Origin of the sequence: Oceanibaculum nanhaiense, from assembly GCF_002148795.1 — a bacterium.
GTDB lineage: Bacteria > Pseudomonadota > Alphaproteobacteria > Oceanibaculales > Oceanibaculaceae > Oceanibaculum > Oceanibaculum nanhaiense.
In genome coordinates, this window is sequence record NZ_MPOB01000002.1 from 225,409 (window position 1) to 281,720 (window position 56,312).

Below are 56,312 nucleotides of genomic sequence, written 5' to 3' on the forward strand. Positions count from 1 at the left end.
CCACCACCGGCGAGGATCATGCCTATTTCGTGCTGGACGAGAACCTCGTCCCGGTGCCGCAGCCTTTGCCGCCGGGGCTGAACCCGGTGGTCGAACGCATCGAGGAGAATTGCGAGCCGGCGCTGACCTCGGTGATCTTCATGGCCGGGGCGGGTGGCTCCCTGCGTGCCGGCGTGACGGAGAATCCGGTGCGGCTGACGCGCTCCGTCCGCGAACTCGTCACCCGTGTCACCTGCGGCGGCGCGCCGGTCTATGTCTGGCCGGGCGGCGGCATCACCCTGATGGTCGATGTGACCCGCATGCCGGAAAATTCCTTCGGCTATGTGCCGACCCCGGCGCTGGTGGCGCCTATCGAATTCACCCTGCCGCTGGCGGATTACGCGGCGCTGGGCGGCCATACCGGCGAGGTGAAGCCGCTGGAGGCGGTGCTGGAGGCGGTGGCGCGCCGCCAGTCCTGGCCGCAGCCATCGGACAATCCCTGGCCGCTGGACCCCCAGGAACGAATCAAATGAGCGCGCAGCGCGCCTTCCTGCCCGATGGCCGGCTGCATTTGCAGCATGGCCCCATCGATCTGGTGATCGAGGCGTTTGGCCCGCTGGCGGAGGTGCGCCGCGCCTACTGGCAGGCGGTGCAGGCCTTCGACGGGCTGCTGGAGGCGCTGACGCTGGAACTGCACCTGCTGCGCCGCCCGTTGGGCGAGGCGCCGCCCACACTTTACGGCCCGGTGGCGAAACGCATGCTGGCGGCGGTCTGGCCCCACCGGGGCATCCATGTGACGCCGATGGCGGCGGTCGCGGGATCGGTGGCCGATCATGTGCTGGCCGCCCTGCGACGCGACCGCCGGCTGACGAAAGCCTATGTGAATGATGGCGGCGACATCGCCTTTCATTTGACCGGGGGCGAGAGCTTCCGCGCCGGGCTGGTGCCGGACCTCACCCAGGCGACGATGGAGGGGCTGGCGGAAATCCCCTTCGAATCACCGGTGCGCGGCATCGCCACCAGCGGTTCCGGCGGCCGGTCGTTGTCGCTGGGCATCGCCGATGCGGTGACCGTGCTGGCAGCCGACGCGGCGGCGGCGGACGCGGCGGCGACGCTGATCGCCAATGCCGTCGATCTGCCGGATCATCCTGCAATCTACCGCGCGCCGGCCAGCAGCCTCGATCCCGACAGCGACCTTGGCGACCTGCCGGTGACGCTGGATGTCGGGCCGCTGGGCGACGGCGAGATCGGCGAAGCCCTCGCCGCCGGCCTGCAATGTGCCCATGCGATGCGCGAGGCTGGACACATCCATGCGGCGGTGCTGTCATTGCGCGGACGATTCGCAATGTGCGGCACCGCCCTCAGCCCCGAACTGACGGAGACGAGATGAGCGAGCTGGTCCAGATCCGCAAGATGGTCCTGACCGTCGAGGAAATCCGCCATGAGGGCGGGCCGCCGCCGGAACACCCGATCCTGCGCGCCGCCTGCCTGGCGGTGCTGAAGAATCCCTATGCCGGGCGCTATGTCGCGGACATCACGCCGCTGATGGAGGCGCTGAAGCCGCTGGGGATGGAGATGTCGCGCCGGCTGATCGCGGCGCTGGGCGGCGATGTCACGAAGATCGAGGGCTATGGCAAGGGCTCGATCATCGGCACGGCGGGCGAGCTGGAACATGGGGCCTGCTGGCATGTGCCGGGCGGCTATGCGATGCGCGAACTGCTGGGCAGCGCCAAGGCCATCGTGCCGTCGGCGACCAAAGTGGGGTCGGCGGGCGCGCGCCTCGACGTGGCGCTCGGCCACAAGGACGCCGCCTATGTGCGCAGCCATTTCGACGCGATGGAGGTCGGCATCCATGACGCACCGCGCGCCGACGAGATTGTCTATTGCCTGGTCATGACCACCGGCGGGAGAATCCATGCCCGCGTTGGCGGCCTGCAGGTCAACGAAATCAAGGGGGAGGATGGCCTGCGCTGAGGCAAGGCCGGGCTGTTAGGGCAATTCATTACGCATGAGGGACCGACGATGATGACACGCAGAAACTTTTCCGGCCTGGCACTCGCCGCCGGCATGACCGCCGCGCTGGCGGCAAACGGGCCGGCTATCGCCGCCGACAAGATCATTCTGGGCGACATGAATTCCTATACCGGCTTCGCTTCCTTCACCATTCCCTACAAGCAGGGCTGGGAGCTGGCGCTGGAGGAGATCAACGCTTCCGGCGGTATCCTCGGCAAGCAGGTTACGGTGGTCAGCCGCGATGACGGCGCCAAGCCGGCCGACGCGGTGACGGTCGCCAACGAGCTGGTCAGCCGCGAGGGTGCGACCCTGCTGTTCGGCACGCTGCTGTCGCATGTCGGCCTGGCGGTTTCCGACTTCGCCAAGCAGAAGAAGGTGATCTTCATCGCCGCCGAGCCGCTGTCCGACTCCATCGCCTGGCAGAAGGGCAACCGCTACACCTTCCGGCTGCGTCCCGGCACCTATGTGCAGGCTGCCATGCTGGCCGAGGAAGCGGCGAAGCTGCCGGCGAAGAAGTGGGCGACGATCGCGCCGAACTACGAATACGGCCAGTCCGCCGTCGCCGCCTTCAAGGAGCTGCTGAAGGCGAAGAAGCCGGATGTCGAATTCGTCGCCGAGCAGTGGCCGGCGCTGGGCAAGATCGACGCCGGCGCCGCCGTGCAGGCGCTGGCGGCGGCCAATCCGGACGCCATCTTCAACGTCACCTTCGGCGGCGACCTGCTGAAGTTCGTGCGCGAGGGCAAGGTGCGCGGGCTGTGGGAGAAGCGCACCGTCGCCAGCATGCTGAGCGGCGAGCCGGACTGGATCGACCCGATGAAGGACGAGGCGCCGGAAGGCTGGCTGGTCACCGGCTATCCCTGGTATGCCATCGACACGCCGGAACACAACAAGTTCCGCGAGGCCTTCCAGAAGAAGTTCAACGACTATCCGCGCCTCGGTTCCGTGGTCGGCTATGCCGCGCTCTATTCGGTGAAGGCGGCGATGGAAAAGGCCGGCACGACCGAGACCGAGAAGCTGGTGGAGGCCTTTGCCGATCTGCAGCTGGGCACGCCGGTCGGGCCGATCACCTACCGCGCGATCGACAACCAGACCACCATGGGCGCCTATGTCGGCACGCTGACCGTGAAGGACGGCATGCCGCGCATGGTCGATTGGCGCTTCGGCAAGGGCGAAGACTATCTGCCGCCCGACGATGTGGTGATGAAGCTCCGCGCCAAGGATTGAGCTCGGCTCTCTTTTTTTACCCTCGCCCCGGAAGGGGAGAGGGTGGGAGCGAAGCGAACGGGTGAGGGGAGATGGCTATGACGGTGCGGCTCTCCCCTCACCCAGCTTCGGCTAAGGCTGACGCCTAAGCCTGCGCATCCCTCTCCCCTTCCGGGGCGAGGGAGAATAAAATGGAACCCCGCCTTTGGAACTTTTCATCGCCCAGCTGATGACCGGGCTCGCCAGCGCCTCGGCCCTGTTTCTGGTCGCCTGCGGGCTGACCATCATCTTCGGCGTCACCCGCATCGTGAATTTCGCCCATGGCAGCTTCTACATGCTGGGCGCCTATATCGCCTGGACGCTGATCGAGGGGATGGGCGGCGGCGTGCTGGCCTTCTGGGGCGGGGTGCTGCTGGCCGCGCTCGCCGTCGGGCTGATCGGCGTGGCGATGGAGATGACCATCCTGCGCCGCATCTACCGCGCGCCGGAACTGTTCCAGCTGCTCGCCACCTTCGGCGTGGTGCTGATCGTGCAGGATGTAGCCCTCTATCTCTGGGGCGCGGAGGATCTGTTGGGCCCGCGCGCGCCGGGGATGATGGGCGCGGTGCCGTTCGGCGACCAGCGCCTGCCGGAATACGACATCTTCCTGATCGCCTTCGCGCCGCTGGTGCTGGGCGCGCTGTGGCTGCTGTTCCACCGCACCCGCTTCGGCATTCTGGTGCGTGCGGCGACGCAGGACCGGCAGATGGTGGCGGCGCTGGGCGTGAACCAGAAATGGCTGCTTACCGGCGTGTTCTTCCTGGGCACCGCGCTGGCCGGGCTGGGCGGGGCGGTGCAACTGCCCAAGGGCAATGCCAGCCTGACCATGGATCTCGGCATCATCGCCGAGGTGTTCGTGGTCACGGTGGTGGGCGGCATGGGCTCGATCCTGGGCGCCTATCTGGCGGCGCTGCTGATCGCGCTGATCCGTGTCTTCGCCGTCGCCAATGCGGATATGAGCGTGCTGGGCATTCAGTTCTGGCAAGTCGAGCTGGTGCTGATCTTCGCCGTCATGGCGGTGGTGCTGGTGGTGCGGCCCTGGGGGCTGCTCGGCCGGCGTGAGACGCTGCAGGCGCATCATGGCGCGGTGGAGCCACCCTTGCTGCCGGCCCCTTCGTCGCTGAAATGGTTCGGCCTCGCGGTGCTGGCGCTGCTGGTGGCGCTGCCTAGCATGACCGGCAATTACGCGCTGACCATCGCCACCGAAATCCTGATCTTCGCGCTGTTCGCCGCGTCCCTGCATTTCCTGATGGGGATCGGCGGCGTGATCTCCTTCGGCCATGCCGCCTATTTCGGCCTCGGCGCCTATGGCGCGGCGCTGATGGTGAAGCATTTCGCCTGGCCGATGGAAGCCGCCCTGCTGATGGCGCCGGTCGGCGGCGCGTTGGGCGCGCTGCTGTTCGGCTGGTTCTGCGTGCGGCTGTCGGGCGTCTATCTGGCGATGCTGACGCTGGCCTTCGCGCAGATCGCCTGGGCGGTCGCCTTCCAGTGGCTCGATGTCACCGGCGGCGACAACGGCATGCTGGGCATCTGGCCGTCTTCCTGGGCCTCCTCCGCGGCGGCCTTCTATGGCTTCGCCGCCATCGTCGTGGTGCTGGCGCTGCTGGCGCTCCGGCGCATCGCCTTCTCACCCTTCGGCTATGCGCTGCGGGCCGGGCGCGATTCGCCGCTGCGGGCTGATGCCATCGGCATCGATGTGCGCCGCGTGCGCTGGTTCGGCTTTACCCTGGCCGGGCTGTTCGCCGGTATCGCCGGCGGGCTGTTCGCCTTCCTGAAGGGCAGCGTCTCGCCCGACCTGATGGCGATCCCGCTGTCGGTCGATGCGCTGGTGATGGTGCTGCTGGGCGGGGTGCAGACCCTGGCCGGACCGATTGTCGGGGCGGTCAGCTTCACCGCGATCAAGACCGAGCTGGTCAGCCTGACCAATTACTGGCGCATCCTGCTGGGCCTCGTCATCGTCGGGCTGGTGGTGGCGTTCCCGCAAGGTATCGCCGGCTTCGTTAGGCATCGCTTCATGGGCCGGGAGGATGCGGCATGAGCGCGGTTCTCGAGGTCGCCGGGCTTGCCAAATCCTTCGGCGGAATTCACGCTGTCAGTGATGTGTCCTTCACGCTGGATGCGGGCGAGCTGCTGGCGCTGATCGGCCCGAACGGCGCCGGCAAGACCACCTGCTTCAACATGCTGATGGGCCAGCTTCGCCCGAACGCCGGGACCATCCGGCTGCTGGGCCGAGACATCGCCGGCATGGCGCCGCGCCGGATCTGGCGGCTGGGTGTCGGGCGTACCTTCCAGATCACCGCCACCTTCGGCTCGATGAGTGTGCGCGAGAATGTGCAGATGGCGCTGCTGTCGCACCATAACCGCCTGATGTCGTTGTTTGCCGATGCTGGCCGCCAGTACCGGGAGGAGGCGATGGAACTGCTCGCCCTCGTCGGCATGGCGGCGCAGGCGGAGCGCGCCTGCGGTGTGCTGGCCTATGGTGATCTGAAGCGGGTCGAACTGGCGGTGGCGCTGGCGAACCAGCCGAAGCTGCTGCTGATGGACGAGCCGACCGCCGGCATGGCCCCGCGCGAGCGCGTCGAACTGATGGAGCTGACAGCCGCCATCGTGAAGCAGCGCGGCATTTCCGTGCTGTTCACCGAACATGACATGGATGTGGTGTTTGGCCATGCCGACCGGGTGCTGGTGCTGAATCGCGGGCGGCTGCTGGCCGAGGGCACGCCGGCGGCGGTGCGCGACAATCCGCTGGTCCAGGAAACCTATCTCGGTAGCGGGTCGATGTTCGCGGGGGAGGAGTCCTGATGCTGACCGTCGAAGGGCTGAACGCGCATTACGGCCGCGCCCATATCCTGGCCGATGTGGCCTTGACGGTGGGGCGCGGCGAGGTGCTGGCGCTGCTGGGCCGCAACGGTGCGGGCAAGTCCACTACGATGAAATCCATCGTCGGTCTGGTGCCGCCGACCTCTGGCCGCATCGGTTTCGAGGGCGTGGAGGTCGCCGGCAGGCCGCCCTATGAGATCGCCCGTCTCGGTCTCGGCTATGTGCCGGAGGAGCGGCGTGTCTTCACCGATCTGACGGTCGAGGAAAATCTGGAGGTCGGCCGGCAGAAGCCGCGCCCCGGCGTGCCGGACTGGACGCCGGAGAAGCTCTATGCGCTGTTCCCCAACCTGGCCGAGATGCGGCGCCGGCCGGGCGGCCAGATGAGCGGCGGCGAGCAGCAGATGCTGACCATCGCGCGCACCCTGATGGGCAATCCCTCGCTGGTGCTGCTCGACGAGCCGTCCGAGGGGCTGGCGCCGAAGATCGTCGAGCAGATGGCCGAAACCCTGAAGGCGCTGAAGGCGGAAGGGCTGACGCTCGTCCTGTCGGAGCAGAACCTGCACTTCGCGCGGCTGGTCGCCGACCGGGCGACCATCATCGAGAAGGGCAGCATCCGGTTTTCCGGCACCATGGAAGAGCTGATGGCCGACGAGGATTCCCGCCAGGCCTATCTGTCCGTGTAAGGGGTATCCGCCCTGACGGCACTGTCCCCCTCACCCGGCCCTGCGGGCCACCCTCTCCCGCCAGGGGAGAGGGTATTTTCCAGCGCCTACTTCTTCAGGAAGGCGATCAGGTCGTCGATCTCCTGATCCTTCTTCAGGCCGACGAAGGCCATGCGGTTGCCCGGCACGAAACCCTTCGGGTCATTCATGTACTTGGTGAAATTTTCCTCGGTCCAGACGAGGCCCTTCTCGCCCGCGCCCTTCATGCCGTCGGAATATTTGAAGCCATCGACGCTGGCGGCCTTGCGGCCGATGATGCCGACCAGATGCGGGCCGACCCGGTTGGTCTCCTTGTCCGCGACATGGCAGGCGCGGCACTTGTTGAAGACCTTCTGGCCTGCCGCAGCATCGCCGGCCTGGACCTGCGGTGCGAAAATGACGGTGGCGAGCGCAACGGCAACCGCCGGCAGGCCTAGCTTCCTCATCTGCATTTTATTCTCTCCCGTATGAACACGCATATGGTCAAGGCATATACGTTTACTGATTCTAGTTGTTCCAGGCCGCACGGCAACCTGTCTGATGGTCGCAGGCCGGATACCCCGCCCGGATACCCGTCCAGACAGCCCAGATTGAAGGGTGGGTTGATTTAGCGCATAATGATTTAAAGTTTCTGTCATATCGCGATCAAGGTGAGGAATAACGTGGCGAAAACCGCAGACCCAAAAAACAAGGGAGGCACTGGCCACGGCCTTAGCTCCGAGGATGTGGCGCGTCTGGCTGTGGACCGTTCGGGCGAGAGCCGGCAGGCAACCGTCGAGAAGCTGGTCGCGACCTATTCGGAAAGCGACATGTCGCCGTCGGAACGTGAGTCGGTGATGGCGCTGCTCCAGATGTTCGCCCGAGATGCCGAGCAGCGGGTGCGTGCGGCGCTGGCCGCCAGCGTGAAGGCGCTGCCCGACCTGCCGCATGACCTGGCGATGATCCTGGCCAGCGACGAGGCCGAGGTTGCCGGGCCGATCCTTGAGCATGCCTCGGTGCTGACCGAGGCGGATCTGCTGGGGCTGGTGCGCGACAGCGACACCGCGAAGCTGCTGTCCATCGCCAAGCGCGAGCATGTGCCGGGCAGCGTCGCCGACGCGCTGGTCGATAGCGGCAACGAGACCGTCGTGGCCACCGTGGTCGCCAATCCCGGTGCCGATCTGAGCGACCGCGCGATGGAGCGCGCGCTGGCCGCCTTCCCGCACAGCGAGCAGGTGAAGGAAGGGCTGGTCGGGCGTTCCGTGCTGCCGGTGACCATTGCCGAGCGGCTGGTGACCCTTGTTTCGGAACGGCTCCGCGAGCGGCTGGTCACGCATCATGCGCTGTCGCCGGATATGGCGACCGACCTTGTGCTGGAAAGCCGGGAGCGGGCGACCATGTCGCTGCTGCGCGGCGCGCGTTCCGGCACGGCGGTCGAGGCGCTGGCGAAGCAGTTGCACAAGAATGGCCGGCTCACCGAATCGCTGATCCTGCGGGCGGCGATTCTGGGCGATATCGATTTTCTGGAAGCCTCGCTGGCGGCCATCGCCGGCATCCCGCGGGAGAATGCCCGGCTGCTGGTCCATGATGCCGGCCGGCGCGGCCTTGCCTCGCTGCTGAAGAAGGCGGATATGCCGGAGCGGCTGGCCGTCGTGCTGCAGACCGCCATCCATGTCGCGGACGAGACGGAGTTCGACGGGCTGGACCGCGACCGCGAGCGTTATGCCGTGCGCATGATCGAGCGCGTGCTGACGGCGGTGGACGAAAATCCGGACAATGTGCTGGACCAGGACGATGTCGATTATCTGGTCCGCAAGATCGACCAGCTGCAAGGCCCCCAAGCCATCGCCTGCTGAGGGCTTAACCCCCCTGAGTGTTTAACCCCAGGGACCGGCCGCCGCCGCCAGCTTCTGACCGGCGATCGCCTCCAGCCGGCGGATACGCTCTGCCGTCTTCGGGTGGGTGGTGAACAGCCCGTCCACCGCATGGGCATGCAGCGGGTTGATGATGAACATGTGCGCGGTCGCGGGGTTGCTCTCGGCCGGGTTATTGTCGATCACCTGCGCCGCCTGATCGATCTTGCGCAGCGCCGAGGCCAGCCACAGCGGCCGGCCGCAGATTTCAGCACCCACCCGGTCGGCCTCGTACTCGCGCGAGCGGCTGATCGCCATCTGCACCAGCATGGCGGCCATCGGCGCCAGGATCATCACCAGGATGGTGCCGACGATGCCCATCGGGTTGTTGCGGTTGTTGCCGAAGAACAGTGCGAAATTGGCCAGCATGGAAATCGCGCCGGCGATGGTCGCGGTCACCGTCATGATCAGCGTGTCGCGGCTTTTCACATGCGCCAGCTCGTGCGCCAGCACGCCGGCGACCTCCTCCGGCGACAGCACGCGCATCAGGCCGGTGGTGACGGCGACGGCGGCATTCTCCGGATTACGGCCGGTTGCAAAGGCGTTCGGCTGGTCGGTGTCGATGATATAGACGCGCGGCATCGGCAGGCTGGCGCGCTCCGCCATGCGGGCGACGATGTCGAACAGCCAGGGCTGGCTCTCCCGCGTTGCCTCGCGGGCGCCGTACATCCGCAGCACCATCTTGTCGGAATTCCAGTAGGCGAACAGGTTGGTCGCCGCCGCGAAGGCAAAGGCGATCAGCATGCCGGCCTCGCCGCCCAGCATGAAGCCGATGCCAATAAACAGCGCGGTCATGCCGGCCATCAGAACCGCGGTGCGCGTATAGCCCATCGTCGTGAACCATTCCTTCCTGCCGCCGCGCAATCCGCGCCGGCCATTTGCAGACAAACGCCTGAAGCTGATAATAAATGCGCAAGGGGAAAGGCCGCTTCAAGACTTGGCGGCTGCGTACTCGTGCGCCATATAAAGCGGATGACCGAGAACAAGCCTGATCAGACTCCGAAGCCGGCCTTCCGCGAGCGCAAGCTGGAGGGCGGCAAGAGGCAGCCCCAGCCCGAGGCGAAGCCGCCGGAGGACAAGACGACTATGCCGAAGGAAATCGGCGGTCCGGCCGGGCCGGAGCCGACGCGCTATGGCGACTGGGCCTTCAAGGGCCGCGTCACCGATTTCTGAGCCGGTTCAGCCGATTTCCGGCGTCCAGATCATCACCCGGTTGCGCCCGGCCTCCTTGGCGGCGTAGAGCGCCTTGTCGGCGCGCTGCATCGCGGTCTTTACCGGTGTCTCGCCGGACAGGGAGGCGATGCCGAAGGAACAGGTAACGCGGATCGTGCGGCCGCCGCCGATCGGCACCTGCATCTCCTCAATACGCCGCCGCAGCCGCTCCAGCGCCTGCGCCGCCGCTTCCGGCGTGACGTCCGGCAGGCAGAACAGGAATTCCTCCCCGCCGAAGCGGTACAGCCGGTCATAGGGGCGCAGCGCCTCCAGGAAGGCGGCGGCGACCAGCCGCAGCACCATGTCGCCGGCCTGATGGCCATGGGTGTCGTTGACCTGCTTGAAATGGTCGAGATCGCCCATCGCCAGCATGCAGGGCTTGCCGCTGCGCAAGGATCGCTCGCGCTCGCGCATCAGTTCCCTGGTCATGGTCTGGCGGGTGTGGGCGCCGGTCAGCGGGTCGAGGTCCGAAGTGACCTTCTGGAAGGCTTTCAGGAGCTTGCGGGCGAGATCGGTGAAGCGCGTCACCTTCTCGGTCAGCACGTCATATTCCTCGACCGGGATCTTCGCGTCCTTCCAGGCGCGCCCGGCCAGCCAGGCGGCATTCCGGTGCAGGTCGCGATGCGCCAGTGCCAGCGCCTCGAAGGCGGGCTGGGCGATCAGCGGGTCCTGCTGATGCAGATCGTACCAATTGCCGAAGCCGCAGAGGAAATGCGCGTGTTCGGAAGTGATGTCGCCGGCCGGCTGTACCTTGCACACGGCCGAGCGGTTCCAGCGCAGCATCCAGTGCAGATGCTCCAGGATCGCGGCGTCGAGCTGGCGGACGATATCGTCCTGCGTCAGCGGTTCCGACGGCTCCCTGCCGTCCCGCATCCGCCCGTGTCGCTGTTCGCTCGTTGCCATCCGCCATCCTGCGTCAGGGCTTCAGTTTCCCCCATCATATTGGCCTACCGCCCGCATCGACAACCGCGAGGGCGAAGAACTACTCCGCCAGCTCCTGCCGGTCGCGGTAGAGCTCCAGCGCTTCCGGGTTGGCCAGCGCCTCGATATTCTTGATCGGCCGGCCATGCACGATGTTGCGCACCGCCAGCTCGACGATCTTGCCGCTCTTGGTGCGCGGAATGTCGCCAACCTGCACTATCTTCGCCGGCACGTGGCGCGGCGTTGCGCCCGACCGGATCTGCTGGCGGATGCGCTTTTCCAGATCCTCGTCCAGGGTGACGCCGTCGCGCAGCTTCACGAACAGCACGACGCGCACGTCGCTGTCCCAGTCCTGACCGATGACGAGGGCTTCCATCACCTCCGGCAGCTTTTCCACCTGGCGGTAGATTTCCGCCGTGCCGATGCGCACCCCGCCGGGGTTCAGCGTCGCGTCGGAGCGGCCATAGATGATCATGCCGTCATGCTTCGTCAGCTCGACGAAATCGCCATGGCACCAGATGTTCGGGAAATTCTCGAAATAGGCGGCGCGGTATTTCGCCCCGTCCGGGTCGTTCCAGAAACCGATCGGCATGCAGGGGAAGGGCTGGGTGCAGACCAGCTCGCCCTTCTGCTCGCGCACCGGTTTGCCGTTTTCGTCGAACACATCGACCGCCATGCCGAGGCCGCGCGCCTGGATCTCGCCGCGCCAGACCGGGCCGATGGGATTGCCCAGCACGAAGCAGGAGACGATGTCGGTGCCGCCGGAGATCGAGGACAGGCAGATATCCGGCTTGATGCCGGCATAGACGAAATCGAAGCCTTCCGGCGACAGCGGCGAGCCGGTGGAGGTCATCGCCCGCACGCTCTTCAGGGAATGCGTCTCGCGCGGCTTCAACCCGCTCTTCAGCACCGCGTCGATATATTTCGCGGAGGTGCCGAACAAGGTCATGCCCTCGGCATCGGCATAATCGAACAGGATGCGGGCATCGGGATAGAAGGGCGAGCCGTCATAGAGCAGCAGCGTCGCCTCGCAGGCCAGCGCGCTGACCAGCCAGTTCCACATCATCCAGCCGCAGGTGGTGAAGTAAAAGACACGGTCGCCCGGCTTCACGTCGCTGTGCAGCTGCAATTCTTTCAGATGCTGCAGCAGCGTGCCGCCGGTGCCATGCATGATGCATTTCGGCACGCCCGTGGTGCCCGAGGAATACAGGATATAGAGCGGGTGGTTGAACGGCACCTGCACGAACTCCAGCGGCTTGGGCGTATGCGCCGCGACGAAATCGCTATAGGGCACGGCGCGTTCGATGCCGGTCAGGTCCATCGCCTCGCGGGCATAGGGCACGACCACGACCCGTTTCACCGTCGGCAGCTGGGCGGCGACCTCGCGCAGCTTCGCCAGGCAGTCGATCACCTTGCCGTTATAGTGATAGCCCTCGACCGCGATCAGCACCTTCGGTTCGGTCTGGCCGAAGCGGTCCAGCACGCCCTGCACGCCGAAATCCGGCGAGGCGCTGGTGAAGGTGGCGCCCAGCGAACTGGCCGCCAGCATGGCGATCACGGTTTCCGGCAGGTTCGGCATATAGGCGGCCACCCGGTCGCCCTTTTCCACGCCCTCCGCCTTCAGCGCCTGCGCCAGGCGGGAGACGGCCTCGTTCAGGTCGCGCCAGGACAGGCGACGCTTCACCTTGTCCTCGCCCCAGAAGATGATGGCATCGGTCTCGTCGTTCTTCCGCAGCAGGTTTTCGGCGAAATTCAGCGTCGCATCGGGGAAGAACTGCGCGCCGGGCATCCGGTCTGCATCGATCAGGATGCGCCCGCCCTTCTCGCCGCCACCCTTCTCGCCGATTACGCCGCAATAATCCCAGACCAGATCCCAGAATTCCGGGCTGTGATCGACCGACCATTGCCACAATGCCGGGAAATCGCCGGTCTTCGCGCTGTGGCGTTTCTCAAGCTCCGCCATGAAGCGGGTGACATTCGCCTGTGCGATACGGTCGGGCGAGGGCTGCCAAAGTGGGGTATCGGTCATCGGGAGGCTCAGCTCTTGGTGGTGGGCGCGACGCGGAACGGATGCACGGTGATGTCGCGCCAGACATCGCCGGTGACATAGGGATCATTGTTCAGCCATTTGTCGAAGGCGGCGCGGTCGGGGAAGTCCAGCAACGCCGAGGAGCCGATCATGTTTCCGTCATCGTCGAGGATCGCGCCGCCGGTGATGCCGTGCCCGTCTGCAACCAGCCTGTACCAGCCTTCCAGATGCTTCTCGCGCACGGCAAGCCGCCGCGCCAGTGCCAGATCGTCAGTGCCGTCATAGGCAATCACCAGAAACTGCATATCCGCCTCCCTTGCTGTGCCGAATACCCTGTTCGCCGGGCTTTTACTGGTAATAGCGCGGCGCGGCGCGCCAAGGCAAGGTCAGCCCAGCCGCAGCAGCGTGGCGCCGAGGCAGAGGAAGGCGCCGGTGGTCAGCACCCGGCGCAGGCTGAGATACCACAGCGGCAGCAGCCCTTTCTTCACCGCCTGCATGTCCACGGCGAAGGCGGCGAGGTAGCTGGCCATCAGCGCCATCAGCGCGCTCTCCGGCGCCATCATGACGGAGAACCAGGCGAGCAGCGCCGGCGTCACCGACCAGCCCATCCAGCCCCAGCTGCGCGCGCCCTCCGGCCGGCTGAGCGCGGCCCCCCAATGCACCGCCCCCAGGAAGGAGAGGATGACCGTGGCGTAGGCGACCTGCATGTCCTGTGCGACGCGCGCCGCCACCGGCTCGAACAGCCAGACGGCAGCCGCCCCGGCGAGGAACGGGATCAGCCCGCCCAGCCCCAGCACAAGGGCGGGCAGCGGCACCTCGGACAGGCGGGCGCGAAGCGGGGGAGGAGATTCGGCATTCATGGCAGGGAAGATAGGCGAGACCGCGCGCCCGGACCAGAGGCGTCCTTCCCCGCCTGTGCCAACGCATGGGTCACCACCTTCTTCATCACCGTCGGCAGCGCGTGTTCGCCCAGCCGGTCGAGCGGCACCCAGACCCCGTCTGCGACCGGCTGTTGCGATACAGAAGCGGCGGCAACCGTCAGCTCCAGGTGGAAATGGGTGAAGGTGTGGCGCACCAGCCCCGGCAGCATGCGCCATGCGCCTTTTACCGGTGCTTCGCCGGCCACCGCCGGCAGCGTGGTTTCCGCTTCGATCCACGCCGAGGAGGGCACTTCCATCATGCCGCCCAGCAGCCCGCTTTCGGGACGGCGGCGCAGCAGCACGGAACCGTCCTGTGTCACCGCCCAGAAGGCGATGCCGCGCCGTGTCGGCTTCTGCTTCTTCGGTGTCTTGCGCGGCAATTCCCCGGCGATGCCGAGGCGCCGCGCGGCGCAGGGCTCGTGCCACGGGCAGGCCATGCATTTCGGGCTGCGCGGGGTGCAGATGGTCGCCCCCAGATCCATCACCGCCTGGGCATGGTCGCCCGGCCTGTGCGCGGGCGTCAGCGCGGCGGCCAGAGCGCGCAGGGCCGGTTTGGCTTGCGGCAAAGGCGTTTCCACCGCGTACAGCCGGGCGAAGACGCGCTCGAAATTGCCGTCCGCCGGGGTGGCCGGCTGGTCGAAGGCGATGGCGGCGATGGCGGCGGCGGTATAGGCGCCGATGCCGGGTAGGGCGAGCAGCGCTTCCTCGGTATCCGGGAACACCCCGCCATGCCGCTCGGTGACGGCCTGCGCGCATTTGTGCAGGTTGCGGGCGCGGGCGTAATAGCCCAGCCCCTGCCAGGCATGCAGCACCGCATCCAGATCGGCAGCCGCGAGGTCGCGGACCGTCGGCCATAAGTCGATGAAGCGGCGGAAATAGGGGCCGACTGTCGCCACCGTGGTCTGTTGCAGCATGATCTCGCTGAGCCAGACATGGTAGGGCTCGGCGCGCCCCCCCGGCGGCGCCCGCCAGGGCAGGCGTCTGCGGTGCCGGTCGTACCAGTCCAGCAGCAGGGCGTTCAGCTCTTCAGGTGCGATGGGGTGGGGGGCCATGCGATTCGGTTCGGGTCGGGCGGCGGATTGCCGCTAGACTATAGGCTGGCGCTTCCCGTATGCCAGCCGGATGTCCGATAAGATGACCGACCGCAAAGCCAAAACCGAATCCAGGGAGGCCACACTGCCGACGGCGGTGCGCCACCGGCATCTGTCGGCGGTGGCGGCGCCCGTGCGCAACCTTGCCAAGAAGCTGCTGGGCGGCAAGGCGGCGGTCGAGGCCTCGGTCATGCTGGACTGGCCTTCCATCGTCGGGGCGGAGATATCGGAACGCTGCCAGCCGCGCAAGCTGGTGCGCGGGCGCGGCGCCAATGCCGGCGCGGCGACGCTGCATCTGACGGTCGATGGCGCCTTCGCGCTGGAAATCCAGTATATGACCCCGCAGATCGTGGAACGGGTGAACCGCTATCTCGGCTATGCCGCCGTGGCTCGGCTGGCGCTGCATCAGGGCACGCTCGACCGGCAGGAAAAGCCGTGGCGTCCGCAGCTTGCGCCGCTCGACGCGCCGGCCCGGCAGAAGCTGGAGGCTGGCCTGTCCGGCATTGCCGATGACGGGCTGCGCCAGGCGCTCGACCGGCTCGGCCAGGCGGTGCTGGGCAAACAGGGCGGCAAGGGGTGAGGCGGCCGGCCTCCCCTGTTCCGCCTTCCGTAAATTCGCCATATTGGCAGTGCCGATTCGAATCTTGCACCGGTCCCTGCTGGCCGGTATCCTTCTCTCAATATCTTGCGTCTCGGAGGCGATTTTGAAGCGAATTACACAAATTGTTGTGGGTGCCGTGTTGCTGACCTGGAGTGTGGCGGCAAGCGCCCAGCAATCGCTGGAGGGGATGCTGAAGGAGCGCGTGCTGGGCAATCCGGACGCCACGGTCGAGCTTATCGAATATTCCTCGCTGACCTGCCCGCATTGCGCCAGCTTCCACAAGGAGACACTGGGCCAGGTGAAGAAGGAATTCATCGATACCGGCAAGGTGAAGCTGGTCTATCGCGACTTCCCGCTGGACGGGCTGGCGCTGCGGGGCGCGATGCTGGCGCGCTGCGCGCCGGAGGACCGCTATTTCGCCTATCTGGAGACGCTGTTCCACAATCAGGATGCCTGGACCCGTGCGGCCGATCCGATCGGTGCGCTTGGCCAGATCGCCCGGCTGGGCGGCATGAGCAAGGAGCGGTTCGAGGCCTGCATGGCTGACGAGAAGCTGGGCGACGGCATTCTGCAGATCCGTCTGGACGGTCAGAACGCCCATGACATCAAGTCCACCCCGACCTTCGTCGTGCGCGCCAATGGCGAGCAGAAGAAGGTGATCGCCGGGGCGCAACCCTTCGCAGAATTCGAGAAAGTCCTGCGGCCGCTGGTCGGGGGTTCCTGACCGGGTGATGGCGGCCTGATTCGGGAAATGGGGCATCGGTGCAGTTCAGGAAAATCCGCCTTACGGGGTTTAAATCCTTCGTCGATCCGACCGAACTGCTGATCGAGCCGGGCCTCACCGGAATCGTCGGCCCGAACGGCTGCGGCAAGTCCAACCTGGTCGAGGCGCTGCGCTGGGTGATGGGCGAGACCTCCGCCCGGCAGATGCGCGGCGGCGAGATGAACGACGTCATCTTCGGCGGCACCTCCAGCCGCACGCCGCGCAACATTGCCGAGGTCTCGGTCCATCTCGACAACAGCCAGCGCCGCGCCCCGGTCGGCTTCAACGACCATCTGGAAATCGAGATTTCCCGGCGCATCGAGCGCGACAAGGGCTCGGCCTACCGGCTGAACGGCAAGGAGGTACGTGCCCGCGACGTGCAATTGCTGTTCGCCGACGCCTCGACCGGCGCGCGCTCGCCGGGTCTGGTCAGCCAGGGCAAGGTCGGCGCCATCATCAATGCCAAGCCGGCCGACCGCCGCATGCTGCTGGAAGAAGCCGCCGGCATCATCGGCCTGCATTCCCGACGGCATGAGGCGGAGCTGCGGCTGCGCGCGGCGGAGGGCAACCTCGCCCGGCTGGAAGATGTACTGAAGACGATGGACAGCCAGCTGCAGGCGCTGAAACGCCAGTCGCGCCAGGCCGGCCGCTACCGCAACCTCTCCGACCATATCCGCCGCGCCGAGGCGATCCTGCTGCATCTGCGCTGGCAGCAGGCGCTGGCCGAGCGCCAGACGGTCGAGGCAAGGCTGCGCGAGGCCGAACGCGCGGTGGCGAAGCTGACCGGCGAGGTGTCGGAGGCGACAACACTGGCGGCATCGGCGCAGGAGAAGCTACCCGGCCTGCGCATGACCGAAGCCCAGGCGGGGGCGGAATTCCAGCACCTGACCATCAAGAAGACCGAGCTGGACGCCGAGGAACGCCGCATCGAGGATGCCAAGGCGCAGGCCGAACAAAGGCTGCGCCAGCTTGACAGCGACGCCGGCCGCGAAGCCGCGCTGGCTGGCGATGCAAGCGCCGCGCTGGACCGGCTGGCGGCGGAGGCGGACGCGCTGGAAGCGGCACGCGCCGAAGAGGCTGATGCGCTGGATGTGGCGCAGCGCCGGCTGGATGCCGCTTTCGCCGAAGCCGAGGAAGCGGAGGCGGCGCTGAACGCGCTGACCCAGGCCATCGCCGCCGACGAGGCGCGCCGCACCCAGCAGCAGCGCCAGATCGCCGCCCTGCAGGAACGCCTGACGCGGCTGGACCGGCAGGAATCGGAGATTGCCGAACAGCGCCGCCGGCTGGAAGCGGACGATGACCTCGCCGCGGAAGCGGCACGGCTCGCCGATGCTTTCGCAGCCGCCGAAGCGGCGCTGGAGCAGGCGCGTGCGGCGGTCGGGCAGGCGGAATCCGGGGTCGCGGCAGCGCAGGGGGACAGCGCGAAACGCCAGCAAGCCGCCAGCGAGGCGCAGCAGGCGGAGCGTACGGCCCGCACGGCGCGCCAGCAGGCGGAGCAGGCGGCCGGCACGCTGCGCGCCGAGATCGCCGGGCTGCAGGCCGCCCTCACTGACCGGCAGGACGAAAAGACCCCGGTGCTGGCGAGGCTGTCGGCACAACCGGGCTATGAGGCGGCCCTGGGTGCCGCACTGGGCGAGGATCTGGATGCCGCCCTGGGCGGTGCCGGCCAGCGCCGCTGGGAAGAACTGCCGCCGCTGGATGCCGCACCGTCCTTGCCGGACGGGGCTGAACCGCTCACCGCTTTCGTCACCGCACCGCCGGCGCTGGCCCGGCGTCTGGCACAGATCGGCGTGGTTGCCGACGAGGCGGCTGCGCTTGCCCTGCGCGGCCGGCTCGGCGTCGGGCAAAGGCTGGTGGATCGCGCCGGCGGGCTGTGGCGCTGGGATGGCTTCACGGTCGCCGCCGGCGCGCCGAGTGCCGCCGCCACCCGGCTGCGCCAGAAGAACCGGCTGGTGGCGCTGGAGGCCGATCTGGCAAAGGCCGATGCCGAACAGGCGCGGCTTGCCGGGGCGCATGGCGAGACGGAGCAGGCGGTGCGCACGGCGGAATCCCAGGTGCAGCAGGCACGGCAGGGCGAGACCGCCGCCCGCCAGGCGGAGGCACAGGCCCGCGCGGCAGAGCGCGAGGCCTTCAACCGGCTGAACGGGCTACGCGAACAGGAAACCCGTCTGGCGCAGAAACGCGCCGCCCTCGAGTCCCGGCAGGCAGCCCTCGCCGCCTCTTTGGAACGGCTGGCGGCGGAGAAGGCGGAGGCCGCGGAACAGCGCCAGATTGCGGACGCCGCGCTGGCGGAGATCGGCGATCTGGGCGAACGCCGCCAGCAGGCCGATGCCGGGCGCGCCGTGCTGGCCGAAAAACGCACGGAAGTGGTTGAGGCGCGCAGCCGCCACGATACGCTGAAGCGCGAGGCGGAATCGCGCCGCCAGCGGCTGGCTGCCATCGCCGACGAACGCCGTTCCTGGGACGGACGGGCAAAGGGCGCGGCGCAGCGTATATCCGAGATCGAGGCGCGGCTGGCGGAGGAGCGCACCGCCATCGCGGGCTATGAGAAGCGGCCGGCGGAGATCGCCGAACAGCGCGCGGTGCTTGTCGCCGGCATCGCTGATGCGGACCGGCGGCGTAAGGCAGCGGCGGTGGCGCTCGCCGAATCGGAATCGGCGGCGGCCGAGGCGCAGCGCCTGCTGAAGGCGCTGGAGGTGAGCCTGGGCGAGGCGCGCGAGGACCGGGTGCGTGCCGAGGCGGCGGTCGAACAGGCCGCGCAGGCGCGGCAGGTGCTGACCGACCGGGTGCGCGAACGGCTGGACTGCCGGCCTGACCAGGCGCTGGCGGCGGCGGCCATCGATCCGGAGGAGGCGCTGCCGGAGGAATCGGAAGTCGAGCAGCGGCTGGAGCGGCTGATCCGCGAGCGCGACGGCATGGGGCCGGTCAATCTGCGTGCCGAGCAGGAGGCCGGCGAGGTCGAGACCCAGGTCGAGACGTTGCAGCAGGAACGCACCGACCTGACCCAGGCGATTGCCCGGCTGCGTCAGGGCATCGGCGCGCTGAACCGTGAGGGGCGGGAACGGCTGCTCGCCTCCTTCAGCAAGGTGAACAGCTATTTCGAGGAGCTGTTCGTGCGGCTGTTCGGCGGCGGCCGCGCCTATCTGGAGCTGGTCGAATCCGACGACCCGCTGGAGGCCGGCCTGCAGATCATGGCCAGCCCGCCGGGCAAGAAGCTGCAGGCGCTGTCGCTACTGTCCGGCGGCGAGCAGGCGCTGACCGCGCTGGCCCTGATCTTCGCCGTGTTCCTGACCAACCCGTCGCCGATCTGCGTGCTGGACGAGGTGGACGCCCCGCTGGACGACAGCAATGTGGACCGGTTCTGCCAGCTGCTGGACCATATCGCGGCGGAGACCGGCACCCGCTTCCTGGTGGTCACCCATCACCGCCTGACGATGACGCGGATGGACCGGCTGTTCGGCGTGACAATGGCGGAACGCGGGATCAGCCAGCTTGTATCGGTCGATCTCAGCGGCGCCGAAAAGCTGCGTGCCATTGCCTGAGCGTGCCCCCGAAACGGGTGGTTTTCGGTGCGCCCGGAAGCGCCCGATTCCTGCCTTGACAGGGTGGGGGGCAGTCCTTATGGTCCGCGTCGCGCTGACGGCGCTATCGCCGGAAGCCTTGGGTTTGTGTGTTCATCTTGACTGATCGTGAACCGGAAAAAACGTCCCTGCGGGACATCGCCGAGCGCCTGAACAAGGCGCGGGGCACGCAGGACGGAAAAATGGAGCGGTCAGGCGGCTTCGGCGGGCTGAACTCGTCTCTCGGGACGGGGCTGCGCATCGGGGTGGAGATGGTTTCGGCGCTCGTCGTCGGGCTCGGCATTGGCTGGTTGCTCGACGCGTGGCTGGACACGAAGCCATGGCTGATGGTGGTGTTTTTCTTTCTGGGGGCGGGGGCCGGCGTGATGAACGTCTACCGCGCCATCACGGGGATCGGGCTGGCGCCAGGCTATAAGAAGCCAACGGCAAAAGCCCGGGACGAAGACGGAACCGACCTCGACGCTTAACCGCACGGAACGGGGCAAGCCTTGGCCAGCAGTCCTCTCGATCAATTCAAGATCCAGCCGCTGATTCCCATTGAGGTGGGCGGTGTCGATCTGTCCTTCACCCAGTCCTCGCTGGTGATGACCATCGCGGTTGTCCTGGTGACCGGGTTTCTGACGCTCGCCGTCCGCGGCCGCGGCATGGTGCCGACGCGCCTGCAGTCGATGGCAGAGCTGTCCTACGAATTCATCGCCGGGATGATCCGTGACAGCGTGGGTTCCGAGGGGCGCAAATACTTCCCCTTCGTGTTCTCGATCTTCATGTTCATCCTGCTCGGCAATCTGCTGGGCATGATCCCCTACAGCTTCACCTTCACCAGCCACATCATCGTCACCTTCGCGCTGGCCTTCGCCGTGTTCGTGATCGTGACCCTGATCGGCCTGGTGCGTCACAAGCTGCATTTCTTCAGCTTCTTCTTTCCGGAAGGCGCGCCGATCTACATGGCGCCGATCCTGATCCCGATTGAGGTGCTGTCCTATCTGGCGCGCCCTGTCAGCCTGTCGATCCGCCTGTTCGCCAACATGATGGCCGGCCACACCATGATGAAGGTGTTCGCCATGTTCACCATCGCGCTTGGTGTGTTCGGCGTGGCTCCGCTGGCGATCAACGTGGCGCTGACCGCCTTCGAAATTCTGGTCGCCGTGCTTCAGGCCTACGTCTTCACGATCCTGACGTGCCTGTATCTGCGCGATGCGATCCACCTGCATTAGCCGCTAGACGAGCGTTGCTAATAGTCATCTTCTTCCACCTAACCTAGAGGACCGTAACGATGGAAGTCGAAGCCGCTAAGATGATCGGTGCTGGCCTGGCCGTGATCGCCCTGATGGGCGTCGGCGTCGGTATCGGCAATATCTTCTCGACCCTGATCGCGTCGATCGCCCGTAACCCCGCTGCCCGCTCGGAAGTGTTCCCGATCGGCATTCTGGGCTTCGCGCTGACGGAAGCGATTGCGCTGTTCGCGCTGCTCATCGCCTTCCTTATCCTGTTCGCCTGATACCGAGGTCCGGTTTCCGGCCGGGGCGGATTCTTCCGTTCCGGCCGGTTCCACGGTCCTGACGGCCTGTGCCGTCCGGGACCGCACCAGAGGAACCAGGCAGGATTGCCCAAGGCAGGATTGCGATGACAAGCCTCCGATCCCTTATGGCTGTTGCCGCCGGTAGTGCCGGTCTGGCCGTAACCAGCGCTCCGGCTCTGGCTGCGGAAGGCGGTGGCGCCGGTTTGCCGCAGCTCGATCCCAGCAATTTCGCGACTCAGATTTTCTGGCTCGCGGTCACCTTCATTGCGCTCTATCTGCTGATGTCGCGTGTGGCGCTGCCGCGCGTGCGCGACGTGCTGGAAGAGCGTGAGCGCCGTATCACCGACGATCTGGAAAAGGCCCAGCGCCTGAAGGATGAGTCGGAAGCGGTGCTGGCCGAGTACGAGAAGGCCCTGGCCGACGCCCGCGCCAGCGCACAGGCCCTGTTCGCCCAGGCGGCGGAGCAGGCCAATGCGGAAGCCGCCAAGCGTCAGCAGGACGTGGCGCAGAAACTGGCCAAGCAGCTTGAGAAGGCGGAAAGTCGGGTGCAGGCGGCGAAGACCGAGGCGCTGGACAATATCCGCCAGGTTGCCACGGAAGTGGCCCAGGATGCGGCGGCCCGTTTGATCGGCGGCGATGTTGCCGAAGACGATGCCGCCAAGGCCGTCTCGGTGGCCATGAAAGACGCGGGTTAAGGGGATGGCCATGCTGCAGGACACCAATTTCTGGGTTGCCGTCTCCTTCGTGATCTTCGTCGCGCTGGCCTACAAGCCGGCGATGCGGCAGATCGGCGGCGCGCTCGACGGGCGGGCGGATCGTATCCGCCAGCAGATCGAGGATGCGCAGAAGCTGCGCGAGGACGCCCAGGCGCTGCTCGCCTCCTACAAGCGCAAACAGCGTGACGCGCTGCAGGAAGCCGAGGAGATCGTCGCCCACGCCCGTGAGGAATCGAAGCGCCAGCAGCAGCAGGCCGAGGCCGACCTCGAGGCGCTGCTGAAGCGTCGCGAGGCGCAGGCGCTGGAAAAGATCGCCCAGGCCGAAGCCAAGGCGCTGCAGGAAGTCCGCGAGAAGGCGGTGGATGTCGCCATCGCGGCGACCCGGCTGCTGCTTGACGAGAAGCTGGACGCCAAGGCCTCCAACACCCTGATCGACAACGCCATTGGCGAGCTGCCGAACAAGCTGCACTGATCGGCGGATTGCAGAAAGACTTAGGAACCCCCGGCCCGCGCCGGGGGTTTTCTTATGGCCGTGGCCGCAGCGCCATGAGGCGCTATACTGCATTGCCGTGGGAGGATGGATATGAAACGCATTCTGGTCGGACTGACCGCCCTGTTGATCGGCGTGGCCGCGCTGAGCGGGCCGGTGCGGGCGCAGACTGTCGCCGATGCCGTTTTCAGCGAGATCGAGCGCCGGCTGGTGCTGGAGTATTTCGGGCATCCGCAAGGGGGGATGCCGGGTGGGGCGCAGGGCGGGAAAGGCGTACCTCCGGGCCTTGCGAAGAAGGGCGGCCTGCCGCCCGGGCTGGCGAAGCAGGGCAAGATTCCGCCCGGCATCGCGAAGAAGGCACTGCCGGCGGATCTGCTGCGCCGCTTGCCAGCCGCGCGTCCGGGGACAGAGCGTGTGATCGTGGACAATGATGTGGTGCTGATCGCCGCTGCGACCGGGGTTATTCTGGATGTGCTGACCGGCGCTGCGAAGCGACGCTGAGGTGAAGGCGCAGGAGAGGCATGACCATCGATCCCTACAAGCGGCGCCAGCAGCGCCTTGATGCGAAGCGCGGCGTCCAGCCGACGGATGAGGAGACGGAGGCCGGCCTGCCCGGCCTGCCACGCTTCAGCAGCGGCGGCAAATTCCTGGTGGCCGCCAGCATCTTCGCGGCGGTCCTGACCATCGGCGCGGTGTTCTGGGACCGCGAATCGGTGAAGCTGGCCGATGGCCCCGATCCCGCCAATGCCGCCCAGGTGCAGCTCGGCCGGTCGCTCTATTTCGCCCATTGCGCCTACTGCCACGGCGACGCGCTGGAAGGCAAGCCGGGCTGGGAGCAGACCTTCCCGCAGGGCAACCGGCCGGCGACGCCGCTGGATGCGGACGGCCCGGCGCCGGTGCGCAGCGACAAGGCGCTGTTCGACATCGTGAAATTTGGCGGCCAGCCGTTCTCGCCGCGCGGCTATCGCAACGACATGCCGGGCTATGAGCACCGGCTGACCGATGCCGAGATATGGGCCGTCATCGCCTATATGCAGAAGCAATGGCCGGAGCCGGTGCGCGAGGAACGAAAGGCGCTGAACCGCTAATTCCAGGCGATGCGCGGCAGCGGCGCGAGGCGCGCCGGCCCGATATAGAGATAGCCATCCTGCACCGTGACCGGGGCTTTCAGCACCGGCCTGCCCTCGGCGCCCGGCTTTTCCAGCAGGCCGAAGGCGACGCCGGCGATCCGGGCATCCTGCTGCCGGACCCAGCCCATCGTGACCAGCTTTTGCAGCAGCGGCCCATGGCCCGAGATTTCGGTGGTCAGCGCACCGATGGGCTGCAGCGCCTCGTCCAGCGCCAGCGTGCCCGATGCGCGGAGATCAAGCGGCGCCCAGTCGAGCGTCAGCCGTTCGATTTCCAGCGTGCCGCCATCGTCGCGCCAGGCGGCGAGGGTCTGGCGGTCCGGCGGCTGTGGCAACGCGCCCATGGCGCTGGCGCGGATCGACAGGCTGGCCGGCCCCTCGACCGGCAGCTTCTGGCGGCTGGCGACGACAAGGCCGCCGATATCGGCTTCGACGAACAGGCCGGGGTCGGTGTGCCGGCGCGGCGGTTCTTCCGGCAGGCGCATGGCGAGCCGCAACCTGTCCGCTGTCGCGCCGCCCATGCCTGCCCCCATGCCCGTTCCCGCGTCCGGTGCGAGGGCAAGGCGGAAGGCTGTTGCGTCGGCTTCCCGGATGCGGCCGCGTCCGTCCAGCCGCACCGTGCCCTCCAGCCGGTCGAAGGCGATCTGCTGGCCGGCGAGGCGGGCGGTTTGCGGTCCGTCGCCGGTGAAGCCGATGCGGGTGAGTTGCCAGGGCTGCGCTTCCAGCGTGAGGGAATCGGCCTGCCAGGACCAGGGCAGGGAGCCTTCCCGCTGGATCAGCCGGGGGGCGGCGAAGCGGGCGCGCAGGCGCAGGGGGAAGCCATCGATGACGATATCGGTCCAGCCGGCCTGCAGCCCGTGGTCGCGCTGTTCCTCGGCCCAGCGTTCGATGCCCTGTTCCAGCCGGTCGGCCATGATGTGCCAGTAGGCGGCATAGGCAGTGCCCAGAATGACGAGAAAGGCGGCGATCAGAAAAGAACGGCTGGGCATGGATCATCCGGGTCGGTGGCAGGGGGGGCAGATGGGGCAGGCATGCCGGACAGGCTATTCCGGCGCGGTGTTGCATTCCATATAGTGGCGCACATCATGCGCAACGATGATTTCCTGCAGTCGCCGCTGTTCCGCTCCGCCGACCCCGAGGGCCGGGCGCACCGCCTGTTCGATTACCGCGCGCCGTACGAAGGCGATGCCTGGGTGTTTGGCTATGGTTCGCTGATGTGGGATCCGGGCTTTCCCCATATCGAGGCGGTACCGGCGCGGCTGCAGGGCTATCACCGGCGGTTCTGCGTCTATTCCTACCGCTATCGCGGCACGCCGGAAAAGCCGGGGCTGGTGCTGGGGCTGGACCGCGGCGGGGCGTGCAATGGCATCGCCTACCGGGTAGCGGCGTCGGACCTTGCCGATATCTCGACCTATCTGTGGCACCGCGAGATGGGCAATGGCGTCTATCGCGCCGCCCCCCGCCGGCTTCGCCTGGACGGCGGGGAGATCGACGCGCTGTGCTTTGTCGCCAATCCGGCGAACCCGCAATATGCCGGCCATCTCGACCGGTTGCAGGTGACCGCTATCGTCTCCCACGCCGTCGGTGGGCGCGGGGCGTGCCGGGAGTATCTCCTCAACACGCTGGAGAGGCTACGGGCGATGGGGCTGCGCGACCGCTCGCTGCTGGCGGTGGCGCGGCTGGTCACGGCGCTGGATGAGGGCCGGATGGCGGTGCCGGCATTGCCGCCGGCGCCCGCCGATCCGGAGCATTTCTAACCGCTAGATGCTGAAATCACTGCCGAGATGGAACAGGCAGTCGCCGCGTTCGGTGCGGCCGGGGATGCGCTTGCACACCACCACGCCGGATTCCTCGAAACAGACTTCGGCCGGTTCCTTCCAGGGTGTTTCCGGGAAGTGGATGAGGGCGGCGGGCTGGCCCTTCACCACCTCGGCGCCGAGATCGACCAGCGGCTCCCATAACCCGTCCTCGCTGGCATAGACGAACCAGGCCTGGCTCGGCGCGCGGGTCAGGCGCACCGGCAGCGGTTCCGACAGGTCCGGGGTCGGGTTGCGCAGGCTGCCGATATGGGCCAGCACCCGGCGCACGCCGCGCTTGGCGATTTTCAGGATATCCGGCATCACCGTGCCGCTGCCGCCCATCTCGGTCAGGATCGAGATCACATTCTGGCGCGCGGCGGCGGCGGTCGAGGTGCGGTCCTCGGTGCCGGGCGGGAACATGAAGCCGATCGGCGCGCCGAACACCTTCATCAGGTCATAGACCTTCTGGCTTTCCTCCGGCGTGCGGCCCTGCCGGCCGACGACGGTCGGCAGATAGTTCAGCGAGGAGCCGCCGGAATGCAGATCGACCAGATAGTCGCAATCGGCCAGCAGCACCGATTCGATGTAATGCGCGATGATCGGCGTCGGCGTGCCATTGGCGTCGCCGGGGAAAGAGCGGTTGAGGTTGCCCTCGTCGATCGGCGAGGTGCGCAGCCCGGCATGCGCCGCCGGATAATTCGCCATCGGCAGGATGATGATGCGGCCCTTGATGTCCTCGGGCTGCAGGGTGCGGGCCAGTTCCGACAGCGTCACCTGGCCTTCGTACTCGTCGCCATGATTGCCCGACATCAGCAGCACGCGCGGACCGTCGCCATTCTTGATGCAGACCACCGGGATCGGCAGCCAGCCATAGGCGGAGCGGTGCACCGAATGGGGCAGCCGCAGGAAGCCGGTCTGCTTGCCGTCCTTGGAAAAATCGAGCGTGGTCGAGATACGGCTGGGCCGTGTGGCTGTACTGGTTGTCATGGCGGTTTCTTTCAGCCTCCAGGAAATCGGGAAATAATTTAAGACAGTAATACCAACAGCATGTCTGGTTAAGCGGCTTCAAGAGCCTAGGTACTGCGGTAGGTTAGGAGAGAGTCATAGACGTTCCGATGAAATCTGGTCGTTGAACAGCACAAAGTTTTGCCGGATTTGCATAGGTGACGTGTGTTGACATCACGCCGCCACCCCTGCTTTGATCCCCGGTCTCAACGGCAATCACTTAAAACAGCTGTATCTAATTCAGGCAATCATTTGCCGTTGTCTGCGTTTCAGGGTTCCAAGGAGGCTATTTCAGTATGCAACGACGACATCTATTTTCCACCGCGGCACTGGCTGCGGTGTTCTCGGCGGGCTTGCTCGCGGCACCGGCCGAGGCCAAGGAGCTGCGCTGGGCGTTCCAGACCGACACCACGTCCCTCGATCCAATGGGGCACAACGTCACTTTCACCTTCTCCGTGCTGGGCAATGTCTATGAAGGCCTGGTGCGCCGCGGCGCCGATCTGGAGATCGAGCCGGCGCTGGCCGAGAAGTGGGAAATCGTCGAGCCGAATCGCTGGCGTTTCCATCTGCGCAAGGGCGTGAAGTTCCATAATGGCAATGATTTCAATGCCGATGACGTGATCTTCAGCTATCAGCGCATCAACAACCCGGACTCCAACGTGCGCGACCGCGTCGCCGGCGTGACGGAAGTCGTTAAGGTTGACGATTACACGGTCGATTTCGTGACCGAGGTGCCGAATCCCATCCTGATCTCCCAGTGGGAGAGCTTCTTCATGATGGATAAGGAATGGGCCGAGGCCAATGGCGCCACCGTTCCGACCAACACCACCAAGGGCATCGAGAGCTATGCCGGCCAGCACGCCAATGGCACCGGCCCGTTCAAGATCTCCGAGCGCACCGTCGATGTGCGCACCGTGTTCGTGCCGAACACCGAGTGGTGGGACAAGGCCACGCATAACCTGACCAAGGTCACCATGACCCCGATCACCCAGTCGGCGACGCGCGTGGCCGCGCTGCTGTCGGGCGAGATCGACATGATGTATCCGGCCCCGCTGCAGGATATCGAGCGCATCAACAACAACCAGGGCACCAGCGTCGTCAGCGGTCCTGAGTTGCGCACGATCTTCCTGGGCATGGACCAGTTCCGCGACAAGGCGCTGGGTACCAACACCGAGAAGAACCCGTTCAAGGATGTGCGGGTGCGTAAGGCGGTCTATCAGGCGATCGACATCGAGCTGATCAAGAAGCGCATCATGCGCGGCCTGGCCGATCCGTCCTCGATCATGATCTCGCCGAAGCTGTTCGCCTTGGCGGATCAGGTGAAGCGCTGGCCGTACGATCCCGAGGCGTCCAAGAAGCTGCTGGCCGAGGCCGGCTATCCGGACGGTTTCGAGACCCGCATGGACTGCCCGAACGACCGCTATGTGAACGATGCACAGATCTGCCAGGCGATCACCGCCATGCTGGCGCGCGTCGGCATCAAGCTGAATATGCGGGCCTATCCGAAGGCGCAGTTCTTCGCTGACATCAACCGTGGCAAGCAGGATTTCGCGATCTACCTGCTGGGCTGGACCCCGTCCAGCTTCGACAGCCACAATGTCTATTACAACCTGATGTCCACCTGGAACGAGAAGACCGGCCAGGGCCGCGTCAACTATGGCGATTTCAGCGATCCGCGGATCGACGAGATCACCAAGCTGATCCTGACCGAGACCGACCAGGCCAAGCGTGACAAGCTGATCCTTGAGGGCTACCAGCTCGTCAAGGAGAAGGCCTATTACATCCCGCTGCACCAGCAGGCCGTCGTCTGGGCGGCGCGTGACAATATCGAGCTGAAGCAGCGCGCGGACAACCAGTTCCACTTCCGTCATGTGACGGTGAAGTAAGACTGGGTAATTGAAGCGGGAGTGTTCCACCATGGAGCACTCCCGTTCCCTTTTATTTGGGCACAGCGATGTGTCCGCTCGTTTCGAGATTGAAGACGCCAGATGCTAAAATTCATCGCCGGACGGCTCATGCAGTCCGTGTTCGTGATGCTCTTCGTCGGTGCGATCGCCTTCACGCTGTTCCAGTTCGTGGGCGATCCGATCAACCAGATGGTCGGCGAGGACGCAACCCAGGCCGAGCGCGAGGAGCTGCGCGAGCGGCTGGGCCTGAATGACCCGCTGATTGTCCAGTTCGGCCGTTTTGCCGGCAATATGGCGACCGGCGATTTCGGCTTTTCCTATCAGCACAAGCGCCCTGTGATCGACCTGATCGCGGAGCGGCTGCCGGCGACGCTGGAGCTGGCCGGCCTGTCCATCATACTGGCGCTGCTGGTCGGCATCCCGATGGGCGTCTATACCGGCCTGCACCGCTATGGTGTGCTATCCAAGATATTCATGACGCTGTCGCTGATCGGCGTCTCGCTGCCGACCTTCCTGATCGGCATCCTGTTCATCTACCTGTTCTCGGTCATCCTCGGCTGGCTGCCTTCCTTCGGGCGCGGCCAGGTGGTCGATATCGGCGGCTGGACCACCGGTTTCCTGACCTTGTCGGGCTGGAAGGCGGTCATCCTGCCGGCGACCACGCTGGCGCTGTTCCAGATGACGCTGGTGATGCGCCTGGTGCGCGCCGAGATGCTGGAGGTGATGCGCACCGACTATATCAAGTTCGCGCGCGCCCGCGGCATCGCCAACCGGGCGGTGCAGTTCCGCCACGCGCTGAAGAACACGCTGGTGCCGGTCATCACCATCATCGGCCTGCAGCTGGGCACGGTCATCGCCTTCGCCATCATCACCGAGACGGTGTTCCAGTGGCCGGGCATGGGGCGGCTGTTCCTGCAGGGCATCCAGTCCGTCGATATCCCGATCATGTCGGCCTATCTGGTGATGATCGCCTTCTTCTTCGTGGTCATTAACCTGATCGTCGATATCCTCTATTACGTGGTCGATCCGCGCCTGCGCATCGACAGTGCGAAGGGTGCCAACTGATGAGCGGCGCGATGACGAACAAGGGCGACAAGCCCGTGGCGCGATTCGGCGATGGCCTGAAGCGCGCGCTGGACAGCGACATCTTCCACAGTTTCCTGAAATCGCCGGTGACCATCGTCGCCAGCATCGTCACGCTGGTGATGATCCTGGCCTCGGTGTTCGCGCCGCTGGTGGCGCCGCACGATCCGTTCGACGTGGCGACGCTGAACCTGCTGGATTCCGAGCTGCCGCCATTCTGGGCTGCCGAGGGCGATGCGCGCTATCTGCTGGGCACCGACAATCTCGGCCGTGACGTGTTCTCCACCATCCTCTATGGCAGCCGCGTCTCGCTGCTGGTCGGCTTCACCAGCGTCGTGCTGTCGATGGTCATCGGCATCGCGCTGGGCCTGATCGCCGGCTACAAGGGCGGGTTGATCGATGCCTTCATCATGCGTGTGGCGGAAATCCAGCTCTCCTTCCCGACCATTCTGGTGGCGCTGCTGATCAACGGCATCATGCGCGGCGTGCTGCCGCCGTCACAGCATGCCGAGCTGACGATCCTGGTGCTGGTGCTGTCCATCGGCCTGTCGAACTGGGTGCAGTTCGCGCGTACCGTGCGCGCCTCGACGCTGGTCGAGCGCAACAAGGAATATGTGCTGGCGGCCCGGCTGATCGGCGTGAAGCCGTTCTTCGTCATGCTGCGCCATGTGCTGCCGAACGTGATGGGGCCGATCCTGGTCATCGCCACGCTGGGCCTTGCCGGCGCGGTGCTGACCGAGGCGACGCTGTCCTTCCTGGGTGTCGGCGTGCCGCCGACCGAACCGTCGCTGGGCACGCTGATCAATGTCGGCAGCGACTATCTGTTCTCCGGCGCCTGGTGGATCACGATCTTCCCCGGTGCTGCCCTCGCGATCCTAGTGCTGGCCGTGAATCTGGTCGGCGACTGGCTGCGCGACGCCCTTAACCCGAAGCTGAGGTAAGACGATGGCGCTTCTCAACATCAAGGGCATGCGCATCGAGTTTCCCTCGCGGCGCGGCACCGTCGAGGCGGTGAAGGGTATCGACCTCACGGTCAATGGCGGCGAGATCGTCGGCGTGGTCGGCGAATCCGGTGCCGGCAAATCGACCATCGGCAATGCCGTCATCGGCCTGCTGGAGGCACCGGGACGCATGACCGGCGGCGAGGTTGAACTGCATGGCGAGCGGATCGACCAGCTGCCTTTCCAGGCGATGCAGAAGATCCGGGGCCGCAAGATCGGCATGATCTTCCAGGACCCGCTGACCAGCCTGAACCCGCTGTTCACCGTGGGCCAGCAGCTGGTCGAGACGGTCCGCACCCATCTCGATATGAGCGAGGATCAGGCGCGCAAGCGTGCCGTCGCGATGCTGGAGGAAGTCGGCATCGACGATGCGGAGAACCGCGTCGATCAGTATCCGCACCAGTTTTCCGGCGGCATGCGGCAGCGCGTCGTCATCGCGCTGGCTCTGTGCGCCGAGCCGGAAATGGTGATCGCCGATGAGCCGACCACCGCGCTCGACGTGTCGATCCAGGCGCAGATCCTCGACCTGATCCGCAAGCTCTGCAAGGAGCGCAATGTCGGCGTCATCATCATCACCCACGATATGGGCGTGATCGCCGAGATCACCGACCGTGTCGCCGTGATGTATCGCGGCAAGATCGTGGAACTTGGCGAGACCGAGCAGGTGCTGGGCCGGCCGGAGCATCCCTACACCAAGAGCCTGATGGCCGCGGTGCCGCGCTCCGACGTGAAGCTGGACCGCTTCCCCCGCGTCTCCTACTCCGACGGCGAGGTGAAGAAGCACCAGCATATCGACATCCAGTCGCACTGGCTGGGCAAGGCGCAGGCCAAGATCTCGGAGAATACCGGGTCGCTGGTGCGCTGCGAGAATATCACCATGCGGTTTACCAGCCGCTATTCGGTGATCCCGTCCTGGCGGAAATATCTCACCGCCGTCAATGACGTGTCCTTCGACATCAAGCGCGGCGAAATCTTCGGCGTGGTCGGCGAGAGCGGCAGCGGCAAATCCACCGTGGCCCGGATGATTGCCGGTCTCTATACGCCCAGCGCCGGCAAGATCTATTTCGACGACACGGCGGTCAGCACGCTGAAGACCGACAAGGAGCTGGACCCGTTCCGCCGGCAGATCCAGATGATCTTCCAGGATCCCTATTCCTCGCTCAATCCGCGCATGCGGGTGTTCGACGTGATCGCCGAGCCGATCCGCCATCACAAGCTGGCCGAGAGCAAGGAGCAGGTGACGCAGATCGTCGAGGATCTGCTGGAGCATGTGGAGCTGGGCCGCGCCGCGGCCTGGAAATACCCGCATGAATTCTCCGGCGGACAGCGCCAGCGCATCTCCATCGCCCGCGCGCTTGCGACCCGGCCGCGCTTCCTGATCTGCGACGAGCCGACCTCGGCGCTCGACGTGTCGATCCAGGCGCAGATCCTGAACCTGCTGAAGGATTTGCAGCAGGAGCTGGGGCTGACCATGCTATTCATCAGCCATGACCTGCCGGTGATCCGCCAGATGTGCGACCGCGTGGCGGTCATGCAGAACGGCAAGATCATGGAGATCGCGGAGACCGAGACTTTGTTCACGGCACCGCAGCACCCCTACACCAAGCGGCTGCTGGAACTGATGCCGACGCTCAATTTCGACGTCGCGGTCTGACGCCCTTCGAAACGCGCAAAGAAAAACGCCCGGTGCAAAGCACCGGGCGTTTCCTTTCGTGCGCCAGTTCCGGTTTTAGCGGAACAGGACGACCACGCGGCGGTTACGCTGTTCGCGCACACCATCGGCGGTCGGCACGGCAAGGTCACCCTCGCCCTGGCCGCTGGCGGTGATCCGGCTGACCGGGATACCATCGGCGATCAGCGCATCGCGAACCGCATTGGCGCGGCGCAGCGAGAGGTTCATGTTGTAGTCCGACGCACCGGCGGCATCAGCATGACCGACCACACCGATCGGCGCCTTCTCGGAACGCGCGGTGTCGGCGGCGGTACGCACGATGCGCAGCCCCTCAGCCGACAGGGTCGCGCTGTCGAAGGCGAAATAGACCGTGTACGGGCCGGCGGGAGCCGGGGTGCCGGTCGGCGCCGGAGCAGCGGCCTTGGGCGGGTTCATGCCCTCGTCGACCCTCTGCATCGCATCCATGAAGCCCTTGCGGCAGGCGGCGATATGGTCGAACTGCCAGTTCTCCTCCTGCTGCTCGGCCCAGCAGTCGAACATGGCCTGGGCCCGTGCGGCATCGGCCGGCAGCTTGGTGCGGGCGCTGCTGTCCAGCGCGGTGACCAGACGCTGGCGAGCGGTCGTCAGCTCACCAACCTTGTCGGCGGGAACGTTCCAGTCGCCGACCTGCTCGGGCAGCACGAGCTGGTTGTTGGAGGCGGCAAGACCTTTCCGCGCCCAGGTCCCGGCATCGGGCCAGTCATACATCTTGTCGGCCTCGTACACCGCCAGCTCACGATATTCGTTGGTCAGCGCGACGTTGAAGGGCGATGCGCCGGCCGGCTGCGTGGTGCGGACCTGGTCGATGTCTGTGGTGCCGCATGCGGCGACCAGCAGAACAGCGGCTCCTGCGAACAGAAGTTTAACGGACGGATAGAAAGCCATTGGGGATTCCTTTCTTCTATAACTTCACGCGCGAAAGCACAGGATTGTCATCCGGTCCGCGCGCTAATGTCTTTGTGCCATGACGCCGATTTCGCCAAAGCTCGAGCGCACCTTATCACGATACCTCTTGCAACACTATGAACCTGCGGGACGGGCGGAAAGTTCCCAACTGATTCAGGGTAACCTGATATATTCTGATGTATCAGGCCAGCGTGACGATTTTACCGCGGTTTGCCGCCGATTCCGCATCCGCCGGATCATGCGTGACCAGCAGGACCGGCAGGCCGCGGCGCCGTGCATGATCGAACACGAAGGCGCGGAACCGCGCGCGCAAGGCCGCGTCCAGCTTGCTGAACGGTTCGTCCAGCAGCAAAAGGCGGGGATCGGACAGCAACGTGCGCATCAGCGCCGCCCGCGCGCGCTGCCCGCCCGACAGGGTGGCCGGGTCGCGGTCGGCGAAGCCGGCGAGGTCGGCCTCCGCCAGCGCCTCCGCGATGCGCGCGATGCGTTCGCTGCGGCCGCGCACCGTGGGCGGCAGGCCGAAGGCGAGATTGTCGCCGACCGAGAGATGCGGGAACAGCAGATCGTCCTGGAACAGGATGCCGATGCGCCGCCTCTCCGCCGGCAGCGGTGCCAGATCCTCGCCATCGACCAGCACCCGGCCCTCGGCGGTGAAGGCGGGCGGCAGCATGCCGCACAGGAAGGCCAGCAGGCTGGACTTGCCGGACCCGCTCGGCCCCATGATCGTCGCCACCTCGCCGGGGCCGACATCGAGGGTCAGCGGCCCGAGCAGCCTCTCGCCGTTCAGATGCAGCGCCACGCCCTGCAATTCCAGCCTGTAACCCGTCATATGCTACCCCTGAGGCCCGCCCGGTGCCGATAGAGCCACGCCGGCAGCAGCAGCGCCAGCGCGAACCCGAGGAAGGGCAGGGCACCCTGCGCGAAGGCGAAGACGGCAACGACGCGCCGGTCGGCGCCGGCGGACAGGCTGACCGCCTCGGTCGTCAGGGTGGTATAGCGCCCGGCGCCGGCGAACAGGGTCGGCAGATACTGGCTGACCGAAACGGCGAAGCCGATGGAGGCTGCGATCAGGATGGGGCGCAGCAGGATCGGCAGCTTCACCCGCCAGAAAACCCGTGCCGGCCCGGCGCCAAGGCAACGCGCGCTGCGTTCATAGCGCGCATCGAGCGCGCGGTAGGGGGCGGCCAGCGCCAGATAGACATAGGGCAGCACGAACAGCAGATGGCTCCACACCAGCGCCACAGCGCTGCCGTCCAGCCGGCCGATCACCAGCAGCACCTGCACGCCGAACAGGAACCCCACCTGCGGCACCAGCAGCGGCAGGTAGAGCAGCCACAGCCCGCGCTGGCTGAGCGCCCGGCCGCGCCGCTGCTCATGCTCCAGGCAGGCCAGCACCAGGGCCAGCGCGATCAGCACCGCCGCCAGGCCGGCCCACAGCGTGGTCCAGAACGGCAGGGCCAGCGCCTCGCCCTGCCGCATCCAGGTCGAGAGGGTGAGGGTCTGCGGCAGCGCGTCGGGATAGCGCCATCGTCCGGCCAGTGACCACAGCCCCAGCCCGATCAGCGCCAGCACCGACAGGCAAAGCGCCAGGCAGCCGCCAAGCCCGGCGGCGCTGCGGATGCCAGCCCCGCCCTGCCCGCGCGATCCGGCGGCGATCCAGCGCCGGCCCAGCCAACCGGCCAGCGCCTCGATGCCCCGCGTCAGCACAATGACGAACGCCACCAGCACGCACAGCAGCACCGCCCCGGCAGCGGCAGGAAAGCGCATCGCAAGGTCGGGGTCGTTGAACCAGCGCAGCAGCTGCACCGCCAGCGGCGGCGGCGTGCCCGGCGCCAGCACGATGGCCATATCGACATTGGACAGCGCATAGGCCAGCACGGCATAGAGCGGCAGCCGGATCTGCTTTTGCACCAGCGGCAGTACCGTCTTCAGCCAGCCCACCGCCGGCCCGTAGCCCAGCGAGCGCGACACCGCCATCAGCCGGTGAGATGGCACCTGGTTCAGCGCGGCCAGCATCATCAGCAGCAGGAAGGGCGTTTCCTTCAGCACCAGGGCGGCGGTGAGCGCCAGCGCATGGGGATCGGCCACGGTGGCCAGTGCCGGCGGGCGGTCCCAGCCGGTCAGCCAGGGCGAGAGCATCCGCGCGATCCAGCCGCTGGGCGCGATCAGGAAGGCGAAGCCGATGGCCAGCGCGGCATGTGGCACCGCCAGCAGTGGCGCCAGCATGAGGCGCAGCCGGGTGAACCAGGGGCGGTCATGGAAGGCGGCGCACAGACCGACCGCCAGCGCGTAGGAGATCGCGGCGGACAGCAACCCGCTGGTCAGGGTGAGGGTCAGCGCGGTGCCGAGGCCCGGTGCCGCCAGCAGCATCCGCCAGGGGTCGAGCGGCGACAGGGTCAGGCCCAGCACCGGCAGATAGCCAAAGGCAGGCAGCAGCGTGCCGGCCAGCCCGGCGGCGATGGGGCCGAGGAACAGCAGCAGGGTCAGCGGCGGGACAAGGCGCAGCATCCGGACGGCCGGTCTCAGGAGGGCTCTAACGGCTGTAGCGCGTCAGCCATTCCTCCTCGATCCGCGTCATCCAGCTGGGATGCGGTTCGGGCAGGGCGGTGCCCAGCGCTTGCGGCGACAGGGTGGCGACGCCCAGCTCGATCGCCTCGAAGCGCGCCTTGTCAGCGGCGGGCAGGGCGGCCAGGTCCAGCACCGTGCCGTCGCCCCAATAGGCCGGGTCCTGCTTGCGGGCCTGCGCCTCCGGCGACAGCAGGAAATTGGCGACCGCCATAGCGCCTTCCTTCGCATTGGCATTGAACGGGATGGCGACGAAATGCGTGTTGCCGATGGTGCCGCCCTCCAGCACGAAGGTGCGCACGCTCTGCGGCAGCTTGCCCTCGGCGATCAGCGAGGAGGCCTCGCCCGGATAGAAGGACAGCGCCATGTCCACCGCGCCATCGTCCAGCATCTGGCGCAGGACCGGACTGCCCTTCGGGAAGGCCGCACCCTCGCGCCAGAGATGCGGATGCAGCGCCTCCAGCCAGGCCCAGAGCGGTGCGGTCGCGGCGGCGAAGCCGGCTTCATCCACGGGCTTCTGCAGCATCGCGCGATCCGGCGTCAGCTCGACCAGCGCCTGCTTCAGGAAGGTGGAGCCGATGAAGTCCGGCGGGGCGGGGTAGCTGAAGCGGCCGGGATTGGCTTTCGCCCAGTCCAGCAGGGCGGGGATGCTCTTCGGCGGGTTCTTCACCCGCGCGCTGTCCATCATGAAGACGAACTGTGCCATGCCCCAGGGCGATTCCAGCCCCTCGGTCGGGATGGTGAAATCGACCAGCGTGGTCGGCTTGCCTTTCGTATCCACCAGCTTGAAATTGGGCAGCCTGTCGGTGAACGGGCCATACAGCATCTGGCCGCGCTTCATGGCGGCGAAATTCTCGCCATTGATCCAGATCAGATCGACCGAGCCGCCCTCGCTGCGCCCGGCGGTCTTTTCCGCCAGCACGCGGGAGACTGCCTCCGCCGTGTCGGCCAGCTTCACATGGCGCAGCGTCACGCCATGCTCGGCCTGCACGCGCGTGCCGACCCACTGGATATAGGCGTTGATGCGCTCGTCGCCGGCCCAGGCATTCCAATAGACGGTCTGGCCGCGCGCCTTGGCGAGCGTGTCGGTCCAGGTGTCGGCCTTCGCATCGAGGGCCTGCGCAGTGCCGATGCCGGCGGCCAGTACCAGCGCGGCCAGCATGATTTTCACGATACGCATCTTTCCGGTTCTCCCCCTTGCCAACAAGCTTCTCGATTACTAAGCCAGTCGGGACGGTCTGTCAGGCGCCTCGCGCCGCGTTCACGCAGCTTTGATGCCTGAAGAAGAGAGGAGGACGCCATGATCCGCCTGTTCGTCGCCATCCCCCTGCCGCCCGATCTGCGCCAGCGTCTGGCCCTGATGGGCGGCGGCATTCCGGGTGCGAAATGGGTGGCGCCGGAGAATCTGCATCTCACCCTGCGCTTCATCGGCGAGGTCGATGAGGGCCAGATGGCGGATATCGATACGGCGCTGCTGGGCGTGGTGGCGCCGCGCTTCGATCTGACGCTGGCCGGCATCGGCCATTGGGAGACCAAGGGCAAGGCCACCGCGCTGTGGGCGGGGGTCGAGAAATCGCCGGAACTGCTGCACCTGCACGACCGGGTGGAGGCGGCGCTGGTGCGTGCCGGCCTGCCGCCGGAACCGCGCAAATTCGCCCCGCATGTGACGCTGGCGCGGCTGAAGAAACCGCCGGCCGACCGCGTCGGCGATTTCCTGCGCGGGCATGGGCTGTTCCGTGCGCCGCCCGTCGCGGTGGAAGAATTCGCGCTCTATTCCAGCACCCTCACCGCCGCCGGCCCGCTCTACCGGGAAGAAGCGTTCTATCCGCTGTCACCTAATGCACTGACAGGGCAGTAGGGCGCGGCTATTCTGACTGAAACAGACTGGGGCAGAATGGGCCGGAGCGGGGCGGTTGCATGGCTGAATCCATCGTTATCCTGACCGGGGCCGGCATCTCCAAGGAATCCGGCCTCGACACTTTCCGCGACGCGGACGGCATCTGGTCGCGCGTGCGCATCGAGGATGTCGCCACGCCGCAGGCCTTCCACGACAATCCGGTGCGGGTCCATGATTTCTACAATGCCCGCCGCAAGCAGCTGCTGGACTCCGACATCCAGCCCAACCCGGCGCATCTGGCGCTGGCGCGGCTGCAGCGCGACTGGCCGGGCGAGGTGCTGCTGGTCACCCAGAATATCGACGATCTGCACGAGCGCGGCGGCAGCCAAGATGTGCTGCACATGCATGGCGAGCTGCTGAAGGCGCGCTGCACCCATTGCCATATCGTGGCGGCGTGGCGCCAGCCGATCAGCGTCGGTACCGCCTGTCCGTCCTGCGGCCATGCGGCGGGCCTGCGCCCGCATGTCGTGTGGTTCGGCGAGATGCCGCTGGAGATGGAGCGCATCTACAGTGCGCTGGATGCCTGCGGGCTGTTCGTCTCCATCGGCACCTCGGGCAATGTCTATCCGGCGGCGGGCTTCGTCGCGGAGGTGAGCCGGAACGGCCATGCCCATACGGTGGAGCTGAATCTGGAGCCGTCATCCGGCACCAGCCTGTTCGACGAGGCGATCCACGGCCCGGCCAGCGAGATCGTCCCCGCCTTCGTGGAGCGGGTGCTGAAAGACGGATGGTAGGCGAACCCCTTCCGGCGCTGCTGCGGGAGATATCCGCCTGCCGGCTGTGTGAAGCGCATCTGCCGCTGGGGCCGCGCCCGGTGATCCGCGCGGCGGCGAGTGCCCGCATCCTGGTGATCGGCCAGGCGCCGGGCACGAAGGTGCACAGGACCGGCATCCCGTTCAACGACCCCAGCGGCGACCGGCTGCGCGACTGGATGGGGATCAACCGCGACATCTTCTATGACGAGGCGCGCATCGCCATCATGCCGATGGGGCTGTGCTATCCGGGCCGCAATGCGCGCGGCGGCGATGCACCGCCCCGGCCGGAATGCGCGCCGCTGTGGCATCACCGGGTGCTGGCCCTGCTGCCGGAGATCGAGCTGACGCTGCTGATCGGCGCCTATGCGCAGGCCCGCTATCTGGGCGAGAAGCGGGAGAAAACCCTGGCCGGCACGGTGGCGCGCTGGCGCGAGTTCGGCCCCGCCTTCATCCCGACGCCGCACCCCAGCCCGCGCAACCGCAACTGGCTGAAGACCCACCCCTGGTTCGAGGCTGAGGTGGTGCCGGAGATCAGACGCCGGGTGCGGGCGTTATTTTCATAAGACTTTACTTACTTTAGTAATCTGGATGATTGTCGACGCACTGTATCTAACGAGAAATGCGATGCGGAATCTCCAGAATATTGTCGCTGAAATTGTCTCGGAGCTGGTGCGGATTCACGACCTACCGCGTCCGTATATGGACGAGGGGGATGAATTCCCAGTGGTCCGGGAACTTCCTGTTGGAAATGGGCGAGTCATAGCGATTTCGCGAAAGATCGAGCAACTCATCGCGGATGTTTCTCGCACAATGCATGATCGCCCTTCGCTTAAACAAAATTTTACTGCAAAGGACTACAGAGATCTGGTTCGGCGTTCCTTTGGGCCGTCTCTTGCTAAAATTGACCCCGCTGCGAATCCCGTTCAGCTAGCTAATTCGGTTTTGGCAGATGTTGAAGAAGAAGTTTCTAGGGCGGTTGACTGGATATTGAATAACGGTGCACAGGAATATGCCTTTGGGTGCACGCTTTTTACCTACAAGGATATTGCTGCTTTCAGCATTGGCCCCGTAGGTTTTGAACCGCGCGAGACATGGCTGAACCGCAAGTCATCCGATGGCCGATCAGCCCGTATTGTCACTGACGGTCGAATTGAACGCTTTGACCGTCAGATCGCCAATGGAGCGATCTCAGAGGTTTCGAGGCGGCGAATTCTGCGTGTATGGCAGGGGCAGAAAATTCGGCCCAGGAAACAACATTCGGAGAGTTACTACGAAAAGGATATCATCAGGGCAATTGGCGATTGTCCCTATGTATGCACCGTCAAAATTCCTGGTCTTGGGAGTAAGTCAGGGCAGGATAAGGCATTGCTGGCGGCTCGCATCTCATTAACGACTATATCGCTACTTTGGGAGAAATCTTCAGATGCATTGAATGGAATTAATTTAATATTCGATAAAGAGATGCGTATTGGGCACAATATATATTTCACTTCAGATGGTTTGATATTCGGTGGCGGCGAGAAAACTAATTTGCCTCATGCGCCTTATGTGGAACGAAAAACGCTAGAAACATGCCTTCGTGACGCGGGGCTAATTTTCCAAGCTGCGGGGAATGTTTTGGACTGGTTTGTGAATCCAATGTCCGCGCATGGAAGACCGATTTTATCAAACGTTCTTATGCAGGCAATGTTGTGGTTCCATGAAGGATGCCGTGAAATTGTAGATATTAAAGCCGTCGTCAGTTTTGCTGCGTGTATGGATGTTCTAGCTGGTGGGGGTGGGCGCAACTCTATTTGCAAATTAATTAAATGTCGCCTCGGAGTTGATTCCGATGCGGAGATTCATCGTGACGGATTCACAGCGAAAGAAGTAATAGACCAAATATATGATAAAGGGCGCACTCGTTTCGTGCACGGGCCTATGAAAAACGGCGCGAATGTTTGGGACGGGAAGCTTGGGCATGACTGGTCAGAAACGCGGAGTTTAGCTGAGCACCTAGCGCGTTTATGTCTTGTGAACTCTCTCGGGTGGGCCGCAGAGAATCCAAATACAGACGATCCGGGCTTGCTTTTAAAATAGGTGCCCCCCTACTCCCTGACCACCAGCACCGAGCAGGCGGCGTGGCGCACCACGCGCGCCGCGTTGGGGCCGAGCAGGTAGTCCTTCAGCTCCGGCCGGTGCGCGGCCAGCACGATCAGGTCGATCTTCAGCTTCTTCGCAAGCTCCAGGATGCGTTCATACACCGTACCCTCGGCGACAATGCACTGGGTCGGGATGTCCTTTGGAATCTCCGTATCGATGAAGGCGCGCAGTTTGCTGTGGCAGGCCTCCACCGCCTTCTTCTCGAAGCCCTTGGGGAAGAACTGGCCGACCATGGTCATGCCGAAATCTGGCACCACGGTCATCACATGCAGCCGCGTGCCGAAGGCGCGGGCATGTTCGATGGCCACCGGCAGCGCCGATTTCCAGGAACTGTCCTGGTTCAGGTCGATCGGCAGCAATATGTCCTTGTACATGGCGTGCCTCCCTTACGCGGTTGCGGCGGCGGGGGTATCTTCCCGGCGGCGGCGCTGGAGGGCCACGATGCCGCCCAGCAGGATCAGCGCCGGAATGAACATCCATTGCTTGTCCGGCGTCTCGACCGGCAGTTCGACCACCTTGATCTCCCAGTCGAAGTCGATGCCGGCCTTCTCGGCGGGTGAGCCGAACACGACGTTATCGACCAGCATCCTGCCGTCATCCTCAATGACCTCGATGCCGGCAAATTGCAGCCTCGTCACGCCGTCGGCCTGTGGGCCCAGCGGCAGGCGGACGGTCTTGCTGACCTCCTTGCCGTCCAGCGTCAGCCCCTCGACGACGACACGCAGCATCGCGTCCGCCGGCTTGTCGTCCACCACCTCGACGATCTGCTTGGGATCGATGCGCTCCAGCGGCGGATAGATCATGTCCATCCAGAAGCCGGGCCTGAGCAGGGTGAAGGCAACCAGCGCCAGCGCCACCGATTCCCACAATCGGCTGCGCACCAGGAAGTAGCCCTGGGTCGAGGCGGCGAAGACCAGCATGGCTATCACCGCCGCCGATACGGTGAGGATCAGATGCAGCGGTCCGCCGATATTGATCAGCAGCAGCTCGGTATTGAAGATGAAGATGAAGGGCAGGATCGCCGTGCGCATGGAATAGTAGAACGACACCAGGCCGGTCTTGATCGGGTCGGCGCCGGAGATCGCCGCGGCGGCGAAGGAGGCGAGACCGACCGGCGGCGTCACATCCGCCATGATGCCGAAATAGAACACGAACAGATGCACCGCGATCAGCGGCACCAGCAGCCCGCTCTGCGCGCCCAGCTCGACGATCACCGGCGCCATCAGGGTGGAGACCACGATGTAGTTCGCCGTGGTCGGCAGCCCCATGCCCAGGATCAGGCTGATGACGGCGGTGAAGATCAGCATCAGCATCAGATTGCCGGCGGAGATGAACTCCACGAACTCGGTCATGATCAGGCCGATGCCGGTCAGCGACACGGTGCCGACGATGATGCCGGCCGCTGCCGTGGCGATGCCGATGCCGATCATGTTGCGCGCACCGGTGGCCAGGCCGTCGATCAGTTCCAGCCCGCCCTGGCGCACCGCTGCCACGATATCGGTCTTGCGGAACAGCGCGATCATCGGGCGCTGGGTCAGCAGGATGAAGATCATGAAGGCGGTCGCCCAGAAGGCCGACAGGCCGGGCGACAGCCGCTCGATCATCAGACACCAGATCAGCACCACGACCGGCAGCAGGAAATGCAGGCCCGACTTCACGGTGGGCGCGGTTTCCGGCAGCTTCAGCAGCGGCGAATCCGGGTCGTCCATCACCAGTTCCGGCACGGTGGTGGAATACCAGACCAGCCCGATATAGGTCGCCAGAACCAGCACGGCGACGATGGCGCTGGCGGCGTCGCCGAAGGCGGTCTTGATCCAGCCGATGCCGAAATAGACCACGCCCGACAGGATGATGATGCTGGCGACGGTGACGGCAAAGCTAAGGAGCGCCATCGGCAGCGTCTTCGGGTTCGGCTTGTCCATTCCCTTCAGCCCCAGCTTCAGCGCCTCCAGATGGACGATGTAGAGCAGGGCGATGTAGGAGATGATCGCCGGCAGGAAGGCGTGCTTGATGACATCGACATAGGAAATGCCGACATATTCCACCATCAGGAAGGCGGCGGCGCCCATCACCGGCGGCATGATCTGACCATTGACCGAGGCGGAGACCTCGACGGCGCCGGCCTTCTCCGCCGGGTAGCCGACGCGCTTCATCAGCGGGATGGTGAAGGTGCCGGTGGTCACCGTGTTGGCGATGGAGGAGCCGGAGATCAGCCCGGTCATGCCCGACGCCACCACGGCCGCCTTGGCCGGGCCGCCGCGCAGATGGCCGAGCAGCGCGAAGGCGACCTTGATGAAGTAATTGCCGGCCCCCGCCTTGTCGAGCAGCGAGCCGAACAGCACGAACAGGAAGACGAAGCTGGTGGACACGCCGAGCGCGATGCCGAACACGCCTTCCGTCGTGATCCACTGCTGGTCCATGGTGCGCTGGAGCGACGCCCCCTTATGCGCGATCACCGACGGCATGTAGGGGCCGGCGAAGGTATAGATCAGGAAGACGATGGCGACGATCATCAGCGGCGGCCCGAGGGCGCGGCGCGTCGCCTCCAGCAGCATCAGCATGCCGATGACCGCGACCGTCAGGTCAAGCTGCGTCGGCATGCCCGGCCGCGTGGAAAGCTCGCGGTAGAACAGGAAGATGTAGGCGGAGCAGAGGGCGGCCAGAATGGCGAAGATCCAGTCCTGGACCGGGATATAGCTGCGCGGCGAGCTTTTCAGCGCCGGATAGGCCAGGAATCCCAGGAACAGCGCGAAGGCGAGGTGGATCGAGCGCGCCTCGGTGTCGTTCAGGATCGCGAAGTTCAGCATGAAGGGTAGCGGCGAGGCATACCAGAGCTGGAACAGCGACCAGGTAACGGCGGTCACCAGCAGCAGCAAGCCGACCGGGCCGGTTGGCGAGCGGCCCCCGGTATCAGCCTGGGCGACCAGATCCTGCAGGTCGGCCTCGGAAAGACCCTTGCGGCTTTCGCTTGTATTGGACATGGAGCCCCCCGGTCCTGAATTCAGATGACGGGTAACTGTAAGAGAGCTGACGGCGAAATGAAACTATTGCGGGAAATGGCCCATTTTCGCCGGTCCGGCAAAAGAAAACGGGGCCGGTTTCCCGGCCCCGTTCCCTGTTCCGCCGAGGCGGGCCCGATTACATCAGGCCAGCTTCGCGATAGTATTTGGCGGCACCGTCATGCAGCGGGGCCGACAGGGCGTTCATGGTCATGCCCTTCTTGTCGAGCACGCCGAAGGCCGGGTGCAGCTTCTTGAAGTCATCGAAATTCTCGAACACCGCCTTCACGGTCTGATAGACCACGTCCTCGGCGACGGTGGCGGAGGTCACGACCGTGGCGCCGACGCCGAAGGTGGTGGTGTCGTTCGCATTGCCGGTGTACATGCCGCCCGGAATGGTCGCCTTGGAATAGAACGGGTTCTCGGCCAGCAGCTTGTCGATGGCCGGGCCATCCACATTCACCAGCACGGTCTCGCAGGAGGTGGTGGCTTCCTGGATCGACCCGTTCGGATGGCCGACGGTATAGACGATGGCGTCAACCTTGTTGTCGCACAGCGCCTGGCTCTGCTCGGCCGGCTTCAGCTCCGAAGCCAGCGAGAAGTCGGCGGTGGTCCAGCCCTTGGCCTTCAGCACCACATCCATGGTGGCGCGCTGGCCGGAGCCCGGATTGCCGATATTGACGCGCTTGCCCTTCATATCCTCGAAATTCTTGATGCCGGAATCCTTGCGGGCCAGCACCGTGAAGGGTTCGGGATGCAGCGAGAACATGGCGCGGATCTGCTTGATCGGCTTGCCCTCGAACTGGCCGGCCGTGCCGTTATAGGCATGGTACTGCCAGTCGGACTGCGCGACGCCGATCTCCATCTCGCCCTGGGAAATAGCGTTGATGTTGTAGATCGAACCGCCGGTGCTTTCCACCGAGCAACGCAGACCATGCGTCTTGCGGTCGGCGTTCACCAGACGGCAGATCGCACCGCCGGCCGGGTAATAGACGCCGGTGACGCCGCCGGTGCCGATGGTGAAGAATTTCTGCTGCGCCTGTGCGGCCGTACCGTCGGCCAGTGCCAGCCCGCCAAACGCCAGGGCGGCGCCAAAGGACAGAAGTGTGAGCTTTTTCATCTGTGTGCTCCCTTTTCATTGTACTGAGAAATTATGGCCTGGCGCGGCCTCTGGCGTCATCGCCTGTGGCTCGCGCGCCTGACTATTGCTTGCGCCGTTTATGGCAGGCCGCAGCCGCCCAGCGCTTGCCCGGACTATGCCCGGTAATGCCGGTAGGGTCAACCGAGGGCCGGGAACCGGGTACCGCGCCCTCGCCATGGACCCCTGTCAGGCAACCTGCTTCGCCTCCGCCAGTACGGCTGTGAGCGTGCGGTCCAGCTTCTCGACAATCTCGGCGATATGGCTCTCGTCGATGATGAAGGGCGGGGCGAGCAGGATATGGGTGCCGTGCGTGCCATCGACGGTGCCGGCACCCGGATAGCACATCAGCCCTTCCTCCATCGCCTTCAGCCGGATCTTGTTGTGCAGCCCCAGCTTCGGGTCGAAGGTCTGCTTGGTCGCACGGTCGGCCACCAGCTCGATGCCGATGAACAGCCCGCGCCCGCGAATGTCGCCGACATGATGATGATTGCCGAAGCGTTCCTGCAGGGCAGCGCGCAGCTGCTCGCCGCGGACACGCACATTCTCCAGCAGATTGTCGTCGCGGATCACCTTCTGCACGGTCATCGCTGTGGCGCTGGCCAGCGTGTGGCCCATATAGGTGTGGCCGTGCATGAAGGCGCCGCTGCCCTCGTCGATGGCCTTGCAGATCTTGCCCGACACCAGCATGGCGCCGATCGGCTGATAGCCGGCGCCCAGCCCCTTGGCGATGCACAGCAGGTCCGGGGCCACGCCATCCTCCTCGCAGGCGAACAGATGGCCGGTGCGCCCCATGCCGCACATCACCTCGTCGAAGATCAGCAGCACGCCATACTTGTCGCAGATTTCGCGGATACGCTTCAGATAGCCAGCGACCGCCGGCACCACGCCGGATGTCGCCCCCACCACCGGCTCGCAGGCGAAGGCGGCCACCGTATCGGGGCCGAGTTCGAGGATTTTCGCCTCCAGCTCGTTGGCGGCGCGCAGGCCGTATTCCTCCTCCGTCTCGTCATGACGCTGCTCGCGGTAGGCGTAGCAGGGGGCGATATGGTGCGCATTCTCCGACAGCAGCGGCTGGTACAGCGCGCGCCGCGCCATGTTGCCGCCCAGCGACAGGGCCCCCAGCGTGTTGCCGTGGTAGGACTGCCGGCGCGCGATCAGCTTGGATCGCTGGGGCTGGCCGATCTCCACGAAATACTGCCGGGCGATCTTGATTGCCGATTCCAGCGCCTCCGACCCGCCGGAGACGAAGAACACCCGCTCCAGCCCGTCCGGCGCATTATCGATCAGGTAGTCGGCCAGTTCCTCCAGCGGCTCGGTGGTGAAGAAGCCGCTATAGGCGAAGGCGATCTTGTCGATCTGCTCATGCATGGTCTTGCGCACCGCCGGGTGGCTGTGGCCGAGGCAGGAGACGGCGGCCCCGCCCGAGGCGTCGAGATAGCGCTTGCCCTCGCTATCGACGATATAGCAGCCATCGCCGGAAACAGCGGTCGGCATCGGCTCGTTGGGCAGGCGGTGAAAGACGCGGGACGGGGTGCCGGACATGGCTGGATTCCTGATGCAGGGACGATAACAGTATGAAGGCGCGGCACGGCGCGTTCGTCAATGGGGCGCATTCGTCAATGGGGCGCGGCGTATTTGCCCCCGGTCGCCGCGCCCGCTATAACGCCGCAGCCGTAACGCCATGAGGGGGAGAGCAGAGCGCATGGACATCAAGCAGCATATCCGCGAGGTGCCGGATTTTCCGAAGCCGGGCATCCTGTTCTACGACATCTCGACGCTGCTGATGCATCCCGGCGCCTGGCAGCACACGGTGCAGCAGATGGCCGACGCCGTGGCGCCGCACAAGCCGGATTTGCTGGCCGGCATCGAATCGCGTGGCTTCCTGGTGTCCGCCCCGCTGGCGCTGAAGCTGGGCTGCGGCTTCATCATGCTGCGCAAGAAGGGCAAGCTGCCCGGCGCCACGGTGCGCCATGACTATGATCTGGAATATGGCTCCGATTCGATCGAGATTCAGGAAGGCGCCATCCAGCCCGGCCAGAAGGTGGTGCTGGTGGACGATCTGCTGGCGACCGGCGGTACGATGGCGGCGTCGGCGGCGCTGATCCGCAAGGTCGGCGGCGTGGTGCCGGCGGCGGCCTGCATCATCGAGCTGACCTTCCTGAACGGCCGCGACAAGCTGGACATGCCGGTCACCACCCTGGCGAAGTACGACCAGTAGGGGAGGGGTGTTTCTCCCCTCACCCAGCTGCAGCTAACTCACTTCGTTCGTAAGCTTCCGCATCCCTCTCCCCTTCCGGGGCGAGGGAACAGAAAAGAAGATCAAAAGAAGCTCCCTCGCCCCCTTGGGGGAGAGGGTTGCGCAGCCTTATCGAGCGGAACGCGAGATTAGGCGAAGCTGGGTGAGGGGGATTGCAGAAACCTACCCCGCCTTGCCCTCGTACAGCGCGTCCAGCGTGTCCTGATATTCCTTGCGGATGGTGTGCCGGCGGATCTTCAGGGTCGGCGTCATCATCTGGTTGTCGGTGGTGAAGGCCTCGGCCGCGATGACGAAGCGGCGGACCTTTTCCAGGTTGGAGAGGTCGCGGTTCACCCGGTCGAGCACGGCGCCGATGGCGGCGCGGAACCCCTTGTCGCCGGCCAGCGCGGCGAGGTCGGCGGCGACATTGTTTTCCTTCGCGTAGCTCTCCACGAATTCCGCCGCCGGCACGATCAGGCCCACCAGATAGGGCCGCTTGTCGCCATAGACCATGGCCTGGCTGATTTCCGGCTGCAGCGTCACGAAGCCCTCGACACGCTGCGGCGAGATATTGTCGCCGCCGGAGATGACGATGATGTCGCGCTTGCGGTCGGTGATGCGGATATAGCCGTCGGCGTCCATCTCGCCGACATCGCCGGTGTGCAGCCAGCCATCGATAATGGTCTGCTCCGTCGCTTCGGGATCGTCCCAGTAGCCATCCATCAGCAATTCGCCGCGCACCAGAATTTCGCCGTCCGGTGCCAGCCTCACCTCGACGCCCTTCAGCGCCGGGCCGACGGTCTCGATCTTGATGTTGCGCGGCCGGTTGCAGCTAATCACCGGGGCCGCCTCGGTCTGGCCATAGCCCTGGCAGAGCCGCACCCCCAGCGCCAGGAAGAAGATGCCAACCTCGTAATTCAGCGGCGCGCCGCCGGAGATGAAGGCCTTCAGCCGCCCGCCCATGCGCTGGCCGACCTTGCGCCGCACCAGCACGTCCAGCAGCAGGTTCAGCGCCTTCTCACCGAGGCTGAGGGAGCCGGGCTGCTCGATACGCTTGCGCCCCAGTGCCAGCGCCTTCATGAACAGGTCGCGCTTCCTGCCGCCGGCACGCTCCACCCCGGCGACGATGCGGCCGTGCAGCACCTCGTACAGCCGCGGCACGGCGGTCATGATGGTGGGGCGTGCCTCCTGCAGATTGGCGGCCAGCGTGTCCGCGCCTTCGGCATAGTAGATCTGCGCGCCAATGGAGATCGGGAAGAACAGGCCGCAGGTATGTTCGTAGGAATGCGACAGCGGCAGGAAGGACAGGAACACCTCGTCGCCCAGCCCGAACTCCTGCAGCAGGTCGTAGGCGCTGTAGAGGTTGCAGAAGATCGCCCGGTGACTCAGCATCACGCCTTTCGGCGCGCCGCCGGTGCCCGAGGTGTAGATCAGGCAGGCCAGATCGTCGCGCGTGCGCCGGCTGGCCACATCCTCGACATCGTCGGGCATCTGTTCGCCAGCTTTCAGCGCGTCATCCCAGCCCTGGAAGCGGATCGTACATTCCTGTGCCGGTCCCTTGCCCTCCAGCGCGATGACGAACTCGCAATGGCTGGAATGAATGGCAGCGGGCAGGGCGTTGCGCAGCAGCTTCTCGGTGGAGCAGATCAGCCCCTTCGCGCCGCAATTCTCCAGAATGTAGATGTGGTCGGCCACCGTGTTGGTGATGTAGGCCGGCACGCTGACCGCGCCGGCGGCCATGATGGCAAGGTCGGCAATCGCCCATTCCGGCCGGTTCTCGGAGACGATCACCACGCGGTCGCCGGGCCGGATGCCCTGCGCGCGCAGGGCGCGGGACAGCGCGCGCACCTGGCGGTCCACCTCGCGCCAGCTCACCGGCTGGTAGGTGCCATCATGCTTGGCCCACAGGAAGGGCTTGTCGCCCAGGGCCGCCGCCTGCCCGAAGAACATCAGCGCAAGGTTCTGCGCCGCCGCGTAATCGATGATCGCCACGTCTCCTCCCGTTCTGTCGTCCCGTTCTGCCGGGGCGTCTTGTCACGTTGCCGGCAGTGTCGCTTGCGCTTGGCGATCCGGCAAGACTCACCATATCCCTGACAGCAACCATGGAGACGAATATGACCGCTGCCGCCAAAATCAAGGCCGATGCCGCTGCCAATTTGGGCAATCTGCCGGAATGGCGCCTTGCCGACCTGTATGACGGGATGGACTGTCCGCGCCTGAAGGCCGATCTCGATGGCGCCGAAAAGGCTGCGGCGGCCTTCGGCAAGGCCTATGCCGGCACGCTGGCGGATATCGACGGCGCGGCGCTGGGCAAGGCGGTTGCGGAGTATGAGCGCATCGACGAGGTGCTGTCGCGTGCCGCGAGTTACGCCCAGCTCGTTCATTCCGGCGATATGGGCGATGTCGAGATCGGGCGGTTCTACCAGTCCGTGGTGGAACGGGTGACGGACATCTCCACGAATCTGCTGTTCTTCACGCTGGAGCTGAACCGGCTGGAGGAGGCGGTCCTCGCCGAGAAGCTGAAAGCGCCGGAACTGGCGAAATTTTCCGCCTGGCTGCGCGATCTTAGGGTGTTCCGCGAGCACCAGCTATCCGACGATCTGGAGAAGCTGCTGCACGAGAAGGATGTTTCCGGCCGCTCCGCCTGGAACCGGCTGTTCGACGAGACGCTGACCGGGCTGCGCTTTCCCTTTCAGGACAGGGAACTGACTGTCACCGAGCTGCTGGAGAAGATGACCAGCCGGAAGCGCGAGGAGCGGCGCGAGGCGGCGAAGTCGCTGGGCGCCACGCTGCGCGGCCAGGCACGGCTGTTCTCGCTGGTCACCAACACGCTGGCCAAGGACAAGGAGACCGAGGATCGCTGGCGCCACTACCCGTCCCCGGTCTCGGGGCGCAACCGCGCCAACCAGATCGAGGACGAGGTGGTCGATGCGCTGGTCAACACCGTACGCGACCATTACCCGAAACTCTCGCACCGCTATTACGCGCTGAAGGCGAAGTGGTTCGGCGCCGAAAAGCTGGATTACTGGGACCGCAACGCGCCGCTGCCCGACGATGCCGACCGGCTGATCCGCTGGGACGAGGCGCGTGACACTGTGCTTGGCGCCTATGGCAGCTTCGATCCGCGCATGGCGGAGATCGGCGGCCGCTTCTTCCGCGAGGGCTGGATCGACGCGCCGGCGCGTCCCGGCAAGGCGTCGGGCGCTTTTGCCCATCCGACGGTGCCGAGCGCGCATCCTTACATCCTGCTGAACTATCAGGGCCGCACGCGCGACGTGATGACCCTGGCGCATGAGCTGGGCCACGGCGTGCACCAGGTGCTGGCGGCTGAGCAGGGCCATCTGCAATCGGGCACGCCGCTGACCCTGGCGGAAACCGCCAGCGTGTTCGGCGAGATGCTGACCTTCCAGGCGATGCTGAAGAAGGAGACCGATCCGAAGCGCCGGAAGGCGATGCTGGCCGGCAAGGTCGAGGACATGCTGAACACGGTGGCCCGGCAGGTCGCCTTCCATTTCTTCGAGGCGAAGCTGCATGCGGCGCGCCGGCAGTCGGAGCTGACGCCGGACGAGATCTGCGACATCTGGATGGAAACCCAGATCGAAAGTCTGGGCCCGGCCCTGCGCTTCGACGAGGATTACCGGCATTTCTGGGCCTATATCCCGCACTTCATCCATTCGCCCTTCTATGTCTATGCCTATGCCTTCGGCGACTGCCTGGTGAACTCGCTCTATGCGGTGTACCGGGAGGCGGAGACGGGATTCTCCGACCGCTATCTGGAAATGCTGAAGGCCGGCGGCACGCTGCGCCACAAGGAGTTGCTGGCGCCGTTCGGTCTGGATGCCGCCGACCCTGCCTTCTGGGCCAAGGGCCTCTCCATGATTGCCGGCATGATCGACGAGCTGGAAGCGATGGAGTGAGGCGCTGGCCGGTTTGTCATTGCCGGGCTTGACCCGGCAATCCGGCGCCACAGCTTTGGACGTGACAGGCAGGGCACCGACCCTGGATGCCCGGATCAGGTCCGGGCATGACGCATAAAGAGAGTCAAAGCTTCATGTCCGAAAACGAAGACAACAGGTTCGGCGGCCGGGCCCGGCGCTATGTCCAGGTCGGCAGCAAGGTCGGCGCGCTGGCGGCACGGCTGGCGGGCGAGCGCTATCTCGGCCTGAAGCTGAACCGCACCGAGCATGCCGAGGGGCTGAAGCAGGCGCTGGGCGGGCTGAAGGGGCCGTTGATGAAGGTGGCGCAGATTCTCGCCACCATCCCCGACGCGCTGCCCAAGGAATATGCCGAGGAGCTGCAGCAGCTGCAATCCAACGCCCCGGCGATGGGCTGGCTGTTCGTGAAGCGCCGCATGGCCGCCGAGCTGGGGCCGGACTGGCGCGCCCGTTTCGCCGAATTCGGGCAGGAGGCCGCGGCCGCCGCCTCGCTGGGGCAGGTGCATCGCGCCACCGGGAAGGACGGCGCGGAGCTTGCCTGCAAGCTGCAATATCCCGACATGCAGTCGGCGGTTGAGGCCGATCTGAAGCAGCTGAAGCTCGCCATGTCGGTCTATGAACGCTACGACAAGGCGATCTCGACCTCGCGCATGTATGAAGAGTTGTCGGCCCGGCTGCGCGAGGAGCTGGATTACCAGCTGGAGGCCCGGCACATGGCGCTCTATGCCGATATGCTGGCCGGCGAATCCGGCGTGCATGTGCCGGTCGCCGTGCCGGAACTCAGCACGAAGCGGCTCCTGACCATGAACTGGCTCGACGGCGCGCCGCTGCTCTCGGTCACCGGGCACGATCTCGATTTCCGCAACAAGGTGGCGTTGAACATGTTCCGCGCCTGGTATGTGCCGTTCTATTTTTTCGGCGCGATCCATGGCGATCCGCATCTCGGCAATTATTCGGTGCGGCCGGATGGCAGCGTGAATCTGCTGGATTTCGGTTGCGTGCGGGTGTTCCGGCCGGATTTCGTCGCCGGAGTCATCGACCTCTACAAGGCGCTGCGCGATGGCGATGACGACCTTGCCGTGCATGCCTATACGAACTGGGGCTTCGACAATCTGACGAAGGACAAGATCGAGGTGCTGAACCTCTGGGCGCGCTTCATCTATGCGCCGCTGATGGAAGACCGCCAGCGCCCGATCCAGGAAACCAACAACGGCATGTATGGCCGCGAAGTGGCGGAGAAGGTGCATGCCGAGCTGCGCCGCATCGGCGGCGTTGCCCCGCCGCGCGAATTCGTGCTGATGGACCGCGCCGCCATCGGCCTCGGCTCGGTGTTCCTGCATCTGAAGGCGGAGATCAACTGGTACCGGATGTTCCACGAGATGATCGCCGATTTCGACGTGACGGAACTCGAAAAACGCCAGGCGAAGGCACTGACGGCCGCCCAGGTTCCGGCGGCGGCGTAACCCAGCCCTGACGCATTGCCCCTTGCCAGCGCGGCCGCGCGGGGCTTTCCTGTGCGGCACTGCAAAAAAGCAAGAAGCAGGAGTGGGGAATGGAGTCTTTTCCGGGCCTGGGATCGGGCGCGCACCGGCCGGTGACGCTGGGCAGCCGGCACATGGTCTCTGCCGGCCATCACGCCGCCGCGCAGGCCGGCCTCGCCATCCTTGAGGCGGGCGGCAACGCCGTCGATGCGGGCGTGGCCGCCGGCATCGCGCTGGGCGTGCTGCAATCCGACCTGGTGAATGTCGCCGGTGTCGCGCCGATCATGATCCGCATGGCGGACAGCGGCGAGGTGATCACGATCAGCGGCCTTGGCTGTTTTCCGAAGCAGGCCAGTTCCGCCTGGTTCCGCGAGAACGAGGGCGGCGAGATTCCGCCTGGCCTGAAGCGCACCGTGGTGCCCGCAGCCCCCGACGCCTGGATCGCCGCGCAGTCGCGTTACGGCACAATGCGCTTTGCCGATGTGGCGGTGGCGGCCATCCGCTACGCCGCCGAGGGCTTCCCGACCCATGCGCTGCTGGCCGATTACGTCTCCGCCAATGCGGAAGCCTATGCCCGCTGGGACGCCAACAAGGCGATCTACTTGCCGAACGGCCGCCCGCCAAAGGTGGGGGAACTGTTCGTGCAGACCGATCTGGCCCGCACCCTGACCTATATGGTGGATCAGGAGAAATCGGCCGGCGGCAGCCGGGAGGATGGGCTGCGCGCCGCGCGCGACGCCTTCTACAAGGGCGATATCGCCCGCACCATCGCCCGCTACCATGCCGAGAATGATGGCTGGATGACGGAGCAGGATCTGGCTGATTTCTCGGTCACCTTCGAGAAGCCGGTCTCCGGGCGCTTCGGCGGCATGAGCGTCTATACCTGCGATGTCTGGTGCCAGGGGCCGGTGCTGATCCAGATGCTGAACCTGCTGAAGGGCATCGATCTGCGCGCACTGGGCCATAACAGCCCGGCCTATATCCATCTGCTGACCGAGGCGATGAAGCTGGGTTTCGCCGACCGCGAGGCCTATTACGGCGATCCGCGCTTCGTCGATGTGCCGATGGATGCGCTGCTGTCGGATGAATATGCCGATCTGCGCCGCGACCTGATCGACCCGAACAAGGCCTGGCCGGAAATGCCGCCGGCCGGCGATCCGCGCAATCTGCGCGCGGTGCTCGGTAACAGCGGCAGCGCCGCGCCGGTCCGGGATGGCGAGCCGCCGCTGTCGCCCGACACCTCCTATGTCTGCGCGGTGGACCGCTGGGGCAATGTGTTCTCCGCCACGCCCAGCGATACATCCAGCGATGCGCCGGTAATTCCGGGGCTGGGCATCTGCCCGTCCTCGCGCGGCTCCCAGGCCTTCACGCAAGCCGGCCATGCCAGCGAACTGATGGGCGGCAAGCGCCCGCGCCTGACGCCGAACCCGGCGCTGGCGGTGTTCGACAACGGCGCGCTGATGCCGTTCGGCACGCCGGGCGGCGATGTGCAGTCGCAGGCCATGCTGCAGGTGCTGCTGAATGTCGGCGTGTTTGGCATGGATACCCAGTCGGCCATCGACGCGCCGCGCTTCGCCACCTACAGCTTCCCCGATTCCTTCGCGCCGCACCCCTATTATCCGGGGCGCCTCACGCTGGAGGGCCGGATCGAGCGCAAGACGCAGGATGTCCTCGCGGCCCTTGGCCACGATGTCGTATCCTGGCCGGACTGGACCTGGAAGGCTGGCGGCGTGTGCGCCATCGTCGCCGATCCTGTGACCGGGGTGAAGGCCGGCGGGGCGGATCGCCGTCGCCCGTCCGGCGTGGCGGGGCTGTAATCTCCGACAAGGCCGTAAGGGCAAGGCTGCAAACAGCCGAGGACAGAGCAATGAGCACACCGACCAAGGACCGCCCGATCGGCGTTCCCGATATCCGCGCCCGCAAGGGGAAGGAACCGCTGGTCTGCCTGACCGCCTATACCGCGCCCATTGCCAAGCTGCTGGACCGGCATGTCGATCTGCTGCTGGTCGGCGATTCGCTGGCGATGGTGGTCTATGGCATGGACTCCACGCTGGGCGTGTCGCTGGACATGATGATCGCCCATGGCAAGGCGGTGACGCGCGGCGCCAAACGCGCCTGCGTGGTGGTCGATCTGCCCTTCGGCTCCTACGAGGAATCGCCGGAGGCTGCCTACCGCTCGGCGGCGCGGGTGCTGGCCGAGACCGGCTGCGCGGCCGTGAAGCTGGAGGGCGGATTGGCGATGGCGCCGACCATCCGCTTCCTCACCGACCGGCATATTCCGGTGCTGGCGCATATCGGCCTGACGCCGCAATCGGTGAACGCCTTCGGCGGCTTCCGCGTGCAGGGCCGCGGCGAGGAACAGGCGGCGCAGGTGATGGCCGACGCGCATGCCGTGACGGAGGCCGGCGCCTTCGGCGTGGTCATTGAGGGGGTGCCGGAACCGCTCGGCCGCGCCATAACGGAAGCCATCGGGATTCCGACCATCGGTATCGGCGCCTCGCCTTCCTGCGACGGGCAGATCCTCGTCACCGACGACATGCTGGGGCTGTTCTCCGACTTCACGCCGAAATTCGTGAAGCGCTTCGCCTCGCTTGGCGCTTCGGTGGAGGCGGCGGTGCAGGCCTATGCCGCCGAGGTGACGGCGCGCCGCTTCCCCGGCCCGGAACATTGCTTCGGCGCTGGTAAGCCGAAGGGGGTGGCATGAGCGATCTGCCCAGCAGCGACCTTCCGCGCATCGTCCGCACCATCGCCGAGCTGCGCCAGCAGGTCGCCGCCTGGCGCGCCGAGGGGCTGAGCGTGGCGCTGGTGCCGACCATGGGCGCGCTGCATGAAGGGCATCTGTCGTTGATGCGGCAGGGCGCGCAGATGTGCGACCGGGTGGTGGCGACGATCTTCGTGAATCCGACGCAGTTCGCGCCATCCGAGGATCTGGATGCCTATCCGCGCCGCGAGGCGCAGGATGTGGCCGCCCTGCACGCTGCCGGCGTGCCGCTGCTGTTCGCGCCGGGCGTGCAGGAGATGTACCCGCAGGGCTTCTCCACCACCATCACCGTGGCGGATGTCAGCGAGGGGCTGTGCGGCGGGCGCAGGCCCGGCCATTTCGCCGGGGTGGCCACCGTGGTGGCCAAGCTGCTGCTGCAGGCGCTGCCCGATGTCGCGATCTTTGGCGAGAAGGATTACCAGCAGCTTCAGGTGATCCGCCGCATGGCGCGCGATCTCGACATCCCGGTACGCATCGAGGGTGGCGAGACGGTGCGCGAGAAAGACGGGCTCGCCCTGTCCTCTCGCAACGCCTATCTGGAGCCGGAGGAACGTGCCATTGCGCCGGCCCTGCACCGCGTGCTGGTCGAGGTCGCCGCGCGCATCGGCCATGGCGCCGCGCCGGCACAGGCGCTGGCGGATGGCATGGCGGTGCTGGAGAGCGAGGGGTTCGGCCCGGTCGAGTATCTGGAACTGCGCGATGCGGAGACGCTGGCCCCCATCTCCGCCCTGGATCCGGCACCGGGCCGGCCCGGCCGGCTGCTGGTCGCCGCCTGGCTCGGCAAGACGCGCCTGATCGACAATATCGCGGTATAGTCGCGGCACATAACAGGAGGGGAGTGGTCAGGATGAGAGTTGGTATCCGTTGGGGTTTGGTCCTGTTCCTCGCCGCGCTGTTGCCGGCGGTCCTTGTCGGGACGCTCCCCGCCCAGGCGCAGGGGAAGGCCGGCGACAAGCCCGCCATCATCTTCGTGCCGGGCTTCATGACCTCGGAAATCAGCGATGGCGGCCGGCGGATCTGGCCGCCGGAGAACGCCGCCAGCGGCGCTGCCGACTTCAAGCGCATGATCATCGCAGACGGCCCGGCGGCGCCCCGCGACGGGCTGACCGCCAACCGGATCATGCCGGATTACGATAGCTTCGTAACCGCGCTCGGCGCGCATGGCAGCGTGCATCCCTTCCCCTATGACTGGCGGCAGAGCGTCTTCGACAGTGCCGCCGATCTCGAGCGTTTCATCGAATCGCGGCCGGCGCTGCGCGATGCCGGGCGCATCGTGCTGGTGGCCCATTCGATGGGCGGGCTGGTCGCCACCGCCTATGCGCAGAACCCGGCAGGGGTCTTCCGGCACAGCGCGGGGGTGGTGAAGCTCAT

General features: G+C 65.8%; 53 protein-coding genes (2 of these 53 only partly in view). 35 read left to right on the plus strand and 18 right to left on the minus strand.

Annotated elements, in window-relative coordinates; all coding sequences use genetic code 11:
- From BKM74_RS04175 to BKM74_RS04205, 7 genes are all read left to right on the plus strand, one after another.
- Positions 1-512, plus strand: partial view of a 6-hydroxynicotinate reductase gene (locus BKM74_RS04175; RefSeq protein ID WP_086464432.1) — the end only. The gene continues 976 nt to the left of window position 1, outside the view; only the last 512 of its 1,488 coding nucleotides appear in the window; its start codon lies off the left edge, out of view; it ends in the stop codon at positions 510-512.
- A complete protein-coding gene (locus tag BKM74_RS04180) occupies positions 509-1,369 on the plus strand; it encodes a UPF0280 family protein (RefSeq protein ID WP_086464433.1) in 861 nt (286 codons plus the stop codon). Before BKM74_RS04175 ends, BKM74_RS04180 begins: the two co-directional genes overlap by 4 nt.
- The gene (locus tag BKM74_RS04185; protein ID WP_086464434.1) at positions 1,366-1,953 is read left to right on the plus strand and encodes an amino acid synthesis family protein; all 588 of its coding nucleotides are present in this window, start codon (positions 1,366-1,368) and stop codon (positions 1,951-1,953) included. The genes BKM74_RS04180 and BKM74_RS04185 overlap by 4 nt, the downstream gene beginning before the upstream one ends.
- Before the next feature lie 51 nt (positions 1,954-2,004).
- Positions 2,005-3,216, plus strand: coding sequence for an ABC transporter substrate-binding protein (locus tag BKM74_RS04190; RefSeq protein ID WP_456152408.1), 1,212 nt, complete (start codon positions 2,005-2,007; stop codon positions 3,214-3,216).
- 184 nt (positions 3,217-3,400) lie between these two features.
- Positions 3,401-5,272 carry an ABC transporter permease gene (locus BKM74_RS04195; protein ID WP_086464436.1) on the plus strand — a complete coding sequence of 624 codons (1,872 nt, stop codon included), beginning with the start codon at positions 3,401-3,403 and terminating at the stop codon, positions 5,270-5,272.
- Positions 5,269-6,036 carry an ABC transporter ATP-binding protein gene (locus BKM74_RS04200; protein ID WP_086464437.1) on the plus strand — a complete coding sequence of 256 codons (768 nt, stop codon included), beginning with the start codon at positions 5,269-5,271 and terminating at the stop codon, positions 6,034-6,036. The genes BKM74_RS04195 and BKM74_RS04200 overlap by 4 nt, the downstream gene beginning before the upstream one ends.
- A complete protein-coding gene (locus tag BKM74_RS04205) occupies positions 6,036-6,737 on the plus strand; it encodes an ABC transporter ATP-binding protein (protein WP_086464438.1) in 702 nt (233 codons plus the stop codon). The genes BKM74_RS04200 and BKM74_RS04205 overlap by 1 nt, the downstream gene beginning before the upstream one ends.
- An 86-nt stretch (positions 6,738-6,823) precedes the next feature.
- Here BKM74_RS04205 and BKM74_RS04210 read toward each other — a convergent pair whose 3' ends face one another.
- The gene (locus tag BKM74_RS04210) at positions 6,824-7,207 is read right to left on the minus strand and encodes a c-type cytochrome (protein ID WP_086464439.1); all 384 of its coding nucleotides are present in this window, start codon (positions 7,205-7,207) and stop codon (positions 6,824-6,826) included.
- Positions 7,208-7,480: 273 nt separating this feature from the next.
- Here BKM74_RS04210 and BKM74_RS04215 point away from each other — a divergent pair, with 273 nt between their 5' ends.
- On the plus strand, positions 7,481-8,590 hold the full coding sequence (locus tag BKM74_RS04215) for a DUF2336 domain-containing protein (protein ID WP_086464440.1): 1,110 nt from the start codon (positions 7,481-7,483) through the stop codon (positions 8,588-8,590).
- Positions 8,591-8,611: 21 nt separating this feature from the next.
- Here BKM74_RS04215 and htpX read toward each other — a convergent pair whose 3' ends face one another.
- On the minus strand, positions 8,612-9,478 hold the full coding sequence (htpX, locus tag BKM74_RS04220; RefSeq protein WP_086464441.1) for a zinc metalloprotease HtpX: 867 nt from the start codon (positions 9,476-9,478) through the stop codon (positions 8,612-8,614).
- 141 nt (positions 9,479-9,619) lie between these two features.
- Between htpX and BKM74_RS04225 the strand changes: the two genes are divergently transcribed.
- A complete protein-coding gene (locus BKM74_RS04225) occupies positions 9,620-9,820 on the plus strand; it encodes a DUF1674 domain-containing protein (protein ID WP_086464643.1) in 201 nt (66 codons plus the stop codon).
- A gap of 6 nt (positions 9,821-9,826) precedes the next feature.
- Here BKM74_RS04225 and BKM74_RS04230 read toward each other — a convergent pair whose 3' ends face one another.
- The 5 genes from BKM74_RS04230 to mutY all read right to left on the minus strand — a co-directional run bounded on the left by BKM74_RS04230 (position 9,827) and on the right by mutY (position 14,781).
- Positions 9,827-10,762, minus strand: a complete 936-nt coding sequence (locus tag BKM74_RS04230; RefSeq protein WP_086464442.1) for a diguanylate cyclase — start codon at positions 10,760-10,762, stop codon at positions 9,827-9,829.
- Positions 10,763-10,841: 79 nt separating this feature from the next.
- The gene (locus BKM74_RS04235) at positions 10,842-12,809 is read right to left on the minus strand and encodes an acetoacetate--CoA ligase (protein ID WP_086464443.1); all 1,968 of its coding nucleotides are present in this window, start codon (positions 12,807-12,809) and stop codon (positions 10,842-10,844) included.
- Between the two features lie 8 nt (positions 12,810-12,817).
- Entirely contained in the window at positions 12,818-13,114 is a 297-nt protein-coding gene (locus BKM74_RS04240) for a YciI family protein (protein ID WP_086464444.1), read from the minus strand.
- Between the two features lie 81 nt (positions 13,115-13,195).
- Entirely contained in the window at positions 13,196-13,669 is a 474-nt protein-coding gene (locus tag BKM74_RS04245) for a DUF3429 domain-containing protein (RefSeq protein ID WP_086464445.1), read from the minus strand.
- Complete coding sequence (gene mutY, locus BKM74_RS04250; RefSeq protein ID WP_086464446.1) at positions 13,666-14,781, minus strand: A/G-specific adenine glycosylase; 1,116 nt, start codon at positions 14,779-14,781, stop codon at positions 13,666-13,668. Before mutY ends, BKM74_RS04245 begins: the two co-directional genes overlap by 4 nt.
- An 82-nt stretch (positions 14,782-14,863) precedes the next feature.
- Here mutY and BKM74_RS04255 point away from each other — a divergent pair, with 82 nt between their 5' ends.
- The 10 genes from BKM74_RS04255 (at position 14,864) to BKM74_RS04300 (ending at position 23,578) form a co-directional block, all read left to right on the plus strand.
- Positions 14,864-15,400: a DUF721 domain-containing protein gene (locus tag BKM74_RS04255; RefSeq protein ID WP_176342389.1), complete on the plus strand. Its 537-nt coding sequence runs from the start codon at positions 14,864-14,866 to the stop codon at positions 15,398-15,400.
- Between the two features lie 157 nt (positions 15,401-15,557).
- Positions 15,558-16,145 carry a DsbA family protein gene (locus BKM74_RS04260; protein ID WP_245825816.1) on the plus strand — a complete coding sequence of 196 codons (588 nt, stop codon included), beginning with the start codon at positions 15,558-15,560 and terminating at the stop codon, positions 16,143-16,145.
- Between the two features lie 38 nt (positions 16,146-16,183).
- On the plus strand, positions 16,184-19,726 hold the full coding sequence (gene smc, locus BKM74_RS04265) for a chromosome segregation protein SMC (protein WP_086464449.1): 3,543 nt from the start codon (positions 16,184-16,186) through the stop codon (positions 19,724-19,726).
- A 128-nt stretch (positions 19,727-19,854) separates the two neighbouring features.
- The gene (locus tag BKM74_RS04270) at positions 19,855-20,232 is read left to right on the plus strand and encodes an AtpZ/AtpI family protein (protein WP_086464450.1); all 378 of its coding nucleotides are present in this window, start codon (positions 19,855-19,857) and stop codon (positions 20,230-20,232) included.
- A gap of 21 nt (positions 20,233-20,253) precedes the next feature.
- On the plus strand, positions 20,254-20,979 hold the full coding sequence (locus tag BKM74_RS04275; RefSeq protein ID WP_086464451.1) for a F0F1 ATP synthase subunit A: 726 nt from the start codon (positions 20,254-20,256) through the stop codon (positions 20,977-20,979).
- Between the two features lie 59 nt (positions 20,980-21,038).
- Positions 21,039-21,263, plus strand: coding sequence for an ATP synthase subunit C family protein (locus tag BKM74_RS04280; RefSeq protein ID WP_086464452.1), 225 nt, complete (start codon positions 21,039-21,041; stop codon positions 21,261-21,263).
- Positions 21,264-21,388: 125 nt separating this feature from the next.
- Entirely contained in the window at positions 21,389-21,979 is a 591-nt protein-coding gene (locus BKM74_RS04285; RefSeq protein WP_245825790.1) for a F0F1 ATP synthase subunit B family protein, read from the plus strand.
- A 10-nt stretch (positions 21,980-21,989) separates the two neighbouring features.
- Positions 21,990-22,472: a F0F1 ATP synthase subunit B family protein gene (locus tag BKM74_RS04290; protein WP_086464644.1), complete on the plus strand. Its 483-nt coding sequence runs from the start codon at positions 21,990-21,992 to the stop codon at positions 22,470-22,472.
- A gap of 111 nt (positions 22,473-22,583) precedes the next feature.
- Complete coding sequence (locus BKM74_RS18835; protein ID WP_217895436.1) at positions 22,584-22,991, plus strand: RcnB family protein; 408 nt, start codon at positions 22,584-22,586, stop codon at positions 22,989-22,991.
- Between the two features lie 20 nt (positions 22,992-23,011).
- Positions 23,012-23,578, plus strand: coding sequence for a c-type cytochrome (locus BKM74_RS04300; RefSeq protein WP_086464454.1), 567 nt, complete (start codon positions 23,012-23,014; stop codon positions 23,576-23,578).
- Here BKM74_RS04300 and BKM74_RS04305 read toward each other — a convergent pair.
- Positions 23,575-24,606: a DUF2125 domain-containing protein gene (locus BKM74_RS04305; protein ID WP_086464455.1), complete on the minus strand. Its 1,032-nt coding sequence runs from the start codon at positions 24,604-24,606 to the stop codon at positions 23,575-23,577. The two genes, BKM74_RS04300 and BKM74_RS04305, sit on opposite strands and share 4 nt — an antisense overlap.
- A gap of 96 nt (positions 24,607-24,702) precedes the next feature.
- Between BKM74_RS04305 and BKM74_RS04310 the strand changes: the two genes are divergently transcribed.
- Positions 24,703-25,374 (plus strand): gamma-glutamylcyclotransferase, encoded by a 672-nt coding sequence (locus BKM74_RS04310; protein WP_086464646.1) that lies wholly within the window; start codon positions 24,703-24,705, stop codon positions 25,372-25,374.
- 3 nt (positions 25,375-25,377) lie between these two features.
- Here BKM74_RS04310 and BKM74_RS04315 read toward each other — a convergent pair whose 3' ends face one another.
- Positions 25,378-26,403, minus strand: a complete 1,026-nt coding sequence (locus BKM74_RS04315) for a succinylglutamate desuccinylase/aspartoacylase family protein (protein ID WP_086464456.1) — start codon at positions 26,401-26,403, stop codon at positions 25,378-25,380.
- Positions 26,404-26,717: 314 nt separating this feature from the next.
- Between BKM74_RS04315 and BKM74_RS04320 the strand changes: the two genes are divergently transcribed.
- The 4 genes from BKM74_RS04320 to BKM74_RS04335 all read left to right on the plus strand — a co-directional run bounded on the left by BKM74_RS04320 (position 26,718) and on the right by BKM74_RS04335 (position 32,066).
- The gene (locus BKM74_RS04320; protein ID WP_086464457.1) at positions 26,718-28,307 is read left to right on the plus strand and encodes an ABC transporter substrate-binding protein; all 1,590 of its coding nucleotides are present in this window, start codon (positions 26,718-26,720) and stop codon (positions 28,305-28,307) included.
- A gap of 102 nt (positions 28,308-28,409) precedes the next feature.
- A complete protein-coding gene (locus BKM74_RS04325; protein ID WP_086464458.1) occupies positions 28,410-29,393 on the plus strand; it encodes an ABC transporter permease in 984 nt (327 codons plus the stop codon).
- Entirely contained in the window at positions 29,393-30,352 is a 960-nt protein-coding gene (locus BKM74_RS04330; protein ID WP_086464459.1) for an ABC transporter permease, read from the plus strand. Before BKM74_RS04325 ends, BKM74_RS04330 begins: the two co-directional genes overlap by 1 nt.
- Positions 30,353-30,356: 4 nt before the next feature.
- Complete coding sequence (locus BKM74_RS04335; RefSeq protein WP_086464460.1) at positions 30,357-32,066, plus strand: ABC transporter ATP-binding protein; 1,710 nt, start codon at positions 30,357-30,359, stop codon at positions 32,064-32,066.
- 75 nt (positions 32,067-32,141) lie between these two features.
- Here the strand turns inward: BKM74_RS04335 and BKM74_RS04340 are convergent, their stop codons facing one another.
- From BKM74_RS04340 to BKM74_RS04355, 4 genes are all read right to left on the minus strand, one after another.
- Positions 32,142-33,008: an OmpA family protein gene (locus tag BKM74_RS04340; RefSeq protein WP_086464461.1), complete on the minus strand. Its 867-nt coding sequence runs from the start codon at positions 33,006-33,008 to the stop codon at positions 32,142-32,144.
- 202 nt (positions 33,009-33,210) lie between these two features.
- Entirely contained in the window at positions 33,211-33,858 is a 648-nt protein-coding gene (locus BKM74_RS04345; RefSeq protein WP_086464462.1) for an ATP-binding cassette domain-containing protein, read from the minus strand.
- Positions 33,855-35,537, minus strand: coding sequence for an ABC transporter permease (locus tag BKM74_RS04350; protein ID WP_086464463.1), 1,683 nt, complete (start codon positions 35,535-35,537; stop codon positions 33,855-33,857). The genes BKM74_RS04345 and BKM74_RS04350 overlap by 4 nt, the downstream gene beginning before the upstream one ends.
- A 25-nt stretch (positions 35,538-35,562) precedes the next feature.
- Positions 35,563-36,774 carry an ABC transporter substrate-binding protein gene (locus BKM74_RS04355; RefSeq protein ID WP_086464464.1) on the minus strand — a complete coding sequence of 404 codons (1,212 nt, stop codon included), beginning with the start codon at positions 36,772-36,774 and terminating at the stop codon, positions 35,563-35,565.
- A gap of 120 nt (positions 36,775-36,894) precedes the next feature.
- Here BKM74_RS04355 and thpR point away from each other — a divergent pair, with 120 nt between their 5' ends.
- The 4 genes from thpR (at position 36,895) to BKM74_RS18475 (ending at position 40,325) form a co-directional block, all read left to right on the plus strand.
- Positions 36,895-37,452 carry an RNA 2',3'-cyclic phosphodiesterase gene (thpR, locus tag BKM74_RS04360; protein ID WP_086464465.1) on the plus strand — a complete coding sequence of 186 codons (558 nt, stop codon included), beginning with the start codon at positions 36,895-36,897 and terminating at the stop codon, positions 37,450-37,452.
- Positions 37,453-37,511: 59 nt separating this feature from the next.
- Complete coding sequence (gene cobB, locus BKM74_RS04365; protein WP_086464466.1) at positions 37,512-38,225, plus strand: Sir2 family NAD+-dependent deacetylase; 714 nt, start codon at positions 37,512-37,514, stop codon at positions 38,223-38,225.
- A complete protein-coding gene (locus BKM74_RS04370) occupies positions 38,219-38,809 on the plus strand; it encodes a uracil-DNA glycosylase family protein (protein WP_086464467.1) in 591 nt (196 codons plus the stop codon). Before cobB ends, BKM74_RS04370 begins: the two co-directional genes overlap by 7 nt.
- A 61-nt stretch (positions 38,810-38,870) precedes the next feature.
- Positions 38,871-40,325 (plus strand): hypothetical protein, encoded by a 1,455-nt coding sequence (locus tag BKM74_RS18475; protein ID WP_140056015.1) that lies wholly within the window; start codon positions 38,871-38,873, stop codon positions 40,323-40,325.
- 8 nt (positions 40,326-40,333) lie between these two features.
- Here the strand turns inward: BKM74_RS18475 and BKM74_RS04375 are convergent, their stop codons facing one another.
- The 4 genes from BKM74_RS04375 to BKM74_RS04390 all read right to left on the minus strand — a co-directional run bounded on the left by BKM74_RS04375 (position 40,334) and on the right by BKM74_RS04390 (position 46,070).
- Positions 40,334-40,762, minus strand: a complete 429-nt coding sequence (locus BKM74_RS04375; RefSeq protein WP_086464468.1) for a universal stress protein — start codon at positions 40,760-40,762, stop codon at positions 40,334-40,336.
- Positions 40,763-40,774: 12 nt separating this feature from the next.
- The gene (locus BKM74_RS04380; protein ID WP_086464469.1) at positions 40,775-43,369 is read right to left on the minus strand and encodes a TRAP transporter permease; all 2,595 of its coding nucleotides are present in this window, start codon (positions 43,367-43,369) and stop codon (positions 40,775-40,777) included.
- Positions 43,370-43,526: 157 nt separating this feature from the next.
- Positions 43,527-44,507, minus strand: coding sequence for a TAXI family TRAP transporter solute-binding subunit (locus BKM74_RS04385; protein WP_086464470.1), 981 nt, complete (start codon positions 44,505-44,507; stop codon positions 43,527-43,529).
- Positions 44,508-44,714: 207 nt separating this feature from the next.
- A complete protein-coding gene (locus BKM74_RS04390; RefSeq protein WP_086464471.1) occupies positions 44,715-46,070 on the minus strand; it encodes an aspartate aminotransferase family protein in 1,356 nt (451 codons plus the stop codon).
- Positions 46,071-46,230: 160 nt separating this feature from the next.
- Here BKM74_RS04390 and BKM74_RS04395 point away from each other — a divergent pair, with 160 nt between their 5' ends.
- Positions 46,231-46,746: an adenine phosphoribosyltransferase gene (locus BKM74_RS04395; RefSeq protein ID WP_086464472.1), complete on the plus strand. Its 516-nt coding sequence runs from the start codon at positions 46,231-46,233 to the stop codon at positions 46,744-46,746.
- A 201-nt stretch (positions 46,747-46,947) separates the two neighbouring features.
- On the opposite strand, the gene BKM74_RS04400 is transcribed toward BKM74_RS04395, so the two are convergent.
- Complete coding sequence (locus tag BKM74_RS04400) at positions 46,948-48,714, minus strand: AMP-dependent synthetase/ligase (RefSeq protein ID WP_176342409.1); 1,767 nt, start codon at positions 48,712-48,714, stop codon at positions 46,948-46,950.
- 164 nt (positions 48,715-48,878) lie between these two features.
- Here BKM74_RS04400 and BKM74_RS04405 point away from each other — a divergent pair, with 164 nt between their 5' ends.
- The 6 genes from BKM74_RS04405 to BKM74_RS04430 all read left to right on the plus strand — a co-directional run.
- Positions 48,879-50,681, plus strand: a complete 1,803-nt coding sequence (locus BKM74_RS04405; protein ID WP_086464647.1) for a M3 family oligoendopeptidase — start codon at positions 48,879-48,881, stop codon at positions 50,679-50,681.
- Between the two features lie 134 nt (positions 50,682-50,815).
- On the plus strand, positions 50,816-52,162 hold the full coding sequence (locus BKM74_RS04410; RefSeq protein ID WP_086464474.1) for an ABC1 kinase family protein: 1,347 nt from the start codon (positions 50,816-50,818) through the stop codon (positions 52,160-52,162).
- 89 nt (positions 52,163-52,251) lie between these two features.
- Positions 52,252-53,997, plus strand: a complete 1,746-nt coding sequence (locus BKM74_RS04415) for a gamma-glutamyltransferase family protein (RefSeq protein ID WP_086464475.1) — start codon at positions 52,252-52,254, stop codon at positions 53,995-53,997.
- Between the two features lie 50 nt (positions 53,998-54,047).
- Positions 54,048-54,884: a 3-methyl-2-oxobutanoate hydroxymethyltransferase gene (gene panB, locus BKM74_RS04420; protein WP_086464476.1), complete on the plus strand. Its 837-nt coding sequence runs from the start codon at positions 54,048-54,050 to the stop codon at positions 54,882-54,884.
- Positions 54,881-55,756 (plus strand): pantoate--beta-alanine ligase, encoded by an 876-nt coding sequence (gene panC / locus BKM74_RS04425; RefSeq protein ID WP_086464477.1) that lies wholly within the window; start codon positions 54,881-54,883, stop codon positions 55,754-55,756. The genes panB and panC overlap by 4 nt, the downstream gene beginning before the upstream one ends.
- A gap of 32 nt (positions 55,757-55,788) precedes the next feature.
- Positions 55,789-56,312, plus strand: the 5' portion of a protein-coding gene (locus BKM74_RS04430) for an esterase/lipase family protein (protein WP_086464478.1). It continues 715 nt past the right edge of the window; the window shows 524 of its 1,239 coding nt (coding positions 1-524); it begins with the start codon at positions 55,789-55,791; the stop codon falls past the right edge of the window.

Excerpts from the sequence above, each read along its gene's own strand:
- BKM74_RS04355 (WP_086464464.1), bottom strand. The coding sequence starts at position 36,774 with ATGCGTATCGTGAAAATCATGCTGGCCGCGCTGGTACTGGCCGCCGGC.
- BKM74_RS04330 (WP_086464459.1), top strand. The coding sequence starts at position 29,393 with ATGAGCGGCGCGATGACGAACAAGGGCGACAAGCCCGTGGCGCGATTC.
- BKM74_RS04400 (WP_176342409.1), bottom strand. The coding sequence starts at position 48,714 with ATGTTCTTCGGGCAGGCGGCGGCCCTGGGCGACAAGCCCTTCCTGTGG.
- BKM74_RS04205 (WP_086464438.1), top strand. The coding sequence starts at position 6,036 with ATGCTGACCGTCGAAGGGCTGAACGCGCATTACGGCCGCGCCCATATC.
- panC (WP_086464477.1), top strand. The coding sequence starts at position 54,881 with ATGAGCGATCTGCCCAGCAGCGACCTTCCGCGCATCGTCCGCACCATC.
- BKM74_RS04370 (WP_086464467.1), top strand. The coding sequence starts at position 38,219 with ATGGTAGGCGAACCCCTTCCGGCGCTGCTGCGGGAGATATCCGCCTGC.
- BKM74_RS04390 (WP_086464471.1), bottom strand. The coding sequence starts at position 46,070 with ATGTCCGGCACCCCGTCCCGCGTCTTTCACCGCCTGCCCAACGAGCCG.
- BKM74_RS04310 (WP_086464646.1), top strand. The coding sequence starts at position 24,703 with ATGCGCAACGATGATTTCCTGCAGTCGCCGCTGTTCCGCTCCGCCGAC.
- BKM74_RS04405 (WP_086464647.1), top strand. The coding sequence starts at position 48,879 with ATGACCGCTGCCGCCAAAATCAAGGCCGATGCCGCTGCCAATTTGGGC.
- BKM74_RS04320 (WP_086464457.1), top strand. The coding sequence starts at position 26,718 with ATGCAACGACGACATCTATTTTCCACCGCGGCACTGGCTGCGGTGTTC.
- BKM74_RS04300 (WP_086464454.1), top strand. The coding sequence starts at position 23,012 with ATGACCATCGATCCCTACAAGCGGCGCCAGCAGCGCCTTGATGCGAAG.
- panB (WP_086464476.1), top strand. The coding sequence starts at position 54,048 with ATGAGCACACCGACCAAGGACCGCCCGATCGGCGTTCCCGATATCCGC.
- BKM74_RS04350 (WP_086464463.1), bottom strand. The coding sequence starts at position 35,537 with ATGCTGCGCCTTGTCCCGCCGCTGACCCTGCTGCTGTTCCTCGGCCCC.
- cobB (WP_086464466.1), top strand. The coding sequence starts at position 37,512 with ATGGCTGAATCCATCGTTATCCTGACCGGGGCCGGCATCTCCAAGGAA.
- BKM74_RS04340 (WP_086464461.1), bottom strand. The coding sequence starts at position 33,008 with ATGGCTTTCTATCCGTCCGTTAAACTTCTGTTCGCAGGAGCCGCTGTT.
- BKM74_RS04335 (WP_086464460.1), top strand. The coding sequence starts at position 30,357 with ATGGCGCTTCTCAACATCAAGGGCATGCGCATCGAGTTTCCCTCGCGG.
- BKM74_RS04285 (WP_245825790.1), top strand. The coding sequence starts at position 21,389 with ATGACAAGCCTCCGATCCCTTATGGCTGTTGCCGCCGGTAGTGCCGGT.
- BKM74_RS18475 (WP_140056015.1), top strand. The coding sequence starts at position 38,871 with ATGCGGAATCTCCAGAATATTGTCGCTGAAATTGTCTCGGAGCTGGTG.
- BKM74_RS04240 (WP_086464444.1), bottom strand. The coding sequence starts at position 13,114 with ATGCAGTTTCTGGTGATTGCCTATGACGGCACTGACGATCTGGCACTG.
- BKM74_RS04235 (WP_086464443.1), bottom strand. The coding sequence starts at position 12,809 with ATGACCGATACCCCACTTTGGCAGCCCTCGCCCGACCGTATCGCACAG.
- BKM74_RS04345 (WP_086464462.1), bottom strand. The coding sequence starts at position 33,858 with ATGACGGGTTACAGGCTGGAATTGCAGGGCGTGGCGCTGCATCTGAAC.
- BKM74_RS04180 (WP_086464433.1), top strand. The coding sequence starts at position 509 with ATGAGCGCGCAGCGCGCCTTCCTGCCCGATGGCCGGCTGCATTTGCAG.
- BKM74_RS04305 (WP_086464455.1), bottom strand. The coding sequence starts at position 24,606 with ATGCCCAGCCGTTCTTTTCTGATCGCCGCCTTTCTCGTCATTCTGGGC.
- BKM74_RS04280 (WP_086464452.1), top strand. The coding sequence starts at position 21,039 with ATGGAAGTCGAAGCCGCTAAGATGATCGGTGCTGGCCTGGCCGTGATC.
- BKM74_RS04315 (WP_086464456.1), bottom strand. The coding sequence starts at position 26,403 with ATGACAACCAGTACAGCCACACGGCCCAGCCGTATCTCGACCACGCTC.
- BKM74_RS04410 (WP_086464474.1), top strand. The coding sequence starts at position 50,816 with ATGTCCGAAAACGAAGACAACAGGTTCGGCGGCCGGGCCCGGCGCTAT.
- BKM74_RS04325 (WP_086464458.1), top strand. The coding sequence starts at position 28,410 with ATGCTAAAATTCATCGCCGGACGGCTCATGCAGTCCGTGTTCGTGATG.
- BKM74_RS04230 (WP_086464442.1), bottom strand. The coding sequence starts at position 10,762 with ATGGCAACGAGCGAACAGCGACACGGGCGGATGCGGGACGGCAGGGAG.
- BKM74_RS04255 (WP_176342389.1), top strand. The coding sequence starts at position 14,864 with ATGACCGACCGCAAAGCCAAAACCGAATCCAGGGAGGCCACACTGCCG.
- BKM74_RS04245 (WP_086464445.1), bottom strand. The coding sequence starts at position 13,669 with ATGAATGCCGAATCTCCTCCCCCGCTTCGCGCCCGCCTGTCCGAGGTG.
- BKM74_RS04375 (WP_086464468.1), bottom strand. The coding sequence starts at position 40,762 with ATGTACAAGGACATATTGCTGCCGATCGACCTGAACCAGGACAGTTCC.
- htpX (WP_086464441.1), bottom strand. The coding sequence starts at position 9,478 with ATGGGCTATACGCGCACCGCGGTTCTGATGGCCGGCATGACCGCGCTG.
- BKM74_RS04225 (WP_086464643.1), top strand. The coding sequence starts at position 9,620 with ATGACCGAGAACAAGCCTGATCAGACTCCGAAGCCGGCCTTCCGCGAG.
- BKM74_RS04190 (WP_456152408.1), top strand. The coding sequence starts at position 2,005 with ATGACACGCAGAAACTTTTCCGGCCTGGCACTCGCCGCCGGCATGACC.
- BKM74_RS04210 (WP_086464439.1), bottom strand. The coding sequence starts at position 7,207 with ATGCAGATGAGGAAGCTAGGCCTGCCGGCGGTTGCCGTTGCGCTCGCC.
- BKM74_RS18835 (WP_217895436.1), top strand. The coding sequence starts at position 22,584 with ATGAAACGCATTCTGGTCGGACTGACCGCCCTGTTGATCGGCGTGGCC.
- BKM74_RS04185 (WP_086464434.1), top strand. The coding sequence starts at position 1,366 with ATGAGCGAGCTGGTCCAGATCCGCAAGATGGTCCTGACCGTCGAGGAA.
- thpR (WP_086464465.1), top strand. The coding sequence starts at position 36,895 with ATGATCCGCCTGTTCGTCGCCATCCCCCTGCCGCCCGATCTGCGCCAG.
- BKM74_RS04395 (WP_086464472.1), top strand. The coding sequence starts at position 46,231 with ATGGACATCAAGCAGCATATCCGCGAGGTGCCGGATTTTCCGAAGCCG.
- BKM74_RS04380 (WP_086464469.1), bottom strand. The coding sequence starts at position 43,369 with ATGTCCAATACAAGCGAAAGCCGCAAGGGTCTTTCCGAGGCCGACCTG.
- mutY (WP_086464446.1), bottom strand. The coding sequence starts at position 14,781 with ATGGCCCCCCACCCCATCGCACCTGAAGAGCTGAACGCCCTGCTGCTG.
- BKM74_RS04385 (WP_086464470.1), bottom strand. The coding sequence starts at position 44,507 with ATGAAAAAGCTCACACTTCTGTCCTTTGGCGCCGCCCTGGCGTTTGGC.
- BKM74_RS04290 (WP_086464644.1), top strand. The coding sequence starts at position 21,990 with ATGCTGCAGGACACCAATTTCTGGGTTGCCGTCTCCTTCGTGATCTTC.
- BKM74_RS04415 (WP_086464475.1), top strand. The coding sequence starts at position 52,252 with ATGGAGTCTTTTCCGGGCCTGGGATCGGGCGCGCACCGGCCGGTGACG.
- BKM74_RS04200 (WP_086464437.1), top strand. The coding sequence starts at position 5,269 with ATGAGCGCGGTTCTCGAGGTCGCCGGGCTTGCCAAATCCTTCGGCGGA.